Source organism: Alkalihalobacterium alkalinitrilicum, from assembly GCF_002019605.1.
GTDB classification, from domain to species: domain Bacteria; phylum Bacillota; class Bacilli; order Bacillales; family Bacillaceae_F; genus Alkalihalobacterium; species Alkalihalobacterium alkalinitrilicum.
On sequence record NZ_KV917368.1, the window covers coordinates 2,829,542 to 2,887,212 of the forward strand.

Here is a 57,671-nt window from a genome sequence, read left to right on the forward strand (position 1 = left end):
TCTTTCTTTTCATTCTTTTCCAGTAATTCTTTATCTTTTGTTACTGTTGATCTGTCTTTCTGTGATTTCTCTTGTTTTAGACGTTTAATTTCCTGTTGTAACTGATAAACTCTGACCATACCTACTGCGCCAACTATAATTCCGCCCATTAATACCGAACCAATAATGACTAAAATCAACGGCCATTCCGCCGTGCCGAATAAATAATTGACCCGCACAGCATCTACGTTGATAACCGCAAAGATAGCAATAACAAGAGCAGCTATAATGCCTAAAATTAATCCCCATTGCCCTCGCACCTACGGACACCTCCTCACTTTTTTTCATATGGGTTAATATGTACCAATACATCGTGAACATGGTCGATTTCAATGAGCTTCCTCTTTACAGCTTTGCCGATCGCATGCCCGTCTTTCACCGATATTTCAGGGTTAACGGCAATCTTTAAATCAATGATAACATAGTGACCGTGTTCTCTTGCTAGAAATTCATCAACATTTAATACGCCTTCGACCGATGCAACTGCCTCTTTCATCTCAACAGTATCTTCATCATGAAGGACATGATCTAGTGTATTATGAATCGATTGACTCCCTAACTTCCATGCCATCTTTACAATTAATATTGAAACAAATAACCCTGCCACCGGGTCGCCATATACGAGCCATGGAATACCAATTGCCCCTCCTAATATAGACCCACCAATCCCAAGCAAAGCTGCAATTGAAGAAAAAACGTCAGAACGGTGATGCCACGCATCTGTCATTAACGCTTCACTTCTATACTTTTTACCCAAATGATACTTATATCGAAACATGATTTCCTTCACAATGATCGAAAAAATAACAGCATATATAGCTATCACCTTTGGAACAACTACCGGCTCAAAAAAAGCCTTAAAGGCATCAATAGCAATTTCAACCCCTACAAGCAAAAGAAGTACTGCCACAATAATGGCCGCAATCGATTCTGCTTTTCCATGTCCGTATGGGTGGTCGCGGTCAGGGGGCATTTTAGCAGCCCTAACCCCAATCAATACTGCGACAGAACCTACGACATCAGAAGCAGAGTGAACAGCATCTGCAATTAAAGCACGGCTGTTTGCGATAAAACCGATAACACCTTTAAGAACGGCTAACACGATATTGCCGATAATTCCAACCCATGCGCCCATCTTAACCTTTTGATAGCGAATATCTTCATCCATACTTTCACCTTCTCCTATATCGTATTAGCATCCAATAATACTTAGAACTTCCTAGTGATTGCAAAAAATGCACATAAGTAAATTATACCAACAAAAAGGCCATGGTATGCACCATGACCTTATGTATTTAAACTTCATCTGCTTTCGGCTGACTTTTGAATTTTTTTCGTTCTAGTTGTTTAGTTTTCCATACAAGCCATAACTGGGCCGCTAAGAAAATTGAAGAGTAAGTTCCTGCGACTAATCCAACAACTAAAGCAAATGCAAAGGAACGAATGGCTTCACCACCAAATATAAAAATAGCAGCAGCTGCTAAAACAACCGTCATTACTGTATTGATTGATCTCGCTAACGTTTGCGTTAAACTGACATTCACGATATGCGCGAGATCATCGTATGATTTTATACGTTTCGCATTTTTCATGTTTTCACGAATTCGGTCAAAGGTAACGATCGTATCATTGATGGAATAACCGACTATTGTTAGGACTGCCGCAATAAATGGAACGTTAACTTCGAACTGTACGACACTAAATACCGCGATAATAAAGAATGCATCATGAAATAGCGCAACAACAGCCGCGACACCATATAACCATTCGAAACGGATCGCAACGTAAATAACAATTCCAATCGATGCAATAAATACTGAGATTAAAGCATTTCGTGCCAATTCTTCACCAACCATTGGCGAAACGGTACTTACATTTGGTTCTGCTCCATACTTTTCGTTGAAAAATATTTGAATTTCAGCAATTTCATTGGCGTCAAGTACCCCGATGAAACGTGCATGAACGAGATCATTTTGCTCTCCAGCCATCGTAATATCATCAGGTGTATATCCCTCTCCAATACTAGCAAAATCAGCAAGAATTTGTTCTGGTGTTACTGTTTCATTTGTGGACACTTCAACTCTTGAGCCACTTTCAAAATCAATTCCAAGGTTAAGACCAACTGTTGAAAGTAAGATTACCCCGATGAGAGCCGCGACCAAAGAAAAGATGAAAAACTTCTTACGGTGCTTTACAAAGTCAATCGTTCGGTCATGGAAATTAAAGCTCACTAATCTCACTCTCCTTTACACCAAAGAAACGAGGCTTTTTATTAAAAATGCGGCTATTAACCCATAGTCCTAATAATAATCTAGAACCATAGACTGCTGTAATGAAACTCGTTAAAATGCTGACAATTAACATGATCGCAAACCCTTGAACAGAGCTTGTACCATAATAGAAAAGAACACTCGCCGCTAAGATTGTTGTAATATTCGCATCTAAAATCGTTGATAGTGAACGTCGGCTTCCAGCTTTAAATGCAGACATTATGGACTTACCTGAACGTATTTCTTCTTTTATCCGTTCATAGGTGATAATATTGGCATCTACCGCCATTCCGACACCGAGAATAAGGGCAGCAATTCCTGGTAACGTTAACACCGCATTCATCCAGTTAAATATCACTAATACAAGGAAAATGTATACCGATAATGTAATAACTGCAATTGTCCCCATAAAACGGTAAAAAATTAACATATATAGGAAAATAAGCGCAACCCCAATAAATCCAGCAAAAATTGTATTTTTCATCGCCTGTTCACCGAGCGAAGCACCGACAGAATTAGAATAAATCTCTTCTAGCTGAACAGGAAGTGCTCCAGCATTTAATACTTCAGCTAAAAATGTCGCTTCTTCAATTGTAAAGCTTCCTTGGATAACGACATTTGTTGTATTTAATACTTGTCTTACTGTTGGTGCTGATAAAAATTTTGGTGCTTCTTTTTGCGCTTCCTCAAAAAAGCTATCTCCCTCTTCATAATCTAGCCAAATGACTAAAAGGTTTTCACCTTGAGGCATTCGATCTAGGATTTCACGCGTTACATCACCAAAGAGATTCGCATCTTTAAGTGTAACTGCAACTTCGGGTTGATTCGCTTCATTAAATGTTACTCTTGCGCCACCTTCTTGAAGATCGGCTCCATCGAGTTTAACGACATCATCGACATCACGGAACGTTAACTGAGCCTCAGTAGCAAGTAAATCTCTTGCGGTTTGCTGGTCTTCTACACCAGCTAGCTGAACCCGAACTCGGTCCTCTCCTTCAATCGTTATGTATGGTTCAGAGACGCCTAAAACGTTAACCCGTTGATTTAGGGCACTTACTGTTGCGTTTAGCGCTTCTTCATTAATAATATCTCCTTCATTAGCAGGTTTTACTTGATACAGGATTTCAAACCCACCTTGAAGATCCAAACCTAACTTAATTTCCTTTGCAATTCCCGTAATGGTCGTACTTATTAAACCACCAAGAATAATTACAATGAGAAAAAAAGCAAAAATACGACCTTTTTTCACCATAGTACGAATTTCCTCCTTAACTAATACAACGTCCATAAATAAGCAATAGTTCAATTATAGCGATGAAACTTTTTCCATGTCAATTTACTACTATGATAACGTTCAATCCGCAGCAAAAATACGACCGATTAACCGAGACTGTGAAATTTTTTTACCTTTTCCCAACGATATTCACAATTTGAGCTACGAAAGAGCTTTCCTTCAAAATACTCCTCTATTTAGAACGTTTAGTTATTCTCGCCAACGATTCCTTCTATTACTCCTTCATTAGCAAACCAGTCCGTAGCGTTATAATTTTCAACTGTTAACCAATTCATATACTCTGGGGCACGTAACGTTAAGATTACATTAACAAACTCATGCAAATGGATATAGTTCTTCTTTTTCCGTAACTTGTAAATCACACTATTCCATATATGTTCAAGCGTTGCTTGGTGATAATCTAACATATGAAATTCTTCGACTTTACTTTGTAGAGCTGGTAATACATCCTCTTTCCAAACATCAAATTGTTGTATCATTTTATCCAACACTCCTTCCCCTTTCTTTCCATTATAAACCTTTTCCAAGTTAAAAAACTATTAGTATTAGAAAAACAAGATTACTCTCGAAGGATGACGATAGTCCATATCATTCTTTATCTTTTTATTCCTCTTAGAAATAAAAACTCTAGAAAAAAAACCGCCCATTTTAGGACGGTTTTTCATTTTGACTAAGTTCCATTCTTCCAAAGAATGTAGCTACAAAGAAACCTACGATAAACGTTAGGATACTTAAAACAAGTAATACGATATTATTTTCAATTCCAGGAAAAATAACAACGACAGAGCCTATGACCATACCAATAATAAATGCATACGTTAAGACAGGAATTGTTTTAAGTAAAAAGCGAATGATTTTGCTACTTACGATTAATCCGACGCCTACTCCAGCGCCTACAAGTAATATAACCGCAAAGTTTAATTCCGCTACGGCATGAATGACAGAATGATAAACACCGATTAGTAACAGAACAAACGACCCACTAATCCCAGGTAGTAACATCGCCATACTTGCAATCCATCCTGAGAAAAAGAACACTGCTCCTGTAGATACTGTTACCGTTTCAATTAGAACTTGACTTTCTCTTTCTACAAAAAAGGCTGTTGAAGCAATCGCAATACCCGATATCAGTAAAACGATATAATGTATTGCACTAAATGAATTCTTGTAATCTATTTTATTAAACAAGTAAGGAATGATTCCACCAATTAAACCAAGAAAAAAGAAGTACGTCGGCTGCGGATAATATTCAAGTAACCATTTTATGAGATGACTCAAAAGAAAAATAGCTAGTACTGCGCCGATGGCTAACGGAACTATAAAGCCAAGCTGTTCTTTCCATTTTCGACTAAAAAAACCACTAATGGCTGTAATCAAACGATCATATATCCCTAAGATAACAGCTATTGTTCCGCCACTTACTCCTGGAACGAGATCAGATAATCCTATCATCATACCGCGAAATACATTTTTCCACTCAAACATACTGAAGCCCCTTTAACAAAAAAGATATTATTCAATGTTATGTAAAGCTTGTTCTCTTTATGATGCAATCTAAATCAAAAGTCATCTTCTCACTTTCTAACCTCGATGTCAATTTATTTTTACCCTTTATTTTCGTATAACAACTTGTCATGCTTGACCACCTTCCTTGCATATAAATTAGTGAAGACATAGATCAATATTAGGAAAGTAGGGGCTCTTGCCATGTCAAAACAAACCTTTATACAAGGTACCGTTATTTTAATATTAGCTGGACTTATTACTCGAATATTGGGATTTATAAATAAGATCGTTGTCGCTAGAATTATGGGAGCTGAAGGAGTCGGCCTATATAGTATGGCCGTACCGACACTTTTACTTGTTATTACGATTACCCAATTAGGGTTACCTGTGGCCATATCGAAGCTAGTTGCAGAAGCAGAAGCGAAAAAAGATCGTAAAAAAATAAAGAGAATTCTTGTCGTTTCTTTAGCTTCAACAGGTTTATTAAGTGGGGTTTTTACAGTAGCGATGATTGCTTTTGCTCCTATCATTGCTAAAACATTATTAACAGATGAACGGGCCTATCTCCCGTTAATTGCTATTGCACCGATTGTTCCAATTGTTGCGTTGTCTAGTGTTTTAAGAGGCTACTTTCAAGGTCGGCAAAATATGCGCCCGACCGCCTACTCTCAAGTAATTGAACAAGTTGTTCGGATTACACTCGTAGCCGTTATGACTAGTGCCTTTTTACCGTATGGAGTCGAATATGCAGCTGCAGGAGCCATGATCTCAGTTGTAATCGGAGAACTCGCATCCCTTATTTTCATGCTTTTCATGTTTAAAATGAAAAAAAGAATGCGTATTCGCAAAGGTTTTTTAAATTACTTACGTGAAGGAAAAATGACATTTAAAGAACTAATGAGCATTGCATTACCTACAACAGGGAGTAGACTTATCGGGTCCATTGCCTTTTTCTTTGAACCAATTGTTGTTGCTCAAAGCTTAGCAATTGCTGGGGTAGCGACCGTCGTTGCCACAAAGCAATACGGTGAACTTGCTGGGTTTGTTATCCCACTACTCTTACTTCCAACTTTTATTACTTATTCTTTATCTGTTTCACTTGTACCTGCGATCAGTGAAGCTGCAGCACAAAAACAATATCGGTTAATTAATCACCGCTTAGATCAAGCATTAAGGCTCGCCCTCATTTCAGGTGGGATATCGGTTGTTATTCTTTATATATTTGCAGAACCTATTATGTCATTAATGTACAATGCTCCAACCACTGCTGTATATCTTCAGATTATGGCGCCATTTAGTATATTTCTCTATTTTCAAGGGCCTTTGCAAGCTACTCTTCAAGCGTTAAATTTAGCAAAAGCAGCGATGATGAATAGTTTGTTTGGCGCCGTCATTAAAACAGCTGCCATTTTCGCACTTGCCACTCGTCCTGAACTGGGGATTATGGGAGCAGCATTAGCGATTGTCATCGGAATGGTACTAGTTACAATGTTACACTTTGCTTCTGTTGTAAAAACGATTAGCTTTACATTACATGTAAGAGAAGTTGGAAAAGCAATCATCTCCATGGTAGCTACTGCCTTCATTGGTTTTCTATTATATGAACATGCATTCTTATCAATGGGACTATTTGGGAAAACCATACTTTCCATTAGCATCGTTGGGATATTTTACGGTATCCTTTTAATTGTATTCGGTCTAATTAAAAAAGACGAAGTCATTCGTATTCCAGTAATCGGTAAGTGGGTAGCCCCATTTACTAAAGCATAACAACAAGTGCCAGGCACCTTAACTCATTGTTAAAGGTACCTGGCACTTATTTTACCACCAGAATATGGCGCTGCCTAAAATAAATCCACCAATCGCTGCTAGTGCGACCGGAACGATTCCATATCCGAAGCCATGCCCATATCTATATGGATAATAGCCACCACCGTAATAACCATAACTAAATCCACCTAATGAAGTCGAGCGTTGTCTTGTTTCAATATAAACATATTGATGATCGACATTAACAATGCGGCCATAGAATTGACGGCCACCTTTATCATAAATGGTTACAACTTTCCCGCGATGGTCACAACATAGTTGATAATAATTTGTCATTTTTAGCCTCCTCTCTGTCATTACTGCATCCTATTACAGAAAGAAGCCTAATGCTTGTACGAATGTACTAAAATGAAGGAATACTTTTATTTATTAAAACTCCCACCTAACTCGTAAGTGGGAGTACCATTATTTTTCATCTTTTAAATCTATAAAGAAAGTATCATCATCGTGTAAAGCACAATAGGAGATTTTTTTTACATCCCGATACCCGAGTTTTCGCAATTGTTGTCTTAACCATAATGGAGTTTTTTCAATTTGTTCGAGATGATCTTCATTCACTTTTCCATCTAATATTAGCGGAAGTGGTAATCTCGATTGCCGATTGTTGGGCTGATCTTTGTCTTTTTCAATAACAGATAATTTACCAGACGGTTCAAGAATTGCAAACTCAACATCAGAAAGTTTACTGACTTTATTCTGTCTCAGTTGAGTTAATAAATCATCGAAATTATAGCGTTGTTTTCGCATTTCTCCTTCATCTATTTTCCCTTGATTTATGAGAACCGATGGCTTTCCATCTACAAGTTTCCGAAGTTTTTCACTTTTTAATGAAATGAAGGCAAATATGATTTGAATTAATGAAAGGACGACGATTGGAACGATCGTGTTTAACATAGGTACACGAATATTTTCTATAGAAATAACCGCCAACTCAGCAATCATGATGGAAACAACAAAATCTAGGACTGATAACTGACCAATTTCTCGTTTTCCCATAAAACGGAGAACAAAGAGAATGATGAAATAGATAAAAATCGTCCTTAAAACAATTGTTGAATAGTCCATGTGATCGCGCCTCCTTCCAGCTCATTCCTTTATAAGTAAATCAGTCTCTATAATAGCGAACTTTTCGTAAGTAATCTTACTTGTAGTTTTCGCATGAGACCATGAGAAAATGAGATGAAGCTTTTGGCAACAAGTCCATGAAAATTATTAATAAAAATGAATTAAATATCGAAAATAAATATAGATGGTGGATATTATAAAAGAAACAAGCGCGACAGGGGCTCCTACTTTCAAAAATTCAAGATAGCTAAAAGATTGTTTCGCTTTTACAGCAAGACCTGCAACGATAACATTTGCCGTTGCTCCAATTAATGTAGCATTTCCACCTAAACATGCGCCTAACGCAAGCGCCCACCATAGCGGATCCAAATTAGTCATTCCATAGCTTTGAAATTCAAGAATAACTGGTATCATTGCAGCAACAAAGGGAATATTATCTACAAACCCAGACAAAATACCTGATCCCCACAAAATATAAAGTGCTGTTTTTGGTAAATCCCCTTCCGTATAATAAATAATGGATTTCGCAATTTCATCAATTAAACCAACTTCTTTAATTCCACCAACAAGCATAAATAGTCCAATAAAAAAGAACAATGTAACCCATTCAACTGACTTAAATACCTCTTCAACATCTTGCTGCTCATAAGTTAATAACATTAACAGAAGAGCTCCACCCATTGCGATACTTGTGATATCGACATTCAACAGCGGTTGAATAATAAACCCTAGTGTAGTGAGTGTAAGTACGGACAAAGATTTCATTAAAAGTACTTTGTCTTTTAAATACTCTTTAGGATTTACTTTCGTTAATTTCAACTGATCTTCTTTTGAAACCTGTAAGGCGCTTCGATAATAATAAACGAGACCAAACATAACTACAATAAAAATGATTAAGACAACGGGTCCTAAATGGATTAGAAAATCATTAAACGTTAAATGCTCAACAGCTTGACCAATCATTAAGTTTGGTGGGTCACCAATTAATGTAGCAGTACCCCCAATATTTGAAGCCAATATAATTGATAACAAATACGGAACAGCATTTAATTTAAGAAGCTTCGTTAACGTTAAAATAATGGGAACAACTAGTAAGACCATGGTTACATTATTAAGAAAAGCAGATCCTATCGCAGTTAGTAACGAAATTAAAATAAGGAGTGGAATTGGTCTTCCACTTACGTACTTTGCCACATGTAGCGCAATATATTCAAAAAAACCACTCTGACTCGTTATTGATACTAATATCATCATCGCTAAAAGTAACGAGATCGTATGCCAATCGATATGGTGTAGGAATGCCGCATCTAAATCAAGGATGCCAACGAACAGCATCCCAACTCCCCCGAGACATGCCACTAGTGCCCGATTTATTTTTTCACTGATGATAAATATGTAGCTAATAATAAATATGATAAAGGCTAAGGTCACTTCCATGCTGACATTCCTCTCCCTCTTATTTCTACCATCCTATGTTAGGGATGTCCCATTCATGTTAATTTTTCAAGGAACAAATCTCTCGAATTTTAAAAAAGTTTATTCTACGTTAGGCCAAGCCTGAATAAGCTGTAATAACCTATAAAATGAGAATCGAGAGGAGAGGTTTCGTTGGTATATCGTGGAATGTTTGGATCAATGCTTTATGGTTTAGTAAGTATTTTAGTCATTGCAGTAGCGTTTAGTTTTGTTATTTCTTTAATACTATCGTTAAGTTCATTAACAGAAGCATCCTTTACTTGGTTTATTATGATTATTTCTTTTGTAGCGCTATTCATTGGCGGTTTAATATCAGGAGTTAAAGCTAAAGAGAGGGGATGGATTGTAGGAGCTGGTACTGCACTTTTATTTACAGCAATCACGTTTTTTATACAGTACTTAGGGTACAATTCTGGATTTACAATGGAGCAATACTTATATCATGGTGGTTATTTAGTGGCTTCAGTTTTCGGAGGAATTATCGGCGTAAATTTAGGAAAATAAAAGTATAAGACATGCTGTCCCATTTAGTGCCTTCTTCCATTGGACAGCTTTTCTTATACATAATAGTCCTTAAATAGCACGAAAAAAGAGGCTGACTCTTTAGTAGGGACAACCCAATACACGGATTTGTGTATTAATGGTTGCAACACTAAAAAGAGTGAGCCTCTTTTATGTACATCAATCAGGGTTTACTACTTCACGAACTGCATTACGGTCAAATGTAAGTTTACGATTATCATTTACAAGAACAACGACGATATCTTCATCGATGGCATCAATGACACCGTGTAACCCACCAATCGTGACAATTTTATCACCTTTTTGTAGATTTGAATGCATCTCACGAATTGCTTTCTGACGTTTTTGCTGTGGACGAATTAGTAAGAACCAGAAGATTGCAAACATCAATAGCAATGGTAAAATAGTGCCTAACATTTCCATATTCATTTCCCCCCTTTATAAAATATACTTTTTTTACAAATTAAAAGTTTTTCGCATTTGGCTTATTGAAACCATATTGCTCAAAAAACTCCTCTTTGAAATCAAGAAGACGGTCATCCCGAATAGCTTGTCTCACTTGTTCCATTAATTTTAACAAGAAATAGAGATTATGATAAGAGGTAAGTCGAAATCCGAACGTTTCTTCACATTTTACCAGGTGACGAATATACGCACGACTGTAATTTTGACAAACATGACAATCACAGTTTTCATCTAATGGTCTAAAGTCTCGAGCGTACTTTGCATTACGAACAACAAGACGTCCTGTGCTTGTCATACATGTTCCATTTCTAGCTATACGTGTCGGTAACACACAGTCAAACATGTCGATCCCTCTTATTGCTCCATCAATTAAAGCGTCTGGTGACCCTACTCCCATTAAATATCTTGGCTTATTCGTTGGTAAAAGCGGTGTCGTAAACTCTAACACACGATTCATAACATCCTTTGGTTCACCTACAGATAAACCACCAATAGCATACCCTGGAAAATCTAATGAAACGAGATCGGCTGCACTTTGTTTACGCAGCTCTTCATACTCTCCACCTTGAACAATTCCAAATAAAGCTTGATCTCCAGGGCGTTGATGAGCTTTTAAACATCGCTCTGCCCAGCGGCTCGTCCGTTCTACAGAACTTTTCATATAATCATATTCAGCAGGATACGGGGGACATTCATCGAACGCCATCATAATATCTGGTCCTAATGCGTTTTGAATTTCCATCGCACCCTCAGGACTCAAGAATAGCTTTTCGCCACTTAAATGATTACGGAAATGAACTCCCTCTTCTACTATCTTACGCAAATCACTTAAGCTAAAGACCTGAAATCCACCAGAGTCTGTTAAAATAGGTCGATCCCAATTCATAAACTTATGTAAACCACCTGCTTCTTTTATTATATCATGACCTGGTCTTAACCACAGATGGTATGTATTACTTAAGATGATTTGAGCGTTGATTTCCTTTAATTCTCCAGGACTCATCGTTTTAACTGTTGCTAACGTACCTACGGGCATAAAGATGGGTGTTTCTATAACGCCATGTGGGGTGTGAACTTTACCTAGACGTGCCCCAGACTGTTTACAAGTTTTTATTAATTCATATGTTACGGCAGCCACTTAACGTTGCCCCCCTTCTCTAATAAACATTGCATCCCCGAAACTAAAGAAACGATAGTGATTTCGGACAGCATGTTCATATGCTGAAAGTATATTTTCTTTACCTGCTAACGCTGATACAAGCATAACTAAAGTTGATTTAGGTAAATGAAAGTTTGTAATTAATGAGTCAATTCCTCGGAAAGTATATCCTGGGTAAATAAAAATATCGGTCCAACCCGACGCTGGTTGAAACTTTCCATCATGTTGAGTTGCAATGGTCTCTAACGTTCGTGCTGAGGTCGTACCTACTGCAATAATCTTACCGTCTCGATCTTTAACCTTGTTAAGAAGCGTAGCAGTTCCTTCAGTCATTTGATAAAACTCTGCATGCATTGAATGCTCTTCAATTTTATCTACACTAACAGGACGAAACGTGCCTAAGCCAACATGTAGTGTAATAAAAGCGATATGTACACCTTTTTGACGCAGTTTATCTAATAAATCATCTGTAAAGTGAAGACCAGCAGTTGGAGCAGCGGCAGACCCGCGATGTTTAGCAAATACGGTTTGATAGCGATCTTGGTCAGTAAGTTGCTCTTTGATATATGGTGGAAGTGGCATTTCGCCTAGAGCATCTAATATCTCATGAAATATACCTTCATAAATAAATTCAATAATCCTACCACCATGTTCGAGGCTCTCTTTACAAATTCCCCGAAGTTTTCCATCTCCAAAAAGAAGAGTCGTACCTTCCTTCACTTTTTTTCCAGGTTTCACTAATGTCTCCCACGTATCTCCTTCTAGTTGTTTCAGCAGAAGTAATTCCACTTTAGCACCAGTATCTTCCTTAACCCCATATAAGCGAGCAGGTAAAACCCTCGTATCATTTAATACGAGACAATCGCCTTCATTGAAATAATCAACAATATCATAGAAGTGGTCATCTTTTATATTGCCTGTTTCTTTGTCTAATACAAGTAATTTAGAAGCTGTACGATCTAACAAAGGAGTTTGAGCGATTAGTTCTTCTGGTAAGTAAAAATCAAAGTCGTTTACATTCATTCCAACCGTTCCTTTTCAAAATATCAAATGTCAATCTTTATTAGCATACATAAACGAAAACTCAAACACAAGTACAACCTAACGAAAACGACCGATTATAAATAAAATCAGTGAAATAACTACACTTAACACTATCGAGGTTACAATTGGAAAGTAAAATGTTGTATTTTCTTTTTTAATTAAAATATCTCCTGGTAACTTTCCTAAAGGTATAATCCTTCCACCTACTTGCCACAAGACCCCAATTACAACTAAAATAATACCAATTGTGATTAATAGCTTAGGCATATTGCTCAAGCTTCTGGCACCTCCAAATGAAAATGGTCATAAACTAAGGGCGTTACTACCCGCCCACGCGGTGTCCTTTGTAAAAAACCAATTTGAAGTAAGTAGGGTTCATATACTTCCTCAATCGTATCAGGTTCTTCACCGATAGTTGCAGCAATCGTATCAATACCAACAGGACCACCACGAAATTTTTCAATAATCCCCATTAATAATTTATGATCAATATGATCTAATCCTAAACGGTCTACTTGAAGTCGTTCTAACGCATGATGAGCTATAGGTGCCGTAATTTGTCCATCTCCTTGTACTTGGGCAAAATCTCGCACTCGTCTTAATAAACGATTGGCAATCCTCGGTGTCCCCCGTGACCTTCTCGCAATCTCTAATGCCGCATCTTCACCAACCTCTACTTCTAAAATATCTGACGTTCTTAGGACAATTTGTGCCAGTTCTTTTTCATTGTAGTATTCGAGTCTTGACAACACTCCAAAACGATCTCGTAAAGGGGCCGTTAATAATCCCGCTCGTGTTGTAGCCCCCACTAGTGTAAACGGTGGTAAATCAAGACGAACAGACCTAGCTGTTGAACCTTTTCCAATGACGATATCGATACAAAAGTCTTCCATCGCTGGATACAATACTTCTTCAACAACACGGTTTAAACGGTGAATTTCATCAATAAAAAGTACATCTCCAGGTTCAAGTGCTGTTAGAACAGCAGCTAAATCGCCTGGTCGTTCAATTGCAGGTCCCGAAGTGGTTCTCATTTGAACGCCCATTTCATTTGCGATAATGGCGGAAAGTGTTGTTTTTCCAAGTCCTGGAGGTCCATATAATAGCACATGATCTAGACACTCTTGTCGCATTTTGGCTGCTTCTATAAAAACTTTTAAATTTTCTTTAACTTTCTCCTGTCCGATATACTGAGAAAATTGTTGCGGACGGAGAGTGCCCTCAATCATGTCTTCTTCAATCTGCGCTTTTGCAGAAATAATACGTTCTTCCACGATTTTTTCCTCCTGTCCGTTTTATCTATTAGAGCTTCAACATGAGTTGTAATGCCATTTTAATATATTGATCCGTTGTCGTCTGTTCTTTTGCTAACTGTGGAACAATTTTATTGATTTCTCGATCAACATAGCCAAGTGCCTTTAACGCTTCAACAGCTTCCTCGAGCTCTTTGGATAAGTTGTTTTTACTAGCTTTATTAAAAACTTCCGAAATATCTTGTTGGAATAAATTCGGGGCAAATTCATCTAATTTACCTTTTAAGTCCAATATAATTTGTCGAGCCGTTTTTTTACCGACACCCGGAAATTTCACTAGAAATTTTTCATCCTCTTCTTCAATTGCATTAACCAATTGTTCTGGCTGACCAGAAGCTAATATCGCCAATGCTCCTTTTGGCCCAATACCTGAAACATTTAATAACTTTTCAAATAAATGTCTCTCTTTTCTTGTTTTAAATCCATATAAACGGATCAAATCTTCTCGCACATGTTGATATGTATAAATTTTACATTCATCGTTTAACTCTTTTTGAAAAATGTAAGGATTGGGGCAATGGATTTGATAGCCTATTCCACTAACTTCAATAACTATATATTGAACATCAATAAATTCTACTTTTCCATGTATAAAATCAAACAAAAAACTCTCTCCTTCTAACTAAATTAATACTTATACTGTTTCTCCAAAAATAATGAAAACCGCTGTTTTACCTTTATTTTCACCCTTTAAAGAATTTATTTTTCTTATAGTATAAAAACGAACATGTATTTCTATTTTATCATATCTGTTTCCTTTCATATAGTACACGAATATTTAAACGAGCACCTATAAAGTAAAGTTATAAGTCACTTATTAGTACACAGGATATGTCGACAAAAATAACTAAAGTGAAACTTCCATCAGTGAGGGGTTTTCCTCTTCCCCCTACTGATGGTTAGTTGAGGCCCACACGATGTGGGTCACACAGACGTTGCCACAGGAACTGGCGCATATAGTCTGTGTTCATTTAGTACTGACAGTTTATCCCCAACTTATCCTTCTTTGATTCTTCGAAGACTTTAAGTGGGGGTATTACTGCCAGTTGTTGCGGGATAAATTTTACCGCGTACAACCGCAAAAAAGACGTGAAGATTTCACGCCTTTACTTACATTTCAGTTATAGCATACTTTTTAAATGTTTTTAAAACTTCTTGATAATTTTCACGAGACATAACAGGAATGCCATTTTTTAGTTCACTTTCATGGTGACTTTTTAATTTCTTCGTATTAATTTGAAAAAAAGATTGAATAATTCTTTTTTCATCTGGTTTTCCTTCATAAATATTTAACACACCTTCATCAGAAATCCCAAAATAACCATTAATCTTAAGTAAAGGTGATATATCATCAATCTCTTGAATAAAATGAACCTCTTGTTCATTTTGATCGATTAGTAACCAGTCATCGTAAAATGCCCAAAAATCTTCCATGGACCAAATTGTCTCTTCAACAATTTCTTCGCTTATCTCACCATCTAAATAAACTCGTTCTAATTTAACTTGAATTGTTTTAGGACCAACTTCATTATTTTGATTAGTCTTTATTACAGAAACAGTTGATTTAGAGGCATGAGCCAAATATGATTTTTCATTTTCACTCTGAAAGCCGAGAAGCAAAATACCACTTAATGAAAACAGGACAGCTACAACCATATGTTTTTTTGTAATTTTCTTGATGATTTGACCGCCCTTCATATAACCACCACCATATAAAAAAATAAAAGCATTATTCATTTTCTATCATGGCCATGAATAAATGCTTTTATCCGGTCTTGATAAATGAATCCTAATTTGCTTGACTTTTAGTATCAAATATTTAGCTATTTCTCCTTATTATACTAATAATTTGAATATAAATATTTGATTTTGTTTATGCTATAAAACGAAAAGCATATGTATTTGAACAGGAGATATTATCTCCTGTTCAAGTAATACTAGTTACGTGTACGTTCAAATGGTCGACCAGCTGCACGCCCTAAGTCTCTAACCATTTCTGTAAAAGTAGCTCCTATTTCATCAAAAGCTGCTCCTCCACGTAAACGGTCATCCATTGTACGTACTCGTGTTACTTGATCTCTGTCTGTTACAACATGAACGTTCTTACCACGAACCATGTTTTCAATGTTATTTTCAACCTTTTCTTCTAATTTAGCTTGGTTTGCACCTTGTTTAGTTGGTTCAACAGCAACTACAACTTCGTCATCATGCATAACTACTCGACAATTACGAATACCATCCATGTTTTCAACAGTACGCTCTATTTGTTGCACTGTTTGTCCATCATAGTTGCTGTGATAATTAGCAGTAGTTTGACCTTTCATTGTACGGTTTTGACCACGTAATACCCCACGTTGGTCTACCATACCTTCACGATTTCCACCAGTTATGCCAGTTTCACCACCACGTGTACCCGCTTGACCATCAATGCCAGTTCCACGTGTACCTGCTCTTCCTTGAATACCAACTCCACCTTGTTGACCATCATCTAATGTTCCATGTGGAACAGCAGTTCCTGCCCCAGTCATTCCTGTTCTACCAGCCATTCCTCGTTCAGAAAAACCTGCTCCACCGATACCAGTACCTCTTAAGCCAGCACCACGATCATTAACCCCCAATTGACCACCACGAATGCCACGGCCTTGACGTTGTTCAACACCATATCCAGTAATTCCTTGACGGCCAGTACGATGGTTTGGTGTAAACATATCTGTAATAGGCCCTTCGCCTGTCCATCTCGCACCTGTTACACCACGTCCGCCTGTACCAGCGGCACCTTGACCAGTTACCCCTGCTCCGCGGTTGCCAACACCAAACCAGCCACCACCAGCTCCGGCTCCACCGCCTGCTCCAGCTCCTTGACCAAATAAGCCACCACCAGCTCCAGCTTGACCTTGTGCACCTGCTCCACGGCCTTGTCCAAATACTCCACCTTCAGCACCAACAGCGCCATGAGCACCAGTGCCAGCTGCACCTACTCCTGTTCCAGCACCCTGTCTAGTGCCATCCATTGTATATCCAATCTCTCGGTTAGCCGCTCCTGCGCCACCCATGTCTCTTGCTTGATTATCGACACCACAACCAGCTAAACCACCTATAATCATTGTTGCTGCAGTAATTGTAATCGCGAATTTTCGCATTTGATAACCTCCTTTCACCATTTATAGTGGCATTTTAAGATCCTTTTTAGTCTGTTAATATGTAGGAAAAGAAGTAAAAACAAGGGGAGATTTTAAATCCATTTAAATCTAAAAAATCTAAAAAATCTAAATTAATTCAGCTTTTTAGTTTTTAAAGCCAATATAAAGAAGAGACAACAGTACGTTGTCTCCTCTCATTCATTTGTTCATCAATCGTCAAAGTCATCAAATTCTTGAAACTGATGCGGCATTTGTGGACTCATTGGTTGACTAGGTCCTTGCATCATGCCTGGTGACATCGGTTGCGAAGGTGCCATTCCTCCCCAATCCTGCATTCCTTCGATTGCTTGTTGTTGTGATCCAAACTGTTGATACGGCATTGCTTGTTGTGGTGCCATTTGATGCGGTTGTTGAAATGGCATCGCTTGATGTGGTGCCATTTGATGCGGTTGATACGGCATCGCCTGCTGTGGTGCCATTTGATGCGGTTGATACGGCATCGCCTGCTGTGGTGCCATTTGATGCGGTTGATACGGCATCGCCTGCTGTGGTGCCATTTGATGCGGTTGATACGGCATCGCCTGCTGTGGTGCCATTTGATGCGGTTGATACGGCATCGCCTGCTGTGGTGCCATTTGATGCTGTTGATATGGCATCGCCTGCTGTGGTGCCATTTGCTGCGGTTGTTGATACGGCATCGCTTGATGTGGTGCCATTTGCTGCGGTTGGTATGGCATTGTTTGTGCATAGTATGGTGTCATATTTTGTTGATATGGCATCGGAGAACCTCCACCACAAGGAGCACAACCTGGTTGTACTGGAGAAATTGGATAGTACGGTGGACATGGCACCATTTGTGGCATAGGGGCCATAGGGGCCATAGGTGCCATAGTAGGCTGCATTTGAGGTTTCATCATTGGTGGCGCCTCCTTTATTGGCATAACTGGTGGTTTCTTTGGCATCTCTGGCTTAATCATTTCCTTAGGTTTTTCCACCTTTGGAGCAACTGGTGGTTTCGGAACTTTGGGCATTGGTGCCTTATAAGGTTGTGGTTTATAAATATTAAAGTTCATGTTAAATTCTTGCATTTGCTTTGCTGTTAATGGCTGTGGTGGCGGTGCCGTTGGCATCATCATTGGCGGCATTTCTGGCATTGGTACTTCTTTTGGTTTTTCTGGTGGCTGTGGTGCCACTTTTGGTTTTTCTTTTACTGGTGGTGTGACTGGTGCTTCTTTCTTTACGATGGGAGCTTCTTTTTTGGCCATACCAACGAGAGAATCGTATGGTTGTTCTTTTTTTACAGGCACACTCCCTGTAGGTATTTTAATTTTCATTCCTGGCATAATCATGTCTGGATTCGAAAGGTGGTTATTTGCCGCTTTTAGTTGTTCAAAGTCAACATTGTACTTTTTTGCCAATTTCCATAAAGTATCTCCTTTTTGTACAATATGAATTTTCATAGTTCTCCCTCCTTAACTTAGTTTCCATTCCTTTTTGAATAATGGACGAAATGATTACTCTAAGGTCAATCTATGCTTACTTAACTCGTCCTATAACTACGAAAATTGGTAGAGTTTTTTTGAAGGGAGCATTATTCAATGAACATCTTAAGCATTTCAATTTGGAATTGTATTCAAAAAAAAGAAGGAGACCTACTTCATCTCCTTCATGCTTACTTATGCACGTTGTAACATCCGCTCTAATGCAAGTAAAGCGTCTGTGGCCACTTCTGGTCCAACTTTAATCTGGTTGATTGCATTCCCATCTACTATTGATTCTAATGACCATAATAAATGAGGCAGATCGATGCGGTTCATCGTTAAACATGGACACATATTTGGGTTTAATGAAATAACTGTTTTATCTGTGTGAACATTACCTAAGCGACGAACCAAGTTCATTTCTGTCCCAACAGCCCACTTACTATTAGCTGGAGCAGCTTTTAGCTTTTCAATAATGTAATGGGTTGATCCTGCATCATCTGCTAATTGAACCACCTCATGAGTACACTCTGGATGAACAATAATTTGAAACTCTGGGTCTGATTCACGCAGTTCCCGAATATTCTCCACTGTAAATTTCTCATGAACCGAACAATGACCCTTCCATAAAATTACTTTTATTTCTTCAAGTTCACCTTCATACTCTAACCTTTCGATAATAGGGTCCCAAACTGCCATTTGTTCAAGGGGAATTCCTAGATCAAAAGCCGTATTTCTTCCTAAATGTTGGTCTGGCAAAAATAAAATTCGTTCTTTTTGAGTAAATGCCCACTCAACCATCTTTTTCGCATTAGAGGAAGTGACAGTCGCTCCCCCATTACGACCACAAAACGCTTTAATCGCAGCTGTACTATTTACATACGTTAAAGGTAGGATTGTATCTCCAAAATCTTTCTCTAATGCTTTCCATGCTTTTTCTGTTTGGTTAATATCAGCCATATCTGCCATCGAGCAGCCCGCACGCATATCAGGCAAAACAACTATTTGACGCTCATCTGTTAAAATGTCGGCTGTTTCAGCCATAAAGTGTACACCACAAAATACTACAAAATCAGCTTCAGTATTTTTTGCGGAAATTTGAGCAAGCTGCAATGAATCTCCTGTTACGTCAGCAAATTGAATGACTTCATCTCTCTGATAATGGTGTCCTGGAATGAATAGACGTTTCCCTAATTCTGCCTTAATTTCACGAATTCTAGTTTCCATTTCTTCCGTCGTCATATCACGATATTTTTCTGGAAGCATTTGATTGGTATTTAATAATTCTTGTAAGCTCATCCTTTTTTTCCTCCTTCTAAATTAAAGCTTATATCTAATGCCGATACTGAATGTGTTAATGCACCTAATGAAATATAATCCACACCTACATTTCGGTAAAGAGCCAAGTTGTTGACTTGAATTCCACCCGATGCCTCCGTAACAATATGTTCTGGAACTAATTGAACCCATTTTTCCATCACATCTGGTGGGCAATTGTCAAACATAATAATATGAGCCCCTGCTTCAACCGCTTCTCGTACTTCTTCCTCCGTTTCAACTTCAACCTCAATTTTTACCATGTGGCCTAGGCTTGCTTTAGCTTTATTTACAGCTTGAGTAATACTTCCTGCTGCTGTAATATGGTTGTCCTTAATCATTACACCATCATATAAACCAAAACGATGATTAAATCCTCCTCCACTACGAACGGCATACTTTTCAAAAATTCGCAAACCAGGTGTTGTTTTTCTCGTATCACAAATTCTTGTATGGCTGTCATTTAAAGTTTCAACCGCTTTGCTTGTGAATGTTGCAATTCCACTCATACGCTGCATTAAGTTTAGAATTACACGTTCACCAGTGAGCAATGTTTTTACTGGTCCTGTTACTTGGGCAACGCAAGTTCCATAGTCAACTCTATTCCCATCATGATAGTGATATAGAACATCAACGTTCGGATTCAGCATTTTATAGCCGAGCTTAATGATATTTAATCCTGAAATTACACCCTCACCTTTTACAATAAAATGGCCTGTTCTAATATCCTCATCCGAAAAAATAGTGTTTGTTGAAATATCTCCTTCACCAATATCCTCAATAAAAAATTGCTGAAGCTTCTCTTTTACCTTAAGGTCATTCATGTTTATCCCCCTATATTACAAAGTTACTAACGAAACCTTTTTTGTTTAACACATACGGCTCACCCTTATGGATTGAACAAAAAACCGTCTGAAGTAAACAGTGGTCACTAGAAAGTGGATAGTCAATACGATAATGGCTTCCTCGACTTTCTTTTCTACATAGTGCAGAAGCTGCAATTAAATAACCAATCGTCAGCATGTTGCGGATTACGTGTTGTTCCGAAGAAATTTGGTAATATTGATTAGACTGAATTAATGATTTATATTTTTCAAACCATCTTATTGCTTTCAATAAGTTTTCTTTTGTTCTGACAATACCTACCCATTTGGACATAATCTCTTGTATTTCGTTTATTGTTGGAAGTTCTTGAACAGTGCTCATATCCTGACAAACGATTGGCATCACTTTCGTTTGTCGTACAGTTTCTTCAGTATGGAGAATCGTTCGAGCAAGTTCGTTTGCAAATACGACTCCTTCTAGTAAAGAATTACTTGCTAATCGATTTGCTCCATGGACACCTGTATTCGCAACCTCTCCAATAGCATATAATCCGTCTAATGATGTTTTCCCTTGAGCATTTGTTTCGACTCCACCCATCATAAAATGAGCGCCAGGCGCAATGGGAATTAGCCCATTTTCTAACTGAATCCCTGCTTTAACACAAAGAGAAGACACTGATGGAAACTTCTTTTGAAAATCATGAATAGAACGGATATCTAAGAAAACTTTTTCATTTTTCAAAATCCTTTGGAAAATCACTCTTGCTACAACATCTCGAGGAGCTAGGTCACCAAGTTCATGCTTTCCTTCCATTAGTAACTGTCCGTCTTCAGTAACAAGACGAGCCCCTTCTCCCCTTACCGCTTCTGAAACTAACCCTGCACCTCTTCCATTCTTGACGAGCATCGTAGGATGAAATTGAACAAACTCCATATCAGCAAGTCGTGCTCCTGCACGGTATGCAAGGGCCATACCATCTCCAGTTATTGTCGAGTGATTAGATGTAACTGAATAGAGTTGTCCTGCCCCGCCCGTTGCTAGCACGACATGCGGTGCAAAATACCGAACGGGTTGTTGATATTTATCCAAACACACGACACCATAACATTGACCATTTTCAACCATTAAATCTCTTGCATCCGTATGATCATGAATGGTTACATGCTGTTTTACTCTCGTAATAAGGCGAGTCGTTAATTCTTTTCCTGTCGCATCCCCACCAGCATGAAGAATTCGTCGTTTTAAATGAGCGCCTTCCTGACCTAATAAATACGTACCATCTTTTCCTTTATCAAATTGCACTCCAAGAGTTTCTAACTTTTCAATCATTGTGGCTCCTTGCTTTACAAGAAGCTCAGTAACATCTTCATTATTGTAATGACAACCAGCGCGTAGCGTATCTAAAAAATGATCTCTCCAATCATCTTCTTGATCAATAACTGCTGCAATACCACCTTGAGCCATCATTGAATTACTATGAGAAACATCTGACTTTGTGATGATTATCACATTCTTGTGGAAAGAAAGAAGTTCAGCTGCCATTAGCCCTGCAATTCCACTTCCAACGATAATGACATCTGAATTAAATACTTTCATAACTAAATGACCTCCTTAGCCATTTACATCTGTCTTGACACCTATCTTTACATAATTTTAAACTAGTGACAAGAGTTTTTTTACAATTACATCTGTGTAAGATATTAGAAATTAAAGAAATAGCCATGAAGGAAGGATTTGACCAATGATATATCTAGACTATTGTGCTACGACTCCAATGTCAGAAAAAGCTTTATCGACCTACTCAAAAGTAGCGAAAGAATATTTCGGTAACCCTAGTAGCTTACATGACTACGGCACATATGCTCATCAATTACTTGAACAATCAAGAAAAGATATTGCGAAAATGATCGGTGCAGAAAAAGAAGGTATTTACTTCACAAGTGGTGGGTCAGAAAGTAATTATTTATCCCTTCTATCAATAATTCGAGGAAATAGTAATCGCGGAAAACATATTATATCTACCAAAATTGAACATCCTTCTGTCCTGAATTCATTGAAAATTTTAGAAAAGGAAGGGTATTCTATAACGTTTGTGCCAGTCAATTCGTTTGGGGTGGTAGAGCTTGAACAATTAGAAAGCGAAATCAGAGAAGAAACTGTACTTGTGTCCATTGGCCATGCAAATAGTGAACTTGGTACGATTCAAAATTTGAAGGCTATCGGTGAATTATTGAAAAGTAAAAACGTATTATTTCACAGTGATTGCGTTCAAACCTTCGGAAAACTTTCTATCGATGTCAAAGATTTTCACCTTTCAGCTGTTACGATGTCCGCCCATAAAATTTATGGACCTAAAGGAGTAGGTGCTGTATACTTGTCCCCTGAGCTTTCATGGAGTGCAATTGTTCCAAATAGTTCACAGGAGAAAGGATTTCGCCAAGGTACAGGAAATGTTCCTGGGATTGCTGCATTTTCTGTTGCCGCAACAGATTTACATCGAGCAATGAACAGCGATAGTGAACGATTTCAACAGTTACAACAGTTATTTTTACAGTCCATTGACTCATCAAAAATAACCCTTGAAGGGCATCCGAAACATCGTTTAGCTCATCACCTTTGTCTTCGAGTTAAAGGAATTGAAGGGCAATTTATGATGCTTGAATGTAATCGCAAAGGTATAGCCATATCTACAGGAAGTGCTTGTAAGGTAGGACAAACTACACCATCTATTGCAATGACCGAAACTGGAAAAACAATTGACGAAGCTCGAGAGATGATCCGAATATCATTTGGAAGAGAAACAACAGAAGAGCATATACGTTTTACAGTTAAAGCGATGAACGATATTATCGAAAATTATTTTCGTAACTAGCCCAAAATATTTTACAAAACCGTACTAAAGTGAACTTGTTTTAGATTGAAAGAGAAAGAGGGGAAAGAAATGACAACGAAAAAAATATTAGGAGAAGAACGTCGTAAATTAATATTAAGTTGGTTAAAATCGACCAATACTCCTATTACAGGAAACGATTTAGCAGAAAAAACTGGGGTCAGTCGGCAAGTTATTGTTCAAGACATTTCGATTTTGAAGGCACGAAATCATCCCCTTATAGCGACTGCTCAAGGGTATATGTTTATCAAACCAAATCATGAAGAACAAACAGTCAGACAAGTGATTGCCTGTAAACATCATCCAAATGAAACAGAAGAAGAACTATTATTACTTGTGGATCACCGTGTGACCGTTCGGGATGTGATGATAGAGCACCCTATTTATGGCGATTTAACCGGTTCTTTAATGTTAAATAATCGGCATGACGTTTTACAATTTACGGAGAAAATGCGTGAAACAAAAGCTGTACTTCTTTCGGAATTAACTGAAGGAGTACATCTCCACACTATCGAAGCCGATCGAATGGAGCATATTGAAGCTGCTGTAAATGCGTTAAAGCAAAGGGGATTTTTATTAAACTAACTAAAAACGTTTAATTTTCTTAATACAATTTAAAAAAACTAGCTCACCTGGTGAGCTAGATTCATTTAGTATCAACCTTTTTCAGAGCGTTGTTTTTTCTACTTTTGCTGAAGAAATGGTAAAGAAAGGATAACTCCCTAATACACGAACTCCACAACCTAATGCTTCTAATTCTGCAATGACACCTGGAATTAAAATCTCATCCATCTTTTGCTCTACATCAATTACAAAGAAATAATTACCTAACCCCGTTTTCATTGGACGCGATTCAATTTTAGAAAGATTGAGCTTTCGCCATGAAAATGCGCTTAAAACTTGGTGTAGTGCCCCAGAGTAATCAGAAGGTAATGTAATCATCAACGTAGTTTTATGCCCTAAAGTATAAGGTGTAACAATTTCTTCACGTTTTTTTGACAAAATCACAAAGCGAGTACGGTTATTTTCGTAATCATGAATATTCTTTTCAATAATGGAAAGATTATAGGTTTTAGCAGCTAGTTCATTTCCAATTGCTGCTACTTTTAAGTTCGGATTTTCCATCACAAACTTCGCTGCAGCACTAGTAGAATTAGCATACTTTACTTCACCTTGAGGTAAAGCTATTCTTAAGAATTCATGACATTGAGCAATGGCATGTGGATGTGAGTAAATTGAATGAACCGATTTCCAATCATTTAAATGATTAGGGTGAATAAGTAAATGTTGCTCAACTGGTACACTAACTTCACCAACAATTGGCAGTTGATGTTTATGAATAAGATAGTCTAATGTCAAATTTACCGAACCTTCAATAGCATTTTCTAATGGGACAACAGCAGCATCTACTTCTCCACTAGATACCCCTTCCATACACGTTGGGATAGTAGAAAATTCTTTACGGATTTGTTTTGGGAAGATCGACATAGTTGCCATTTCTGTAAATGAACCAGCTGGTCCTAAAAATCCTATCGTTTTCATTTGTTACACCGTTCCTTTCTTTTAAGAGCCTGAACCGACAACTTCAACTTTAATAACGGTTTCTAAATCCCGTATTGATTGAATAAGTTTATTTACTTCCATTTTCATCGTAACTGTATCGATCGTTAACGTAATATTCGCTCTTCCTTTTAATGGGATCGTTTGGTTAATGGTTAGTACATTACATCCCGAAGCAGCAACAATTGAGAGCAACTGAGATAGCGTTCCTGAACGATCTTCTAAGTTAATTGATAAAGTAATAATCTTTTCTTTAATCATTTTATGAAAAGGATAAATGCCATCACGATATTTGTAAAATGCACTCCTGCTTAGTCCTACTTCTTTTACGGCTTCATTTATTTTTTTAACTTTGCCTGATTCTAGTAACTCTTTAGCTTCAAGTGTCTTTTGCATCGCTTCAGTTAACATATCTTCACGTACGAGGTAAAACTGTTCAATACCTTTGGACATCGTACCATCACCAATCCCTCTAAAGCTATTTTACCATTATAAATTTGTTAGAACCTTTTGACAATGGTAAATTCCTTTCCTCTTTTCCTACTTGAGGTTAACACAGATACAAAATCGTTAATGAAAATAATGAAAAAACACTTAAAAAGCCGCCTTTTTAGAGGCGACTCTCTTGTTGCTTATTCAACAAACTCAAATTCGTACTCTAATAAACGAACGATATCTCCATCTTTGGCACCGCGATTCCTCAATGCATCATCGACTCCCATACCCCGTAACTGTCTGGCAAACCGACGAACAGATTCATCACGAGAGAAATCCGTCATTTTAAATAACTTTTCGATATCAGCTCCTGAAATAACATACGAACCATCATCCCCTCGCGTAATGATGAATGGATCCTCTTTCTTTTCATGGCGATACAATACTCTCGTTTGATCAGGTACTTCTTCATATAATGGAAACTCAGGTGTATGATCGACTTTATCAGCTACTGCTAGCGATAGTTCTCTCACACCTTGCCTTGTAAAAGCTGAGATAGGAAAAACTGGGATATCCTCTTGTAAAGCTTCTTTAAATTGCTTTAAATTCTCTTCTGATTCAGGCATGTCCATTTTATTAGCTACAATAATTTGCGGTCTTTCTAAAAGACGCATGTTGTATTGTCTTAGTTCGTCATTAATCTTTACGTAATCTTCATAAGGGTCTCGCCCTTCTAAGGCAGACATATCAATAATATGTACAATTACTTTCGTACGTTCAATATGCCTTAAAAATTGATGACCTAATCCTACCCCAGAATGAGCGCCTTCGATCAAACCTGGTAAGTCAGCCATAACAAAGCTTCTTCCATCCTCTGTCTCTACAACACCTAAATTAGGTGTTAAAGTTGTGAAGTGATAGTCAGCAATCTTTGGCCTTGCTGCGGAAACGACTGACAGTAGTGTAGACTTCCCGACACTAGGGAATCCAACTAATCCAACATCCGCAAGAACTTTCAGCTCTAAAGATACATATCTTTCTATACCAGGCTCCCCATTTTCAGCAATTTCTGGTGCTGGGTTTGATGGTGTCGCAAACCTTGTATTTCCACGTCCACCACGACCACCTTTAGCAATCACCGCTTGCTGACCATGTTGCGTTAAATCAGCAATCACTTCATGCGTGTCATCATCAACAACAGTTGTTCCTGGTGGGACTTTAATGATAAAGTCTTCAGCATTTTTTCCGTGCTGATTCTTAGGACGCCCGTGCTCTCCTCTTGGAGCTTTAAAGTGTTTTTGGTAACGGAAGTCCATGAGTGTTCTTAAACCTTCTTCAACTTCAAATATAACATCCGCACCTTTACCACCATCTCCACCAGCTGGGCCACCATCTGGAACATATTTTTCTCGGCGATAGGCAACCATCCCATTTCCACCGTCGCCACCTTTAACATAAACCTTAACCTTATCTACAAACATAAATATTCTCACCTCTAAATTATTTCAACGCTACGACAAAAAACATTTCATTAACAGAAATTTGCTTTTCTGTAATCTTAAATAGCTCTGATGATGGTGACTGGAACCAAGATGTAATGGATGAGATTTCTTTAAACTGTCCTTGAAAATCAAATATTAATTTGATTTCGTCCTCTAACAACTGAAACGTAATTAATAAATGATTTTCTGTACCTTCATCACAGCACTGATCGATTAATTTCATTAAATTAGAACACCATTCATGCAGTACATTCTCATAATGACTTAAATCTTTCACATCACCAATGACTTCTATTTCTAGTTCATAATAATGGTTTTCCCAATTAAAAGTTAATAAATCCGCTACTACTGCTGGTATATTCAAATTAGATAATTTACTTTCATTTTGAGATTGCTGTATGACAGAATGAATAATTTCTTCAACTCGTTCAGGTCGATTCAAAGCAAGATTCCCTTTGATTAATTGCATTACATTTAACCAGTCATGCCGTGAATGACTCAAAATATTAATAATTTCTTTTGGTTTGGCCATACCTGTACTCCACCTTATCATTACTATGCTCTAAACAGTATAGCAAAAATTCACGTATGTTTCTTTTATTTTAAAAAAAAGAAAAGCGGAAGGGTCTTGTTCAGCCCCAACTAGCAAATGTACGAGTACTTACATCCACTAATTAAAAAGCAAAGGCCATAAAGTGAAAGGACCATCAGTGAGGGTTTTCCCTCCCCCCACTGATGGTCCTTTCTAGGTAAAAAGACTCAATCCACAAAGGTGCGAAATATTCTTTTCTAAACGCATCCATACTAACAAAAAGTTTGTGATTAGACAGGAGTGAATTCCGTGGTACAACCTCAAAACGATACTGTCCACCAGTCTATTCTGGCTATACAAAAAGCACTACAGGCTTTACAAGTAAAAGCTGATAATCCTCAATTAATGATTTAAGCTGAAGACAAGCTTCACCAACTAAAGCTACAATTAAAGGAAGAGGAAAAATCAGCAGCTCCTCAAGTTCTGCAAGAAATTCAACAAACCGAACAACAAATTAATTCTATTTTATATGAGTTACATCACCAGTTACACCAACAACAAAGGTTATAGTCTAAGGACTAGGCAATCGATTTTTAAGATGTATATGACAATCAGGGATCAAGCAAATCACGCTTAGTCCCTTTAGAAATTTAAGATACATATAAGTATTGACAGACTAAAAGTTCCATCATATACTAACAACATAATTAAAGCCGACTAAAAAGATATGATTTGTCACAAATTAGAAAATACGGTACTTAAAGGAGGTCTGTGCAATGGCTGATGTTCAAATTAAAGATGTAGGTAAGACATTCCATAACAAAGATGATAAAACAGCTTACACAGTCTTTGAAAATATAAATCTAGATTTAAAATCAGGAGAGTTCGTATCTTTGCTTGGTCCATCTGGATGCGGAAAGTCAACATTGTTAAACATTGTTGCAGGTCTAGACCAAGCAACCACTGGTACAGTGAAAGTTAGTAACCGTGTCATTTCAAGCCCTGGCTCTGACCGAGGCGTTGTTTTCCAAGAAGCAGCTCTTATGCCTTGGTTGACGGTACTTGAAAACGTTATGTTCGCATTAAAAAAGAAAATGAAAAAAGATGAAGCCAAACAAAAAGCAATCGAGTATTTAAAACTCGTACATTTAAGTAAATTTATCAATTCTTATCCACACGAACTTTCAGGCGGGATGAAACAACGTGTGTCCATTGCTCGTGCTTTAGCGATGGATCCGAAAATTCTCTTAATGGATGAGCCATTTGGAGCTTTAGATGAGCAAACCCGTTCGATGTTACACAAAGAAGTTCAGTATATTTGGGAGGAAACGAAAAAAACAATCCTCTTTGTTACCCATAATATTCGTGAATCCATCCTTTTATCAGATCGTATTGTCTTAATGGGAGTTAGACCTGGCGGCATTATTAAAACATTTGATGTAAATATACCAAGACCTAGAAAACAAGCCAGTCCAGAATTTATCAAGCTAGAAGAAGAAATTATGGAGCATCTAGCTGGTGAAATAGAAAAAGTCATGAGGGAGGAAATGGGAGATGACTACAATAGTAAGAAGGCTGCTCTTCTTTATGGCACTAATCGTAATCTGGGAGATCACATATAGACTAAACCTTAGTTATCAATTTTTCTCTGTCATGATGTTCCCTTCACCAGGTGGAACGTTAACACAGCTATATCGTGGTTTCTTTGAAACGGGAATATTATTTCACGCATTAACAACAAGTATCCAAAGAATTATTATTGGTTTTGTTCTCGCTATTATTATCGGTGCTTCACTAGGTATTTTATTGGCACGATCGAGGTTTGCTGATGATACATTAGGATCACTCGTTATTGCTCTTCAATCGGTTCCGAGTATTGTATGGTTACCGATTGCGCTTATGTTTTTTGCAGGTAGTGATTTTGCCATTATCTTTATTATAGTATTGGGTGGAACCTGGGCGATGACGATGAATGTAAGAATGGGTATCAAAAATGTTCAACCACTTCTAATTCGAGCCGCTCGGACCATGGGATATAACCGTACAGAACTTGTTTGGAAAGTAATGATCCCTGCCTCTATCCCTTCTGCTTTAACTGGTGCAAGACTTGCCTGGGCGTTCGGTTGGCGTGCGTTAATGGCTGGGGAGCTTCTTGGAACAGGTGGTTTAGGACGTACATTACTAAATGCAAAAGATATGTTCAATATGGACCTTGTTATTGCAATTATGGTTATTATTTCATTAATCGGTTTAACGGTTGAGTATTTAATATTTAACAGAGTAGAAAAACGAGTCCTTACTCGCTTCGGACTATCAAAATAATAAATAGGGGGAAACAACATGAAAAAATTATTAAAAGCTGTTGCAGGTGTTGCCTTAGTTGGGATGCTAGCTGCTTGTGGCTCTGGGAACACTTCAGGTGAAGGCTCAGCCGATAGTGTCTCAATCGGATACTTTCCAAATCTAGATCACGCAGCAGGTATTGTTGGAATGGAAAAAGGATTTTTCCAAGATGAACTTGGAGATGTTGAAGCTAGCTTTAGAGATTTCCCAAATGGAAATGACTTTATCGAAGCGCTAGACGCTGGGACATTAGACATCGGTTACGTTGGACCTGGTCCTGCCATTAACTACTTCTTAAGAGGTGGAGATGTTGTCGTATTAAGTGCCGCAGCTAATGGAGCTACTTTAATCGTCGCTCGTGAAGATGCTGGTATTGAAGAACTTGCTGACTTTGACGGGAAGTCGTTCTGTACACCAGGTAATGGTTGTACTCACAATGTTCAGTTAGAAATCATGCTTCAAGATATTGGTCTTGAATCAAACCGTCTTGGTGGTACTGTTGAACACCAATCACGTATCGCCCCAGCCAACATGGTCGCAATGTTTGAACAAGGGCAAATTGATGCAGCTGCAGCTCCAGAACCTTGGGGCACCTACCTTGTTGAAGAATTAGGAGCCAAAGTTGTGACTGAATGGAATGATGTATTTTTAGGGGAAACATTACCAAGTGTTGTATTAGTAACTTCTAAACGTTTCATGGAAGAACAGCCTGAAATTGTTAATGCTGTATTAAAAGGGCATATTGAGTCTGTTCAGTACACTCAAGACCATACTGAAGATACGTTAAAGGCTATTAATGACACTCTTTATAATTTAACACAGCAACGCTTACCAGAAAGTGTTCTTGAAAATGCTTGGCAGCGTATGGTTGTTACAACAGATACGTTCCCAGAAGCACTTCAAGCATGGGCGGATGCGTCTTACCAATTAAGCTTTATTGAAGAAGATCCTGATTTAGATGGATTCGTAGATACTTCAAAACTTGAAGACCTATTAAAATAAGGATAAACAAGGAGGCTTCCATTATTATTTAGTGGGAGCCTCTTTTTGCTTCTTATTATTGGAAGTGTACTCGCGTTCCTTTATATAGTTAAGTAACGTTTTTACTTGTCCATAATGGGACTCAAGCTCCATTATTCTCGCAAAAATGAAAAACACACGGTTAACTAAGATGCCGTGTGTTTCTTGAATATTCAGCTATTTTATTAATACAGCTAACTATCAAAGCTAACATGCGAATGTTAAATCATCTCTATCACTTTTTGTACAACAACCTCGCCTTGATCGATACAATCTGGCAATCCAAGGCCTTCATAGGCTGCGCCTGCGACATAAACACCAGGCATTTCCTCTACTAAATTAGCTTTTAACTGCTCAATTCTTTGCTTATGTCCTACCATATATTGAGGCATAGCTTTATTCCAACGTGTAATTTTATAAAATTCAGGTTCCTCATTTATATTCATGATCTTCTTTAAGTCTTTCTGCACTGCTGCAAGGATACTTTCATCTGATTCACCTACAATTTCATCATTTCCAAAACGCCCCACGTAACAACGAAGGAGCGCATAACCATCTGGAGCAGAGTGTTTCCACTTTTTATGCGTCCATGTACAGGCCGTGATTGAGTATTCACTCTTTTTGGCAACAACAAACCCTGTACCTTTAAGTTCCCCTTTAATGCTCGAAAGCGGGAAACCCATTGCAATAGTAGCTACAGAAGTGGATGGAATTCCCTTTAGCGGATTAATAATAAGATCGTAATCTCTTAATAACTTTTGAGTCACTTCGTGGGGTGTCGTTAAAATGACTCGGTCAAACGTCTCTACATTTCCATTGGAAAACGTTAATTTATACCTCTCCCCGTCTTTTTGGACTCGCTCAATATCTACTGCCTTTATGACCGCATCTTCATCTAAATAGTTTTCAAGACTGTCTACTAATGATTGCAAGCCACCTTTAAATGACATAAACATTCCTCTAGACTTACTTGACTGAGTCGGTTTAACAGGCTTCGGTGTCGCCTTACTCATCCCTAGTATAAGACTACGATATTTTTGCTCCACTTGATGAAATTGAGGAAAAGTGGCCATTAAACTTAGTCGATCAATATCTCCTGCATAAATTCCAGATAACAATGGTTCAATTAAATTTTCAACTACCTCATCACCTAACCGTTTTCTAAAAAATTGGCCCAATGATTGGTCTGCACCAGGCAGACTTGTTTTTGGTAGAAACAAATCCCCTGCTGCACGTAGTTTTCCAAATGGTGAAAACAGTTTTGTTGTTGCAAAAGGTGCTAGCTTTGTAGGTATTCCCATAATAGCACCACCTGGAATCGGATACAGTTGGTCATCTTTTAATACGAACGATTGTCCTGTATTGTTATACACGAGCTCCTTCTCTAGTCCAACTTCTTTTGCTAGTCTCGCAGCGCTTTGCTTTCTAGCCAAAAAAGAGTCTGGGCCTTGTTCGATGACAAAGCCGTTTGTATAGTCGGTTTTTATTTTACCACCTAACTTTTCACTCGACTCAAACAGCTTGTACTCCAAGCCTAAGCCTTTACTCATTATTTCTTTTTGTAGATAATAAGCAATGGTTAAACCTGTAATTCCCCCTCCAACGATAGCCACTCTTTTTTTCTGTCTGTTACTCACTAGATGTCACGTACTTTCTCTTTTAACTTTTCAGTAACGACTTTGGCTAAACAGTTTATAAATTCTTGTTGTGCGTTAGGCATTTCAGGTCGATAGTAATCTACATTAAGTTCATCTGTAATTACTTTACACTCCGTATCATTATCGTAAAGAACTTCAAGATGATCCGCGACAAAGCCCACTGGACAATAGATAAAGGATTGGTAGTTCGACTTCTCATAAAGATCACGAGTCAAATCTTGTACGTCAGGTCCAATCCAGGGCTCTGGCGTATTACCTGCACTTTGCCAACCAATTGTATAGTTTTTTAGACCTGCAGCATTTGCAATTAAATCTGCTGTCTCTTGAAGTTGCTTTGGATAAGGATCACCCATTTGAATGATCTTTTCAGGTAAACTATGAGCTGAGAAAATAACAACTGCCGAATTTTCATCTTCTATATTAGCCATAGTTTGTTTGATTTGGTTTGCCCAATACTCAACAAAAAGAGGTTCAGCATACCAACTATCAATACTATAGATTGCAGGACCTGAAATTTTCTCTGCTTCTTCTTTCGCTCGACAGTTATACGATTTCACACTAAAAGTAGAATAATGAGGGGCTAAGACGATACTGATCGCTTCTTCAATACCATCTTCTTTCATTTGCAAAACGGCATCCTCAATAAATGGATCAATATGCTTTAAGCCAAGATATGCCTTGAATTCAAGGTGATCAAAGCGTTTATTCATTTCATCTTCTAATCCTTTAGCTTGGGCTTCTGTTATTTTTGCTAACGGACTAATGCCACCGATGGCTTCGTAGCGTGAAATTAAATCTTCTAGAGCTTCTTCAGAAGGTTTTCTACCTCTACGGATATGTGTATAGTAAGACTCTACCTCATCTAAACTCCGAGGAGTTCCATACGCCATTACGAGAAGTCCAATTTTTCGTTTAGACATTCTACTAACAACCCCTATCTGCTATATTATTTAGTGCTACTATATTCATGTACGAATGCAGTAAGTCTTCGTAATGTATCAGGATTCACTTCTGGAAAAACGCCGTGCCCAAGATTAAAGATATGTCCTGGGGCATGTCCCATACCTTGGTCTAAGATTGCTTTTGCCTTCTCTTCAATTACTTCCCATGGTGACAGGAGAATTGCAGGATCAAGATTTCCTTGTACAGGCTTATTCACACCTTTAGTCCCCGCTTCTGTAATTGAAAGTCTCCAGTCTAAGCCAACAACATCTAATGGGAGGTCATTCCATTCTTTCACCAAATGGCTCGCTCCAACTCCAAACATAATTAACGGTACACCTTCACCTCTTAATTCTGCAAAAATACGGTTCATAACTGGTTTTACAAACAATCGGTAGTCTGCAACATTTAATGCTCCTACCCAAGAATCGAAGATTTGTATTGCTTGTGCGCCAGCTTTTATTTGTGATTTTATATATGTAATGGTCATGTCACCAAGCTTGTCCATTAATAGATGCCATGCGTCTGGCTCTGCATACATAAATGCCTTTGTTTTGTTGTAATTTTTAGAAGGACCGCCTTCAATCATATAACTCGCTAATGTGAAAGGAGCGCCACCAAAGCTAATAAGTGGAACATTGAGTTGTTCTCTTAAGATTTTTATTGTTTCTAAAACATAAGGCACATCTTCTTCTGGTTGGATTGTTCCTAATTTCGCAACATCTTCTTTAGATCGAATAGGATTATCAATGACTGGACCAATTCCTGATTTAATTTCCACATCAACCCCAATAGCTGGTAGAGGTGTCATGATATCTTTATATAGGATCGCTGCATCATTATTATATTGGTCCACTGGAAGTTTCGTCACATAAGCACAAAGTTCAGGCTGATGCGTGATTTCAAATAGTGAGTACTTTTCTTTTATTTCACGATATTCAGGCTGTGAACGGCCCGCTTGCCTCATATACCACACTGGTGTATGATCTGTTTTTTCCCCTCTACAAGCTCTTAAAAAGTTATCATTAAATTGGGTAGTCATTCCTACACACCTTTCTAATTCCGAATATATCGATACGATGTTTATTGTAAATCATTCAGGAAAAAATCATTTTCTATCCCTCAATGATTTGATCAACCTCTTTTACTATAAATCCCACAAATTACAATGTATATACTCCAACTTAAACTGTCAAAAAATTGATGAATATCTAGGACTTATTTACATTCTTAATTTTTATCAATATCAAGTGGTCGATGAACATCGAAGTGAAATGGAACTAATTAGTGAAAGAGCTGTACAAATTTCTGATGTAGCCTCATTATTCAGTTATAAATATATAGCAATTACAGATGTTGATTACCACGGGGTAATCAATCAAGATCAATACGTACAAAATGATACTAAACTTAAAGAAATTTTAACCACGATTGAAGATGTCATACATACCGAAAATGATAAGCAATTGTATCAATCACTCGTGCTCTATAATTCACAATTTGATAGCAGGGTAGATGTCATTATTGAAGGATTAACAGGAACGAACCCCCAAACTATGCAACAACTTGCATTAATTCGATACGAAACGATACATACGGTAAATGAATTAGATGCGATTTTAACAGACCGCTTTATTGTAGCTAGTGAAAATATGAATAATGCCCTTAGTTTAGCTGTAATGATTAGTGTTATTTCCTTTCTTATAGCAACAATGATTGGTGGCGTTTTATTCTACGCTCTTTCTCGCTCAATTAAACAATCCGTTAACCGCACTTTATCAGTCGCAACAGAAGTAAGTAAAGGGAACCTACTTACCGATGAAATTAAAGTTCGGTCAAAAGATGAGTTTGCATTCTTAGCAACAGCTGTAAACGAAATGATTCGAAATTTACGAGGGCTTGTAGCTAATATTACTTCCACTTCACAAAATGTTTCAGCTGCTAGTCATGAACTCGTTTCTTCTTCTGAAGAAGTAAATGCTGGTTCACAACAAGTTGCAGGATCTTTACAAGAAATGGCGAGTGGTCAAACCGAATTAAATCAGTCCATTAATCAATCGGCAACCACATTTCAAGAAATGGAAGGTCATTTAAAATTAGTTTAGCAATCTACGGAAGCTATCGTTTCAAACAAATTTACTCTCATTAAATGCCAATATCGAAGCAGCTCGAGCAGGTGAGGCTGGAAAAGGATTTGCAGTTGTAGCTGATGAAATTCGTAAACTTTCTACTCAAAGCGAAAATGCAGCGAATACAATTTCTGCAATTATTAACCGGATTTCAACCCAAGTAAATCATTCAATTGAAAAGTCATTTCTGCCACAATGGAACAGCAAGTTGCAACAATGGAAAGCGTTACACTAGCATCAGAAGAATTATCAATTATAGCCAACGAGTTGGAACAAAAAATTTCAAATTTTAAAATTTAAATTAAAAAAGTGTCAGGTATCTCATAATAGAGCCTGACACTTCTTTTATTTTCTACCTCTTATAATCCAAATGGACGAGAAACAGGGGAAACGTTAGAGGCTGGCCCCTCCCTGTCAGTTAAATAATCGTAGGGAACTACGAAATATTCATGTAAATGGAATAAATTAATACTACTTATTAAGTACTCACCGCTCCCATCAATGAAACCAATTTTTTGAGCACCACGCTCATTTGTTACCTCGTATATATGATAACGAACTCGTTCATCCTCAGAATGAGTCCAATTCAATTTAACACTTAATAACCGTTTACCACCAAAAGCTAAAGAAGCCTTTAGATCTGAAACCTTTTCAAGTACAATCGGCGGGTCAAGATCATGAACCGCCATTGGTCTTGAAAAGCTAGTACTTTTAAGATCTTCTGGCAAATCATTTAATATTTCTTTAAATAATGCTGTAGGATAACTACTCCCACCTTTTAGATATGATGTTTCTGTTGTGCGATCATGTCCCATCCATATCGCTCCGACAACATTAGGTGTATATCCAGCAAACCAAGCATCTCTTGCCCCTCCACTTATGGCAGTAAACGATGTTGTTCCTGTCTTACCAGCTAACGGTTCATTTGTAAATCCAGACATAGCAGTCCCTTTACTAACGACCAACTCAAGCATTCTCGTTAAATACCATGCTGTTTGTTCTGAGAACACTTGCTTTTCATTACCTTCATTATTGACTTTTAGCAGTTGACCATCTTGATCATACAATTCTTTAATAAAATAGTGATCCACATATTTTCCCTCATAAGCAAGTGTACGGTAAGCTTTTGTTACCTCAAGTGGCGAAAACCCCTCTGTCATTCCCCCTAATGCAAGTGCTAATCCATCATCTTCCGTAGATAAATCAAGTTGATCTAAAAAAGATTTTCCTCTATCGACTCCTAATTCATTAAATAGCCAAACAGCAGGTGCATTCAATGAATAAGTCAAGGCATCGACTAGTGGTACTTCACCTTTATATTCCTGGTTATAATTTCTCGGTTCATACCCATCATAGTTGATTAAATTATCATTTAACATGGAATACGGATGATACTGGCCTGTTTCAATGGCAGGTCCAAAAACAGCTAATGGTTTAATCACAGATCCTGGTTGTCGTCTCACATTTACTCGGTTTATTCCTTTACTCACATACTCTCTTCCACCTTGAGCAGCAAGTACCCCTCCTGTTTGTACATCCATTAGGACAATTGCACTTTCTACATTCGGGTCTTCACCTGGAAAATGTTCATTTTCTTGAAACTTTTCATAGACACTTTCTTGGAGTTCTACCTTCATCGGTACAATGATCGTATACCCACCCGTTAAAAGCTCTTCACTCGATATCTGATACTTCTGTTCCGCTTCATCTAGAACCATATCAATATATGTTAGATACTCCTCTCTTTTACTAACCTGATTTTGTTGAATAGCCACTGTTTTACCTTGTAACCTAACGGCTTCTTCAGGTGATAAATATCCATTTCTTTCCATTACACTTAAAACAACATCCCTTCTTTGTTTACTTCGTTCTGGATAGTTAATAGGAGAATATGCATTAGGTGCTTTCGGAAGGGCTGCTAATAATGCTCCTTCTTCTATCGTTAACTCTTCTACGTCTTTATTAAAATATAGTTTAGATGCCGCCTGAATTCCATAGGCACCATGTCCAAAATAAATTCGATTTAAATAAAATTCAAGAATTTCTAACTTGCTATATTTCCGTTCTAAATTCATCGAAATTAGAACTTCTTTCGTCTTTCGTAAAAACGTTTTCTCATGACTTAGAAAAGTATTTTTTACGAGTTGCTGAGTAATCGTACTGCCACCCTCTACTTTAGAACCTGCTAATATATCACGATACAAAGCTCTACCAATCGATCGAAAATCAACGCCTTGATGATCAAAAAACCTAGTATCCTCTATTGCTACAAATGCTTCTACTACATAGTCTGGCACTTTTTGAATAGCGACATTTTCTCTATTTTCAATAAATAACTTCGTTAACAAGTTTCCTTCTTCATCTACTAAAGAAGAGGCATTGTGCATTACTAGTTTTTTGTTATCAATCACATAATTCCCAGCTAATATAATGGATAAATAAATAATAAATCCCATACCTATTGCTAAAAGTACTATCATTACACTACTTACGAATAGTCGTCTTTTCGTCATCAGCATCACCTTTTGTCGAATCCTATTACGACTCATTATAATATAGATTGAAATCTAATAAAAACTATGCATTCCTAGATAACAATGAGTTTGAACATCAGCATGAATTAGAAAACTACGCATGATTAGCAAAATGCCAAACACAATGTCTTTTAATAACTTGTTAATCCTCTAGAGGAACTTAAAATGTAAATACAAAAAAATGTCTAAGCTGGAATTGAACACTTAGACATTTGATTAGTTCACTAGACCGTGACGATGTGCATATATAGCAATTTGTGTCCGGTCGTCTACATTTAATTTGGCTAATATGTTACTCACATGTGTTTTGACTGTTTTAATTCCTATATACAACTCGTCAGCTATTTCCTGATTAGTTTTCCCTATTCCAACTAGTTTCAAAACATCTAACTCTCTTAGTGTAAGCTCATCATGCGGAACTCTTTTTTGTTGATTTCGCATCCGTTGCATCATTTTGTTCGTTACCTGGGACTCTACAATTGCTTCACCTTGGTGTGCCGCTCTAATCGCTTTAGCAATTTCAGGGGCTCTTGTTGTTTTTAATAAATAACTAAATGCACCTGCTTCGATTACTGGATACACTTTTTCATCATCAACAAAGCTAGTAAGAACAATCACTTTTACTTTCGGGAGTTGACTCGTAATTTGTTTTGTTGCTTCAATCCCGTCCATAACTTCCATCACTAAATCCATTAAAATAATATCTGGTTGCATTTGTAACGCGAGGGCTACTCCTTCTTTTCCATTAGTTGCTTCACCTACAACTTCAATATCATCTTCCGTTGATAAATAGGCACTTAACCCCATTCTTACCATTTCATGATCATCAACAAGTAAAACTTTTATCAAATCTACTCACCTCCAATTACACCGTTTACCGAGAAAAAACGTCTTATATAAGGATTCTTCCTTTACATTCGTACGTTTTCTTAAAGTGATACAATCGGAACCATTGTTTCTACTTGTGTTCCTTTATTCGGAATTGAAATGATCTCTATTGTTCCCCCGATTTCGTTAATTCGCTCTTTCATTGTTTGTAGCCCATATGAACCCATTTTTTGATCGTTAAATTCAAATCCAATTCCGTTATCAATAATCTTCAAACGAAGTTGATCCTGAATTTGTCTCAAATGAAACTCAACTCGTGAAGCTTTCGCGTGCCGTAAAATATTAGATAGTGCTTCTTGAACCATTCGGAACAATTGATCTTCAATACCTTTTGGAATCGTACTCGTCTTTTCTATTTTTGCGTCTATGTGTATACCATGCTTCGAATTTATTTCTATCAACAACTCTTGAATTCCTTCTTGCAAGTTTTTCCCTTCGAGATGAGCAGGTCGTAAATGCAAAAGGAGAGCTCTCATTTCAGACTGTGCCGTCGATGCCATCTTTTCAACCATTTCAATTTGTTTTGCCGCTTTTTCGATATCTTTTTCCAATGTATGTGGTAAAGCTGCTGTCATCATCGATATAGCAAACAATTGTTGGCTTACAGCATCATGTAAATCCCTAGCAAGCCGCTGTCTTTCTTCATTGATCGCAGACTGTTTAATCGTTTCCTGCCACTCAGCTCTTTCTGTTGATAATTTTTGCAATGATGCAACTTGACTCTCTACTCTTTTCACCATTTCATTAAGATGTTTGCCTACTAAGCCAACTTCATCTGCACCTAAGTCAGGAAAGCGATAGGAAAAATTACCTCGCTCTAATGACAATGTTCCTTGTTGTAAAATTTCTAGTCTCTTCTTCACCTTATCTCCTGTTATATAGCCAAAAGCTCCACCAATGATAATGGCAACAACAGGGATTACAAAAATGAGCGGAATACCGATTAGCTTTTTTCTTAATAAGACTGCAAGCCCTTCTGCTTCACCATAAGTCAAAATAAAAACAACAAATAAAGCCACCAACAAACTAATCCATAATGAATTTCGGACCATCTGCCATTGAATATTAGCCAAAAGAACTCTTTTCATTACACATACCTCACGTCAATATCGCCAATAAAAAGAGATAAAACTAGTTTAACCCGGCGAGGTGCTTGCTTATATTCTTTCGTCGCAATCGCTATATTCCGATTAATTCCACTTTGTCTACTATCTAAAATGTCTAAATCTCCAATCGTAACCATCGCTTGTACGGAAAGATCTAAGTCGTACGGAGCATAAACATCGATATCTCCAATCCACCCATGAATAATAATGACCGTTTCACCTTCTGGAATAATCGCCTTAGAAAGGTCAATTTTGATATCACCGATGCCATTACGAATGTTCATATCCTGCAATTCATAACGGTCAGATAATAAGCGAAAATCACCAATAAGAGCACTTCTAAAAGAAGGCGTCGAATGCACTTTTTTTACAGGTTCTTCTTGTTTTGGCTTTTCTTTAATAATCGTAGCTTCCTCTGTTTTCCCAAGGGCATCAATTTCTTTATCAATATCAAATGATCCATGTTCTTTTGTCTTTTGGCTACCAGTCAGCAATCGATACCCAAAATATATAAAAACCATGGCTACTATAATTCCCGCAATATTAATCCCTACTACGTTATCAAAAAAAGTGACTAACCCTATCAATAGGAAAATAATACTTAACCATCTGTGACCTCTTCGATAAAAAAATAAACCGATAACAAAGAAAATAAGGGGACCGATTAACAAGCCAAGATGAAAATTAAATCCAATTGTATTGAACAATGCACTAAGCCCAATGAGTATAATAATTATGCCGATGAGTACATTTCTTGACGCGTGCATATTGTCCTCCTTCCTTAAACCACTGCTTGTTCCAAGCATTGCTTAGTCTAGCCGAATATCACCTAATGTTGTTGACACTTTCACTTTCTTATCCCCATCATTTACAATACCTCGATAAGTCTTTCCACTCTGTTCTAAATTAATTGGTAAATTTATAGAGACATCTCCTAATGTAGTACTTGCATCTAGTTCAAAAGAAGGTTCTGGTATTCTTACTCGTATATCCCCTGCAGTTGTTTGCAAACTAATGTCTCCATTCTCCTTCGCATATTCGACCGTAATGTGACCTGCCGTATTACTCCCATTTAAGTTTCCTGTAAACTTCTCTAAACGAAAATCTCCTGCAGTTCCTTTGAGATTAGTTTCTGTTGTTATAAGGTCTTCCGCATGAAAGTCACCAGCTGTCCCACTAAAGGTTAAATCACCCATTGTCCCAGATAAACCTCTTACATCACCTGCTGTCATTTTCACATTTAATTCGCTTAAGTTAAGGGACGATTGAAACATTAAATTGCCAACAGTATTCTCAATATGCACCGCTTTGTTATAGTTTTCTGGAATAAGAATAAGAACCGTTACAGAAGATTTACTCGTATTAAAAAAGAACCATCTTTTATTACTCTTTATCTCAATTTCTAAATTTGAATTTCCTCTTTCTGAAGTTACAATATTATACTTAGATGAATCCCCTATCACCTCAAGCTTTAATTCATTACCTGAGTACTGCTCAACCTTCAAATCAGCAACAGTGGTTTGAATAGACAATTTGTCAATTGTATCGATGTTGATCCCTTTTTCACTAACTGTACTCGTTCGATTTGAATTTAATAGTGGTTGGATTATTGTACCAAATGCAATAACAATCCCGATGAAAATAAGCAAAACACCTAAGGAACGTTTCAATGGTTTCATCCTCTCTTTTCAAGTCTTCTTCATTTTACTATAGCTATAAGAAAGGAAGATAGGAGTATTTTTCCTTTCCCCTACCTTACCTACTTTATACGTTTATTTGAGGATGAATTTTTTCTTTTAGTTTTACAAATTCTTGTTCAATCGGTTCATAATTCTCTAATTCTTTTGTATTACTATTCGTTAGTAACTCATGTTTACTTTTATTAACATTAACTTTTGTTTCCATTTCAAAAATTTTCTCTTCCATTCTTTGAAAACCTGCTTGTGCCTTTTCATGGTCAAATCGTTCCATCGCATCGTCCATCGTTTGTTTAGTTTTTGCTGCATTTGCTCTTGCAATTAAAACCACTTTTTTATCTTTCATTTCTTGGTATTTATTTCTCATTTCATAAAGCTGATCTTTTAATTCCTTAATTTTTCCTTCATTTTGTAAAATGACGTCTTCATACTGAGAAACTTTTTCTTCATATTGCTTTTTTGACAATAAGGCTTTTTTCGCAAGTTCTTCTTCTCCAGCTCTTAGGGCTAGCTCTGCTTGCTCACCTCGTTTTTTCATGAACTCAGCTGCTTCAATTTTTTGCTTCACAAAACTTCCTTTGATGGTCATTTGTTTCGTAATGGCTTTTTCTGCTGATTGAATTTCTTTTTCCATATCACGTAAGTATTGGTTCAACATTACGACTGGATTTTCTATTTGATCTAACCCATCATGAATGGTTGCTACTGTTAAATCACGAATTCGTTTAAAGATCATTTTATTATTCCTCCTATGATTTCAAATGATTTTTTTCTAAAAATTTATTCCACTCATCATCGAATGCATCTGTACGGCTTTTCATTTCATCTGATGATGTTACTGCTACTTCTTCTCGATCTTTCTCAAAAGGGTTTTTATTTTTTTCCCCCGTAAAAAGTCGGTATCCAAAATAAATGATTAACGCTGCAATGAAAATACCTGCAAATATATGAACATGGCCAATCGCAAGAAGTAAACCAAAGATCAAAATGGCCATTCCAAAAATGTTAGATCCAGTATCAGATTTCATTTTTCGATAACCATAAATGATAAGTAGTACCGATATGGTTAAACCAAGCAAACCTCCGATTTGAATTCCTAATGTTTTTAAGAAAAGATTTGCTCCAATAAAGAGAAGAATCATCCCAAATACAGCTTTACCAGTCCAATTCATTTCCTCGCCTCCTTTGTTTTAACTACCTTTATTGTAAACATCTAAGAAACGAACGATAACGAACATGAGAATGGTTTTAGTCTCGGTCTCGAGACGGATCATTTTTCAGACTAACTTCACAAATCCTACATATTTTCCAATTATCATTAATTTGTAACGGTATTCGTTTTTTTTATTTAAATAAAATCAGTTATAATGACGGTATTACTTGAATACTTGTCTTCTTTTTTCATAGAGTAATTAAAAGTAAGAGTACAACACTCAAAGTGGAATATTAAACGAGGTGAAATTATGGTAGAAATTACAATTTGGTTAGCTTTCTTTGCAGGAGTTATTTCGTTCTTATCTCCTTGTATTTTTCCATTAGTCCCAGCTTATTTAGCTCAGCTAACAGGAACGTCAGTTAGTAACAATCAAATCCAAGCCGATCGTTCCCTGATCCTCTCAAGAAGTATAGGATTTATTATCGGCTTCACAATTATATTTGTGATGCTCGGGGCATCTTCAACATTTGTCGGACGTATTTTCCTTGAAAACCAACTATTGATTCAACAAATTGGTGGAATCATCATTGTTGTTTTCGGCTTACAAATGGCAGGTATTATTTCCATCTCCATGTTACTTAGTGAGAAACGGTTAAAAAAGGAAACACCGAAAAAATCGACAAGCTTTGCCAACTCGGTCTTCTTCGGATTATTTTTTGGCGCTGGTTGGTCGCCGTGTATCGGACTTGTCCTTTCATCAATTCTTCTTCTAGCGATGGATTCAGAAACGATGTTTAAAGCGATGTTCATGCTTTTCATTTATTCAATGGGTCTCGGTGTACCTTTTATTCTGGTTGCTTTATTATGGTCTCGTTCATTACACAAATTGAGAAAATTCAACCGTATTATTCCTAAAATTCAAAAAGCAAGCGGGTATATCATGATTATCCTCGGAATTTTATTATTCACTGGGAAATTCGCAGCAATCGCAGCCTACTTAACACGTTTTCAACTGTTTAACCTTTGATAAAGAAAAATGGAAGGCTCTTGATTAGCCCTGACAAGCAAATGTTTTGACAGGCGAAAGTCCGCTCTTTGACTTTTGTCCTGTCAAGTTATTTAACCTCGAAGGGCTAGAGCCTGCAACTAGACAATGAAAAGCGGAAGGCTCTTGGTTAGCCCGACTAGCAAATGTTGTGGCATATGAAAAAAGGGAGAGGCTGGGACAAAAGTACTTTAGTCAAAGAAAAATCGGAACTAATCAAATTCTTCGTTTAGAATTTCAATTAGTTCCGATTTTTGTATTTATAGGCTTCTTTATCCTGCTATTATTCGCCTTTAGAGTTGAGCTTTTTGGTTATGTCACAGCCTCTCTTTTTTGGTAATTCGTGGAGAACATGCAATTCTAATAAAAGAGAAAATATTTGGAAATAAAGGAATATTTCACTCGTTCCACGAACTATTATAGTAAGAACGCCATTTTAGTTTTGAGGTGATAGTCATGAAAGAACAACTTAATAAAGGGTTAGACTCCATATATTCAGAAATGGTTGATATTCGCAGGTACTTACATCAATATCCTGAACTTTCATTTCAAGAAGAAAAAACACCAGCATACATCGCTGAGTTTCATAAAAAGCTTGGACATGAAGTTAAAACAGGTGTAGGTGAAAGAGGTGTCGTAGCTTACCTCCATGGAAAGAAACCTGGAAAAACGATTGCACTTCGCGCCGATTTTGATGGTTTACCCATTCAAGACGAAAAAGAAGTTCCTTATAAATCAAAAATAGATGGGGCTATGCATGCTTGCGGGCATGATGGGCATACAGCAAGTCTCCTTAGTTTGGCTAAAGTGTTGAACAATATGAAAGATCAATTAGCAGGCACTATCGTATTTATACATCAACACGCAGAAGAATATGCTCCAGGTGGGGCTATTGCCATGATTCAAGATGGTTGCTTAGAAGGTGTAGATTATATTTTTGGGACTCACTTATGGGCAACTGAACCATTAGGAAAAATTCAATATCGAAAAGGACCAATAATGGCTGCAGCTGACCGTATCGAAATTGAAATTCACGGGCAAGGTGGTCACGGAGCTATGCCTCATTTAACAAAAGATGCAGTTGTTATTGGTGCACAGCTTGTGACAAACTTGCAACAACTGGTCAGTAGAAGAGTAGATCCGTTAAAAGCAGCTGTACTTTCCATTGGTTCATTCGAAGCTAAAAATGCATTTAACGTTATCGCTGATTCTGCAAAGTTAATTGGAACCGTTCGGACATTCGATGAAGATATGCGCACTAAAATGGAACAAGAAATTAAAAGAATTGTAGATGGTACAACTTTAGCTGCAGATGTATCAGCTACGTATCATTATTTTAGAGGATATCCAGCCGTCGTGAATCATGAAGATGAAACGGAAGTGGTAGCTACTATATCAAACAAAGTTCCTGGAGTTTATGAAGTTGAGAATATGGCACCTCAAATGGGTGGTGAAGACTTCGCCTATTATCTCCAACATGTAAAAGGTTCTTTCTTCTTTACTGGAGCGAGAAACCCAGAATGGACAATTGCTTATCCGCATCACCATCCTAAATTTGACTTTGATGAACGGGCTATGCTAATCGCTGCAAAAACTTTAGGCCACCTAGTGCTACATTATATATCCGACAACTGATGACGCTAACGCTCAATCGGTAAGACAATGAACGTTTTCACTTTTGGTGGAAACGTTCATTTTTTTATGGAACTTAAGACATACTAAATATTAGCGTAAATGAAAAAAAGGAGAGAAGCTAGTGCCACGGAAATCAGCCACAACAAGTGAAGAAAAGGAAACAGAAGGTTCAACTGAATACGTAAAAAAACAAGATGCTGAAATCGATCATCTCAACCGCTTGTTAGCGGCAGTATTGACCTATTTATCGGACGATGAAATTGAAGAAATTGATATTGACTATCTTTTGAATAATACAGATGGGTTACGAGAATGGTGGGATCAGTACAGGGAACAAAACCGTAAGCAGATTGAACAAGAAATCAAGAAATCTCTCAGTGTACTCTCTTTAGAAGAACTTGAAAGTATACGTGAAAAAATTAAAGAAAAAAGGATGTGAGGGGACCAATCCACACATCCTTTACACCTCTATGTCCTAATCGCTATTTAGGACAACTTTTCTATTAGTATTTATACGATTGGCCACCATCAATTGGAATAACGGCCGCGTTAATAAAATCAGCTTGATTTGATAATAGAAATGCAACTAAATATCCGACTTCTTCAGGTTTACCGAAACGCTTCATCGGATTTACGCTGACAAATTCTTTACCTACTTCTTGCCAATTTTGTCCACCGATTTGTTTCAAAGATCCTTCAACCATAGGTGTCATAATTGCACCAGGGGCAATCGCTTTAATACTTACGCCAAATTGTCCATATTCCACACCTGAATTACGTGTTAAGCCAACAACTCCATGTTTACTAGCGGCATAACCTGATTGGTTTCCAACACCACGTATACCACCTACAGAAGCAGTATTGACAATTGAACCGAAACCTTGTTTTTTCATGACTTTCAATACGGACTTCATGCCATAAAAGACACCATTTAAATTCACGCTAACAACACGATTAAATTCATCAATACCAAAATCCTCTGTCAAATCTTGTTTTCCTTCTATACCTGCGTTGTTGAAAAAACCGTCAATCTTCCCAAATGTATCGACTGTAAATTGAACGTATTTCTCTACATCTTTTTCGTCTGCAACGTTCGTTTCTACTAATTCTACTGCAGCTTCAGGTGCAACTGTGAGAATTTGTGCTTTACTTTCTTCTAATGCACTAGTGTTCAAGTCTACGAGAACAAGCTTCGCACCTTCTTTTGCAACTTCTAAAGCCGCTGCTCTTCCTAAACCTGATCCTCCACCAGTAATGATAACTACTTTGTCTTCAAATCGTTTCATATCCAATCTCTCCTTGCTACAATATTTTATATATGATGTGTTAAGATATTTTTAACTATAATTTAAGTGTAAGCCTGTACGAAGCATACCTCAATCACTAATATATGTTGATCTGTTGACCTAATCGACACTTTTACAAATTATGTAGAGTTTTTAGATTTAGGAGGAAGAGTAGCATGACCGTGCAACCGAGAAAATTGTCAAAACAAAATGAACGAACAAAATCTCATTTTAAAAAAGCATTTATTTCATTAATAAATGAACGAGGCTTTAGCCATGTCTCCATTACCGATATTGTGAATAAGGCGCAATATAATCGGACTACTTTTTATTTGCATTACATGGATAAGCAACACTTGACCGAAGAATTACAGATTGAAATGTTCGATGCCATTAAACGTACGAGCATGGATCGATACGTCAAAGGAGAAATTGTCAATATTGAAAAAATGGGGCCACGTTCTTTTGAGTTAATGCACTTTATTTATGAAAATCAAGATTTCTTTAACCTCTATTTACAAAAAGATACCATCCCTGGCATACACCAGGATTTACCAAGAGCAATTTATGAAATATTGGATGAAAATTTTGTTTTATATGCAAAAAAACATAGTACCATTAACTCCTCAGCACATAAGCTTTATATGGCACATGGTACTGCTGGCTTAATCTTAGAATGGATAAGAAAAGGCTACACAACTTCAGCAGATGCTATGTCTTTGCAATTAATTGAAATCCTCCAATCCTTCGCAAAGGGCTTCACGATTGTTAACATAACAAAATAGTAAGTAAATTCTAATATAAGCAACCTCTTGTTTTGATTTATACATTTTACCAGAATAACTAAGAAACGCTAGGGAACCCTAGCGTTTGAGTGTTTCATTCTATATTCTTGTAAAAATATATAATGCGTATTGACTTATTTTATAAGTTTAAAATTCTCATACGATAACCATTCTTTGCAGTTTCACCAAGCACATCTAAAAAGTGATAATTGGCTGCTGCACCAACAATGGCTCCAAAACCAGGTATGAGCTGAAGCATTTTTACTAAATCAATGTGATCACGATATTCAAGTTGAAACTCTTTCCAATTAATATTCTCTAGATACTCTTGTTCTGTAGGAATCGTATGAACATATTTTTCCCAGTTAGAGACAATTTCATAAACTTCTTTTTTCTTCTCCTCACTTGAAAAAGCCAGTTGAAATAAATATAGAATGAACAAGCGTTCTCTAAAGTCATTCACATCATATCCATAGCAGCTTGCAGTTTCAAAAAGAAACTTCATCTTTATACCTAACAATAAAGGGAAATCAGCCATACCTAAAAGAATTCCACCTGCTCCAGTACCTGCACCTTCTACTGCGGCCGCCCTTTTATATTTATTGATAGCTTCGTCCACTATACGTTCCCGCTGTTCAAAGTTTTTATCTTTGACCAATTTTACCGATGTCGTATATTCTGAACCAATTAATGTGGCATGAACCATTTTTTTTATACTTGCAGTAACAATGTGATGAACTTTCTCGGGGATCATCTGATTGACTTTATTTTGGAACCTCTTTGCAAGACGCCCTGTCATAGACTGGCGCTTCTCCATCTTTCGTTGCCAACTGCGAAGCTCGTCTTTTACTCTATCATCCGTTATCATAGCAACCCCCTTTCTATAAAGTGAAACTTCCATCAGTAAGGGGTTTTCCTCTTCCCCCACTGATGGTTAGTTGAGGCCCACACGATGTCGGTTACACAGAAGTTGCCACAGAACGTGGCGCATTTAGTCTGTGATCATTTAGTTGTTACTGGCAGTTCCCCCCCACTTATCCTTCTTTAATTCCTCGAAGTCTTGAAGTGGGGATACTACTGCCAGTTGTTGCGGGATAAAGTGCAACTTCACCTTACACTCAATTTTCTATGCATCCAATGAAAACTATATGCATAAGCAAAAGCAATACCTATAGGTAAAAGGATAATCGTTGCAAGAATTTCTTCTGAAAATACAGCTAAAATTATAAAAAGGATAGTTGCTTTCACTGATAGAAGAATAAATATAAGATTTTGAAAAGATTGTTGGCGATCTTTTGAGTTTATTGGGTATAAGTCAACCCATATTGCTTTATAAAAATGTTTCCAAAGTGTTGATAACTGAAGGCCTGACATATAAATAAATACGAAAAATAAAAGATAACGTACTATCCCTTCAGGTAAAACTAAAAGGACAATCGCTCCAACAACAATTAAACGAATATATATGCCAAAATAATCATTCGCTCGAAAAAATGCTCTCGCATATAAGTAGTCAAATGTGTGTTTCTGCTGAAACGAAATACGAGAGAGAAGTAAGTTAGCCCACCTTCTCTTTTTCACAGAACTTTTTAACTTTGGTACATCTGTAAACATGTTGGCGATACGATAAAAATGAGTTAACATTTTATTTTCTAACGATAATAAATGCTCCCATTTTATACTATGTTTTGATTGCAGCTTTCGATAATAAATCAAATACACACCTATCATAATTACGACAATAGCTAGCCAAAAAACTACACCTTCATTGATGAATAAAAAGAAAGCAAAAGTTCCGTTAATAATAGCACGCATAAGAATGTGAAACGCTCTTTCTCGTGGTGAAGCTAAACGCTGTTCCTCAAAATTACATAACAAATTCCAGGCTTTTGCTCCAAACAATAATAGTAATACTAAGAGAAAAAATGAAAAAGAACTGTTGACTCGCTCTGCAAATAAGGGCGCTAACAAAAATATGATAAGTACCATCGTAAATCCTTGAATAATAACAGAATAGACGATGGAGGAGCGGAAATACGATCGCATCTGCCCTTCTATCGGTAATAGAAAGACTAAATCTCCTTCTTTAACAAAAGTTCGTACCGCCCCTCTTGTTAATAAAACCATACTCACAATGATAAAAAATAATACTGCTGGGAATGTTTTAGGCAACCAGTCTAAAAAATGCTGATAATAATAACTGCCTACTACAATTAATAAGTAGATAGTAAACAGAAATCCACTATTCCCAATAAGACGCAAATAACGTAACGCCAATTCCCAATAACTTTTTAAACGACTGCTCCATAATTGTTGTACATCTTTCATTGTCTTTTATCCTTGGTAACCTCGATATATATATCGTCAAGGCTTCCATTCGGCATGTTTAACTTATTTCTTAACTCCTGCAATGTACCATATAATATGACTCGCCCTCGGTGCAATACGATAAAGCGGTCACAGTATTTCTCCGCGGTAGCTAATATATGTGTCGACATGAGTACACTGGCTCCATTTTCTCTCATTTCAACGAGTAAATCTAAAAATGAATTTATTCCAACAGGGTCCAACCCTACAATCGGCTCGTCTACAATATAAACACTCGGATTGACTAGAAAGGCACACATGATCATCACTTTTTGTTTCATTCCCTTAGAAAAATGTGAAGGGTACCAACGTTTCATTTTATCCATCTTAAATTCTTTAAGTAGTATTTCTCCTCTTGTTTGCAAGGTCTTTTCGTCAACACTATAAGCCATTGCTGCCAGTTCTAGATGCTCCCAAAGAGTAAGTTCTTCATAAAGAATAGGGACTTCTGGTATGTATGCTAGTGAAGCTCGATATTCATTTGGTTTTTCAATAAAGGATTGTCCTTCGATGGTTACCTTTCCGCTGATCGGTTCCATCAAACCTAAAATATGTTTAATCGTCGTACTTTTCCCTGCCCCATTTAAACCAATTAACCCAGCAATTTCTCCAGGGGAAACAGTGAAATTAACGTCATGTAGAACAGGCTTACTTGCGTGATAACCACCAGTTAAGTTACTAACTTCCAATATTTTTCCCACGTCGTTTAATCCCTTCCTTATTTATCCTATTCCCATATTGTAACAGAAAATGAGCCTGAAACGATAATATACTAAGAGGCTGTCTCTATAGTAAAGTGTCGATCCCTATACCGATATATAGTTGCTTTAAAAAATAAATGCACTATAAAATCGATTATACGGAAGGTTAATAACACTTTAAAGAGACAGCCTCTTTACATGAATTAGTTTAAGATACAGGCATCGGTGTATTCGTTGGCTCTGGGAAGCCATCTTTATACATTTCATCAATTATATTTCTAATCTCTAATGGGGAAGCACCTTCATCATAGAACTTCATTGAATAATACGCAATTTCCAAACATACCCCACATTTTGCCCCGTGGTCATCCCATTGAACATTTCCATTCTCAAAATGTTCATGAACAAAACAATCGTAAGTATGTCGATGAGCAACATAATCAGAACATCCACAGTAACAAGGTATATGTTCTAGCAAGTCTTGATAATGTGGTACTCGTTCATAAATATCCATTATATTTGTATGGTAGTGTTCTAAGAAAGTAGGAAGTTCATCAATGGACTCCGTCGTTTCTCGTATATCACCTTTAAATTCTTCAATGTGTCCTGAAGAATGGGCTGAATGCCCAGTAGCTTGTTCTTGTGAACACCCAACTAACAAAACTGCTACTAGTAGAAAAACTATAGTAAATATATTTCTTTTCACCTCTACCACTCCAATCTCCTGCTGATAAGTCAAATATACCATATAGAGCCTTGAAGCGATTTGACGAAAATGAAAACAAGTTCTAGCAAAATAAAACAAGAAAGATAGGAAAGCAGAGTAAGGTAATTTTACCCAGAAATTATTGATATGATTCACTACTTTTCATGTGACCATTTGAATTCTTCTCGAGTGTAAATTATTTCGTGTAAATGGATATTGCACTAATTAACCCAAAGGATTTACACGGAGAGGCGGGGAGGATAAAACCTTCATAGTTCCCGTTCCCTTGCTTCCACCGTTGTTTCGGGCACTATGAACCCTCTATAGTTCCCAATCTCTTGCTTCCATCGTTGTTTCGGGCACTATGAACCCTCTATAGTTCCCAGTCTCTTGCTTCCATCGTTGTTTCGGGCACTATGAACCCTCTATAGTTCCCGTTCCCTTGCCTCCAACCGTTGTTTCGGGCACTATGAACCCTTTATAGTTCCCATTCCCTTGCCTCCAACCGTTGTTTCGGGCACTATGAACCCTCTATAATTACCAGCTCTTTCACTCAACCGTTGTTTCGGGCACTATGAATGCACTACGGTACTATTTTCATTATTCAGCAGATGCTTTGGGCACTTTTAAATCCTCCTAAGGATTTTACCCTAATTAATACCTTAAACTTTTGAAACGATGTAAAAAAAAGCTGACACATGAAAATGTGTCAGCCCATAATTGCCTTTAGTTTACTAGGCGGGTACGTTCGCCCCAGAACTCTTTACGAATTTGAACTTTTTGAATTTTACCCGATGCAGTCTTTGGTAAGGCTTCTGTAAACGTAATTCCTTTTGGCGCTTTAAAGTTTGCAAGTTTCGTACGTGAAAAAGCGATTAATTCTTCTTCTGTAAGCGATTGTCCTTCACGAAGAACAACGACACCATGTGGAACCTCTCCCCATTTTTCATGAGGAACAGCAATTACAGCAGCTTCAAGTACCGCTGGATGATCATATAGAACACCTTCGACTTCAATAGAAGAAATATTTTCTCCCCCACTAATAATGACATCTTTTTTGCGGTCACAAATTTCAATATAGCCATTTTCATCAACCGTAGCCATATCACCTGTGTGAAGCCAGCCATTACGGATCGTTTCCGCTGTCGCTTCAGGATTTTTCAAATACCCTTCCATAACCCCATTAGTTCTTGTGACAATTTCGCCGATCGCAACACCATCATGCGGGATTTCTTCGCCATTCTCATCTACTACTTTAACTTGAGTACCAATCATTGAATAACCAGTTTTTGCTTTTAATCGGTATTGTTGATCTTTTGATAAATCACTTAGATGTGAGCGAATGCGTGAAACCGTAATGAGCGGTGAAGTTTCAGTCATCCCGTAAACCTGTAAAAATTCCCACCCAAGATCTTCCTCTACACGTCTAACGAAAGCTGGTGGTGGAGCTGAACCTGCAATCACAACACGAACATCTTGTTCAATTGTTGGTTTCGATTGATAGTATTCTTCTAAGATCATATTCAATACTGTTGGTGCCATGTGCATAACAGAGATGTTGTATTTCTGAACTTTTTCTAGGATTACTTTTGCATCTACTTTACGAAGCATTACTTGAGTTGCTCCATTTGCTGTATAATAGAAAGGAGAACCCCATCCATTTACATGGAACATTGGTAAAATATGAAGTAATTTATCTTCGTCAGTTACTTTTAAATGATGCTGTACGCTAAGAGCATGTAAATAATTTGCGCGATGTGTTTGTAATACTCCTTTAGGATTTCCAGTCGTTCCACTCGTATATAACAAACTAGCAATATCTGTTTCTTCTAATTCTACTCGATCAAAAGCTGTTGTCGGGTATTGGTTTAACCACTCGTCATAACCTTCACCATTTTCAAATGCCTGACTCGCCCCATGAATAATAACTTTTTTTACCGTTTCCAACTCATTAAGAAATGGTTCTACAAGTGGAAAAAGCTCTTCGTCAACAAATAAAACTTGACTCTCACTATGGTTTAATATAAACACATAGTCTTCCGGCTTAAGTCGAGTGTTTAATGGAGTCATTACCCCTCCAACTTGGTAAACTCCATAAAAACCTTCTAGCATTTCAATAGTGTTAGGTGCTAAGTATGCTACTTTATCACCTTTATTGATATTAAGCGCTTTCAGACCATGTGAAAGTTGGTTAACTCTATCATTTAATTGATTGTACGTTAATTCCCTTGTGTCATCAATAATTGCAAGTTTCTCTCCATAAAGACTAACAGCTCTGTCTAAAAATTGTGTTAAAACTAAAGGTACATGCATATTAATTCCTCCCCCTTGTTATCTTCTCCACACTAATTTTTTTGTATTTTTATAATCTTTAAAACAATTATAACAAACCGCTCAGTCTGTGTCTATATTCTGTATTGTTAATTCTCTTATTTTTCATACTGTTTTACAACAGAGAACTTCACTTTGTTTACTTACTTTTGATTTCCTCCCTTTTTTCAACGTAGTTGCATCCTAAACTATAAAAAGTTATCCTTAATCTATAGTAAAATATACCAATAGAAAGTGGGGATAATCGATGACCAATTTTGATCCAAACTGTATTTTCTGTAAAATTGTACAGGGAGACATTCCCGCCGCAAAAGTTTATGAAGACGAACATGTTTTAGCTTTTATGGACATTAGTCAAGTTACAAAAGGCCACACACTAGTTATTCCTAAAGTTCATCAGGAGAATATTTTTGAATTAGATGAAGAAGTTGCTTCACATCTATTTTCAGTCGTTCCAAAGATCGCAAACGCTATTAAACAACAGTTTAAACCCCTAGGACTTAATATCGTCAATAATAATGGAGAAGCTGCTGGACAAACTGTCTTCCATTACCATATTCACCTCATCCCAAGATACGGTGAAGGGGATGGTTTTGGAGCAGTATGGAAAAACAATAGCAGTCAATATACTTTTGAGGAACTACAAAAAATGGCCACTACTATTTCATCTGAAATTAAATAAGAAACAGAGGCTGAATTGCAAACTTCAGCCTCTTTTCTTATTACGAAAGAATGTTTATAAGTATTATTATTGATCAAAATGTTCTATAAACTAGCCATATTTTCAATAGATGCAAATTTATAAATAATTGAAAAATAATAATAGAATCCCACTCCTTCTCATGATAGTATAGGAGTATTATAAACATTAATGTTTTAAAGAGATAAAGGAGTGAAAGACTTGGAGAGAGCATACAATTTTAATGCAGGACCTTCTGCATTACCATTAGAAGTTTTAAAGAGAGCACAAGAAGAACTTGTAAATTTTAAAGAAACAGGTATGTCTGTTATGGAATTGAGTCATCGAAGTAAAGAATATGAAGAAGTTCATGAACGAGCTCAATCCATGTTAAAAGAGCTATTACAAATTCCAAACGATTATGAAATCCTCTTCCTTCAAGGTGGTGCTAGTCTTCAATTTGCACAAATTCCAATGAATTTTTTAAAGGAAGGTAAAATCGGTAATTACGTACTAACGGGCTCATGGTCAGAAAAAGCATTAAAAGAAGCAAAATTAATTGGAGAAACGTTTATTGGAGCTTCGACAAAAGAACAAGGGTATTGTTCAATACCAAATGTTGAAGACATTGCCATTAATAAGGATGATGCTTACCTCCATATCACATCGAATAATACGATATATGGTACACAGTGGCATAAGTACCCTGTTTTTGAAAATACTTCGTTAATTGCTGATATGTCGAGTGACATTTTATGTCGACCTATTCAAGTAAATGATTTTTCATTGATTTATGCTGGAGCACAAAAAAACTTAGGGCCTTCTGGTGTAACAATTGTTATTGTAAAAAAAGAATTACTTGAAAATTCAAAACAAGATATACCAACTATCTTACGGTACTCTACTCATTCAGATGCTAATTCACTCTATAATACTCCTCCTACTTTTGCTATTTACATGTTATCAAAAGTTTTAGAGTGGGTAATAGAACAAGGTGGAATTACTGCTGTAGAAACGAGAAATGTTGAGAAAGCTAAGTTAATCTATGATGCCATCGATGAAAGCAACGGGTTTTACCGCGGCCATGCGGAAAAAGACAGTCGCTCCCTTATGAATATTACTTTTAACCTTCAAAGCGACGAATTAAATAAGAAGTTTTTAGCGGAGGCAAAAGCAGCTGGTTTTGTAGGTCTTAACGGACACCGTTCTGTAGGTGGTTGTAGAGCTTCAACTTATAATTCTGTTCCCGTTGAAGCTTGTGAGGCACTACGCCAATTCATGATAACTTTCAAAAAAAATCAATAACAATCAATAAAAGCACCTTCCAAAAGTGGAGGTGCTTTGTTAAAAATTTAATAATAAATAATCATTAACCATATGGCAACCCCAAAAAGGAAGACCGATGAGACACCCATCTTTAATCCATATCGTCTCCACTTTTTCCTTTCATCGTTATCTTGGGCTCGCTCAACGGTTCTTAACAAAGTGTAGCCCGTACTAAAAAGTAACAGTACCGCACATGCAAAGAAAGCAAAAATTAATCCACTCATTGTAAGCCTCCTTTAAAGTTATCAATTAGGCTTTTAATGTAAGTAAAAAAATTTTGTATTTTAACTATTATATGTCGGCAAATTGCATAGTTTACTAATTTTTTTATCGAATGATGGGGGAATAAAAAATGAAGATCAAGTCGTTTTTATGTGGAATTATTACTGGTGGTGCCATTGCAGGTATCACAACACTTTTAGTAACACCTAGATCTGGCCAAGAGGTTCAAGCTTAACTTATCGACTCAGTTAATAAAATTAAACAAAATGTCAATGAAACGAAAGAACAAAGTATTTCACTTAAAAATCAGTTTTCTGAAACAGCAAGAATAAGTAAGGAAGCCATCGAAATTGTTTCTAAAGAAGTGAAGGATTCAGTCGAAGATTGGAGACATGAAGTCGAACCTGCTTTAAAACAACTTCAAAAAGAAATTGATAACTTACAAGAAACCATTGAAAAAGGACAACGACCGTAACTATTTCGCAAAAAGTTAATCGTCTGATTGAATAATCATTCATAAAAATATCGAATTTTTTGAAAAAATATAAAATTTCTCTTTATTAATATACAATTTATTGTCATAATATAAAGAAAATATAGTAAAAAAATTTTTTAGTAATGGGGGAGAACAATGGACCATAACGTACCTTACTCTATTAAGCAGTCGATAATGTTCAGCCACAAGGTTGCTCAGCTAAGTAAGGCTTTGTGGAAGTCTGTTGAAAAAGATTGGCAGTCATGGATTAAACCGTTCGATTTAAACATTAACGAACATCATATCTTATGGATTGCCTATCACTTAGAGGGGGCTTCAATCTCTGATATAGCGAAATTTGGAGTGATGCATGTTTCAACAGCCTTCAACTTTTCCAAAAAGCTTGAGGAACGGGGTTTATTAACATTCTCGAAAAAAGAAAATGATAAAAGAAATACGTATGTGTATTTAACACCAGCAGGGGAAGAACTTTTACTGAAGACGTTAGAATGCTATAACCCAGGAACTTACAGTATTTATGGTGGCGCACTACCTATCAAAGATTTGTATGGTAAATTTCCTGAGTTTTCTGAGATCATGAGTATCGTTCGCCATATATATGGTCCTGATTTTATGGATATTTTCGAAAAAACTCTTGATAAGTTTGAACATGAGTTTACAGATGAAGATGGAGTATTGAAGCCTCAGCAACCTGCGGAAACTAGATAAAGTGAAGCTTCCATCAGTGAGGGTTTTCTTCTACCCCCACTTCAAGACTTTGAGCAATTAAAGAAATCTTGAAGTGAGGGTATTACTGCCAGTTGTTGTGGGGGGGAATGAAGTCCTAAGTACTTTTTGACTCCTTTTCAATCCTGTTTATGGCTCTTAGCAAAACTTCTACTAATTCTGTATACAAGTCTTGTGCTTTTAAAGATTTTAATGTTTCATCTAGTGGTAATTTTTCTGGAAGCATTC

At 37.0% G+C, this 57,671-nt stretch carries 59 protein-coding genes (2 of these 59 running past the window's edge); 16 read left to right on the forward strand and 43 right to left on the reverse strand.

What is annotated here, in order from left to right:
• From BK574_RS13580 to BK574_RS13600, 6 genes are all read right to left on the reverse strand, one after another.
• Positions 1 to 299, reverse strand: partial view of a LapA family protein gene (locus tag BK574_RS13580; RefSeq protein WP_078428977.1) — the 5' portion only. Its footprint begins 34 nt before the window's first position; only the first 299 of its 333 coding nucleotides appear in the window; its start codon is at positions 297 to 299; the stop codon falls past the left edge of the window.
• A 14-nt stretch (positions 300 to 313) separates the two neighbouring features.
• Complete coding sequence (locus BK574_RS13585) at positions 314 to 1,207, reverse strand: cation diffusion facilitator family transporter (RefSeq protein ID WP_075389136.1); 894 nt, start codon at positions 1,205 to 1,207, stop codon at positions 314 to 316.
• A 127-nt stretch (positions 1,208 to 1,334) separates the two neighbouring features.
• Positions 1,335 to 2,270 carry a protein translocase subunit SecF gene (gene secF / locus BK574_RS27895; protein WP_139313948.1) on the reverse strand — a complete coding sequence of 312 codons (936 nt, stop codon included), beginning with the start codon at positions 2,268 to 2,270 and terminating at the stop codon, positions 1,335 to 1,337.
• Positions 2,260 to 3,561 carry a protein translocase subunit SecD gene (secD, locus tag BK574_RS27900; RefSeq protein ID WP_142247966.1) on the reverse strand — a complete coding sequence of 434 codons (1,302 nt, stop codon included), beginning with the start codon at positions 3,559 to 3,561 and terminating at the stop codon, positions 2,260 to 2,262. Before secD ends, secF begins: the two co-directional genes overlap by 11 nt.
• A 227-nt stretch (positions 3,562 to 3,788) precedes the next feature.
• Positions 3,789 to 4,082 (reverse strand): post-transcriptional regulator, encoded by a 294-nt coding sequence (locus BK574_RS13595; RefSeq protein WP_078430863.1) that lies wholly within the window; start codon positions 4,080 to 4,082, stop codon positions 3,789 to 3,791.
• Between the two features lie 169 nt (positions 4,083 to 4,251).
• Positions 4,252 to 5,088 (reverse strand): DUF368 domain-containing protein, encoded by an 837-nt coding sequence (locus BK574_RS13600; RefSeq protein WP_078428978.1) that lies wholly within the window; start codon positions 5,086 to 5,088, stop codon positions 4,252 to 4,254.
• 222 nt (positions 5,089 to 5,310) lie between these two features.
• On the opposite strand from BK574_RS13600, the gene spoVB reads away from it, so the two are divergent.
• Positions 5,311 to 6,879 (forward strand): stage V sporulation protein B, encoded by a 1,569-nt coding sequence (gene spoVB, locus BK574_RS13605; protein ID WP_078428979.1) that lies wholly within the window; start codon positions 5,311 to 5,313, stop codon positions 6,877 to 6,879.
• 51 nt (positions 6,880 to 6,930) lie between these two features.
• Here the strand turns inward: spoVB and BK574_RS13610 are convergent, their stop codons facing one another.
• The 3 genes from BK574_RS13610 to BK574_RS13620 all read right to left on the reverse strand — a co-directional run bounded on the left by BK574_RS13610 (position 6,931) and on the right by BK574_RS13620 (position 9,441).
• Complete coding sequence (locus BK574_RS13610; protein WP_078428980.1) at positions 6,931 to 7,215, reverse strand: hypothetical protein; 285 nt, start codon at positions 7,213 to 7,215, stop codon at positions 6,931 to 6,933.
• A 129-nt stretch (positions 7,216 to 7,344) separates the two neighbouring features.
• Positions 7,345 to 8,004: a DUF421 domain-containing protein gene (locus BK574_RS13615; protein ID WP_075387607.1), complete on the reverse strand. Its 660-nt coding sequence runs from the start codon at positions 8,002 to 8,004 to the stop codon at positions 7,345 to 7,347.
• A 147-nt stretch (positions 8,005 to 8,151) separates the two neighbouring features.
• Positions 8,152 to 9,441: an ArsB/NhaD family transporter gene (locus tag BK574_RS13620; RefSeq protein WP_078428981.1), complete on the reverse strand. Its 1,290-nt coding sequence runs from the start codon at positions 9,439 to 9,441 to the stop codon at positions 8,152 to 8,154.
• Between the two features lie 171 nt (positions 9,442 to 9,612).
• On the opposite strand from BK574_RS13620, the gene BK574_RS13625 reads away from it, so the two are divergent.
• Positions 9,613 to 9,984 (forward strand): TIGR04086 family membrane protein, encoded by a 372-nt coding sequence (locus BK574_RS13625; protein WP_338020596.1) that lies wholly within the window; start codon positions 9,613 to 9,615, stop codon positions 9,982 to 9,984.
• A gap of 177 nt (positions 9,985 to 10,161) precedes the next feature.
• Here the strand turns inward: BK574_RS13625 and yajC are convergent, their stop codons facing one another.
• The 12 genes from yajC to nadB all read right to left on the reverse strand — a co-directional run bounded on the left by yajC (position 10,162) and on the right by nadB (position 22,342).
• Positions 10,162 to 10,425: a preprotein translocase subunit YajC gene (gene yajC / locus BK574_RS13630; protein ID WP_075387605.1), complete on the reverse strand. Its 264-nt coding sequence runs from the start codon at positions 10,423 to 10,425 to the stop codon at positions 10,162 to 10,164.
• 40 nt (positions 10,426 to 10,465) lie between these two features.
• Complete coding sequence (gene tgt / locus BK574_RS13635) at positions 10,466 to 11,605, reverse strand: tRNA guanosine(34) transglycosylase Tgt (RefSeq protein WP_075387604.1); 1,140 nt, start codon at positions 11,603 to 11,605, stop codon at positions 10,466 to 10,468.
• Positions 11,606 to 12,649, reverse strand: a complete 1,044-nt coding sequence (gene queA, locus BK574_RS13640; protein WP_075387603.1) for a tRNA preQ1(34) S-adenosylmethionine ribosyltransferase-isomerase QueA — start codon at positions 12,647 to 12,649, stop codon at positions 11,606 to 11,608. It lies immediately after the preceding gene.
• A 78-nt stretch (positions 12,650 to 12,727) separates the two neighbouring features.
• Positions 12,728 to 12,937 carry a DUF2905 domain-containing protein gene (locus BK574_RS13645; protein WP_075387620.1) on the reverse strand — a complete coding sequence of 70 codons (210 nt, stop codon included), beginning with the start codon at positions 12,935 to 12,937 and terminating at the stop codon, positions 12,728 to 12,730.
• Positions 12,938 to 12,942: 5 nt separating this feature from the next.
• Positions 12,943 to 13,944, reverse strand: coding sequence for a Holliday junction branch migration DNA helicase RuvB (gene ruvB, locus BK574_RS13650; protein WP_078428982.1), 1,002 nt, complete (start codon positions 13,942 to 13,944; stop codon positions 12,943 to 12,945).
• A gap of 28 nt (positions 13,945 to 13,972) precedes the next feature.
• Positions 13,973 to 14,587, reverse strand: a complete 615-nt coding sequence (gene ruvA, locus BK574_RS13655) for a Holliday junction branch migration protein RuvA (RefSeq protein WP_075387601.1) — start codon at positions 14,585 to 14,587, stop codon at positions 13,973 to 13,975.
• Positions 14,588 to 15,093: 506 nt separating this feature from the next.
• Entirely contained in the window at positions 15,094 to 15,720 is a 627-nt protein-coding gene (locus BK574_RS13660) for a BofC C-terminal domain-containing protein (protein WP_238457573.1), read from the reverse strand.
• A gap of 200 nt (positions 15,721 to 15,920) precedes the next feature.
• Entirely contained in the window at positions 15,921 to 17,123 is a 1,203-nt protein-coding gene (locus BK574_RS13665) for a YhcN/YlaJ family sporulation lipoprotein (protein ID WP_158211655.1), read from the reverse strand.
• A 209-nt stretch (positions 17,124 to 17,332) separates the two neighbouring features.
• Positions 17,333 to 18,583 carry a LysM peptidoglycan-binding domain-containing protein gene (locus BK574_RS13670; RefSeq protein ID WP_078428984.1) on the reverse strand — a complete coding sequence of 417 codons (1,251 nt, stop codon included), beginning with the start codon at positions 18,581 to 18,583 and terminating at the stop codon, positions 17,333 to 17,335.
• Between the two features lie 216 nt (positions 18,584 to 18,799).
• On the reverse strand, positions 18,800 to 19,903 hold the full coding sequence (nadA, locus tag BK574_RS13675; protein ID WP_078428985.1) for a quinolinate synthase NadA: 1,104 nt from the start codon (positions 19,901 to 19,903) through the stop codon (positions 18,800 to 18,802).
• Positions 19,900 to 20,745: a carboxylating nicotinate-nucleotide diphosphorylase gene (gene nadC, locus BK574_RS13680; RefSeq protein ID WP_078428986.1), complete on the reverse strand. Its 846-nt coding sequence runs from the start codon at positions 20,743 to 20,745 to the stop codon at positions 19,900 to 19,902. Before nadC ends, nadA begins: the two co-directional genes overlap by 4 nt.
• Before the next feature lie 10 nt (positions 20,746 to 20,755).
• Positions 20,756 to 22,342, reverse strand: coding sequence for an L-aspartate oxidase (gene nadB, locus BK574_RS13685; protein ID WP_078428987.1), 1,587 nt, complete (start codon positions 22,340 to 22,342; stop codon positions 20,756 to 20,758).
• Positions 22,343 to 22,487: 145 nt separating this feature from the next.
• On the opposite strand from nadB, the gene BK574_RS13690 reads away from it, so the two are divergent.
• Entirely contained in the window at positions 22,488 to 23,618 is a 1,131-nt protein-coding gene (locus BK574_RS13690) for an IscS subfamily cysteine desulfurase (protein WP_078428988.1), read from the forward strand.
• Between the two features lie 69 nt (positions 23,619 to 23,687).
• Positions 23,688 to 24,221, forward strand: a complete 534-nt coding sequence (locus BK574_RS13695) for a transcription repressor NadR (RefSeq protein ID WP_075387593.1) — start codon at positions 23,688 to 23,690, stop codon at positions 24,219 to 24,221.
• Between the two features lie 81 nt (positions 24,222 to 24,302).
• On the opposite strand, the gene pheA is transcribed toward BK574_RS13695, so the two are convergent.
• From pheA to BK574_RS13715, 4 genes are all read right to left on the reverse strand, one after another.
• Positions 24,303 to 25,178 (reverse strand): prephenate dehydratase, encoded by an 876-nt coding sequence (gene pheA / locus BK574_RS13700; RefSeq protein WP_075387592.1) that lies wholly within the window; start codon positions 25,176 to 25,178, stop codon positions 24,303 to 24,305.
• Between the two features lie 21 nt (positions 25,179 to 25,199).
• Positions 25,200 to 25,649, reverse strand: a complete 450-nt coding sequence (locus tag BK574_RS13705; RefSeq protein ID WP_078428989.1) for an ACT domain-containing protein — start codon at positions 25,647 to 25,649, stop codon at positions 25,200 to 25,202.
• A gap of 179 nt (positions 25,650 to 25,828) precedes the next feature.
• A complete protein-coding gene (gene obgE / locus BK574_RS13710) occupies positions 25,829 to 27,112 on the reverse strand; it encodes a GTPase ObgE (RefSeq protein WP_078428990.1) in 1,284 nt (427 codons plus the stop codon).
• Positions 27,113 to 27,131: 19 nt separating this feature from the next.
• Complete coding sequence (locus BK574_RS13715; RefSeq protein WP_158211656.1) at positions 27,132 to 27,665, reverse strand: Spo0B C-terminal domain-containing protein; 534 nt, start codon at positions 27,663 to 27,665, stop codon at positions 27,132 to 27,134.
• A gap of 776 nt (positions 27,666 to 28,441) precedes the next feature.
• Here BK574_RS13715 and BK574_RS13720 point away from each other — a divergent pair.
• Genes BK574_RS13720 through BK574_RS13730 form a run of 3 tightly spaced genes read left to right on the forward strand, consistent with a single transcriptional unit; the run spans position 28,442 to position 31,010 of the window.
• Positions 28,442 to 29,287 (forward strand): ABC transporter ATP-binding protein, encoded by an 846-nt coding sequence (locus tag BK574_RS13720; RefSeq protein ID WP_078428992.1) that lies wholly within the window; start codon positions 28,442 to 28,444, stop codon positions 29,285 to 29,287.
• Complete coding sequence (locus BK574_RS13725) at positions 29,220 to 29,987, forward strand: ABC transporter permease (RefSeq protein WP_075387586.1); 768 nt, start codon at positions 29,220 to 29,222, stop codon at positions 29,985 to 29,987. The genes BK574_RS13720 and BK574_RS13725 overlap by 68 nt, the downstream gene beginning before the upstream one ends.
• 18 nt (positions 29,988 to 30,005) lie before the next feature.
• The gene (locus BK574_RS13730) at positions 30,006 to 31,010 is read left to right on the forward strand and encodes an aliphatic sulfonate ABC transporter substrate-binding protein (RefSeq protein WP_078428993.1); all 1,005 of its coding nucleotides are present in this window, start codon (positions 30,006 to 30,008) and stop codon (positions 31,008 to 31,010) included.
• Between the two features lie 239 nt (positions 31,011 to 31,249).
• On the opposite strand, the gene hemY is transcribed toward BK574_RS13730, so the two are convergent.
• Genes hemY through hemE form a run of 3 tightly spaced genes read right to left on the reverse strand, consistent with a single transcriptional unit; the run spans position 31,250 to position 34,670 of the window.
• Positions 31,250 to 32,665: a protoporphyrinogen oxidase gene (hemY, locus tag BK574_RS13735; RefSeq protein WP_078428994.1), complete on the reverse strand. Its 1,416-nt coding sequence runs from the start codon at positions 32,663 to 32,665 to the stop codon at positions 31,250 to 31,252.
• A complete protein-coding gene (gene hemH / locus BK574_RS13740; protein ID WP_078428995.1) occupies positions 32,665 to 33,606 on the reverse strand; it encodes a ferrochelatase in 942 nt (313 codons plus the stop codon). The genes hemY and hemH overlap by 1 nt, the downstream gene beginning before the upstream one ends.
• A gap of 26 nt (positions 33,607 to 33,632) precedes the next feature.
• Positions 33,633 to 34,670: a uroporphyrinogen decarboxylase gene (gene hemE, locus BK574_RS13745; protein ID WP_075387582.1), complete on the reverse strand. Its 1,038-nt coding sequence runs from the start codon at positions 34,668 to 34,670 to the stop codon at positions 33,633 to 33,635.
• 232 nt (positions 34,671 to 34,902) lie between these two features.
• Here hemE and BK574_RS13750 point away from each other — a divergent pair, with 232 nt between their 5' ends.
• The gene (locus tag BK574_RS13750; RefSeq protein ID WP_218970578.1) at positions 34,903 to 35,733 is read left to right on the forward strand and encodes a HAMP domain-containing protein; all 831 of its coding nucleotides are present in this window, start codon (positions 34,903 to 34,905) and stop codon (positions 35,731 to 35,733) included.
• Positions 35,734 to 35,785: 52 nt separating this feature from the next.
• The gene (locus BK574_RS28835) at positions 35,786 to 35,992 is read left to right on the forward strand and encodes a methyl-accepting chemotaxis protein (RefSeq protein WP_078430864.1); all 207 of its coding nucleotides are present in this window, start codon (positions 35,786 to 35,788) and stop codon (positions 35,990 to 35,992) included.
• A 124-nt stretch (positions 35,993 to 36,116) separates the two neighbouring features.
• Here BK574_RS28835 and BK574_RS13760 read toward each other — a convergent pair whose 3' ends face one another.
• From BK574_RS13760 to BK574_RS13790, 7 genes are all read right to left on the reverse strand, one after another.
• Entirely contained in the window at positions 36,117 to 38,270 is a 2,154-nt protein-coding gene (locus tag BK574_RS13760) for a transglycosylase domain-containing protein (protein WP_078428997.1), read from the reverse strand.
• A 237-nt stretch (positions 38,271 to 38,507) separates the two neighbouring features.
• A complete protein-coding gene (locus BK574_RS13765) occupies positions 38,508 to 39,140 on the reverse strand; it encodes a response regulator transcription factor (protein ID WP_078428998.1) in 633 nt (210 codons plus the stop codon).
• Between the two features lie 80 nt (positions 39,141 to 39,220).
• A complete protein-coding gene (locus BK574_RS13770) occupies positions 39,221 to 40,267 on the reverse strand; it encodes a sensor histidine kinase (protein WP_078428999.1) in 1,047 nt (348 codons plus the stop codon).
• Complete coding sequence (liaF, locus tag BK574_RS13775) at positions 40,267 to 41,052, reverse strand: cell wall-active antibiotics response protein LiaF (protein ID WP_158211658.1); 786 nt, start codon at positions 41,050 to 41,052, stop codon at positions 40,267 to 40,269. Before liaF ends, BK574_RS13770 begins: the two co-directional genes overlap by 1 nt.
• A gap of 42 nt (positions 41,053 to 41,094) precedes the next feature.
• A complete protein-coding gene (locus BK574_RS13780) occupies positions 41,095 to 41,955 on the reverse strand; it encodes a DUF4097 family beta strand repeat-containing protein (protein WP_158211659.1) in 861 nt (286 codons plus the stop codon).
• 94 nt (positions 41,956 to 42,049) lie between these two features.
• A complete protein-coding gene (locus BK574_RS13785) occupies positions 42,050 to 42,718 on the reverse strand; it encodes a PspA/IM30 family protein (protein WP_078429002.1) in 669 nt (222 codons plus the stop codon).
• Between the two features lie 13 nt (positions 42,719 to 42,731).
• Positions 42,732 to 43,154, reverse strand: a complete 423-nt coding sequence (locus BK574_RS13790) for a LiaF transmembrane domain-containing protein (RefSeq protein WP_078429003.1) — start codon at positions 43,152 to 43,154, stop codon at positions 42,732 to 42,734.
• A gap of 291 nt (positions 43,155 to 43,445) precedes the next feature.
• On the opposite strand from BK574_RS13790, the gene BK574_RS13795 reads away from it, so the two are divergent.
• The 3 genes from BK574_RS13795 to BK574_RS13805 all read left to right on the forward strand — a co-directional run bounded on the left by BK574_RS13795 (position 43,446) and on the right by BK574_RS13805 (position 46,257).
• On the forward strand, positions 43,446 to 44,165 hold the full coding sequence (locus BK574_RS13795) for a cytochrome c biogenesis CcdA family protein (RefSeq protein WP_075387574.1): 720 nt from the start codon (positions 43,446 to 43,448) through the stop codon (positions 44,163 to 44,165).
• 474 nt (positions 44,166 to 44,639) lie between these two features.
• Entirely contained in the window at positions 44,640 to 45,818 is a 1,179-nt protein-coding gene (locus BK574_RS13800) for a M20 family metallopeptidase (RefSeq protein WP_078429004.1), read from the forward strand.
• Between the two features lie 121 nt (positions 45,819 to 45,939).
• A complete protein-coding gene (locus BK574_RS13805) occupies positions 45,940 to 46,257 on the forward strand; it encodes a hypothetical protein (RefSeq protein ID WP_078429005.1) in 318 nt (105 codons plus the stop codon).
• A 64-nt stretch (positions 46,258 to 46,321) separates the two neighbouring features.
• Here the strand turns inward: BK574_RS13805 and BK574_RS13810 are convergent, their stop codons facing one another.
• The gene (locus tag BK574_RS13810; RefSeq protein WP_078429006.1) at positions 46,322 to 47,104 is read right to left on the reverse strand and encodes an SDR family oxidoreductase; all 783 of its coding nucleotides are present in this window, start codon (positions 47,102 to 47,104) and stop codon (positions 46,322 to 46,324) included.
• A gap of 176 nt (positions 47,105 to 47,280) precedes the next feature.
• Here BK574_RS13810 and BK574_RS13815 point away from each other — a divergent pair, with 176 nt between their 5' ends.
• Entirely contained in the window at positions 47,281 to 47,889 is a 609-nt protein-coding gene (locus BK574_RS13815; RefSeq protein WP_078429007.1) for a TetR/AcrR family transcriptional regulator, read from the forward strand.
• A gap of 139 nt (positions 47,890 to 48,028) precedes the next feature.
• Here the strand turns inward: BK574_RS13815 and BK574_RS13820 are convergent, their stop codons facing one another.
• The 5 genes from BK574_RS13820 to BK574_RS13840 form a co-directional block, all read right to left on the reverse strand.
• Entirely contained in the window at positions 48,029 to 48,757 is a 729-nt protein-coding gene (locus tag BK574_RS13820) for an EcsC family protein (RefSeq protein WP_142247967.1), read from the reverse strand.
• A 239-nt stretch (positions 48,758 to 48,996) separates the two neighbouring features.
• Complete coding sequence (locus tag BK574_RS13825) at positions 48,997 to 50,217, reverse strand: ABC transporter permease (protein WP_078429008.1); 1,221 nt, start codon at positions 50,215 to 50,217, stop codon at positions 48,997 to 48,999.
• Complete coding sequence (locus tag BK574_RS13830) at positions 50,214 to 50,957, reverse strand: ABC transporter ATP-binding protein (protein ID WP_078429009.1); 744 nt, start codon at positions 50,955 to 50,957, stop codon at positions 50,214 to 50,216. The genes BK574_RS13825 and BK574_RS13830 overlap by 4 nt, the downstream gene beginning before the upstream one ends.
• A 208-nt stretch (positions 50,958 to 51,165) precedes the next feature.
• Positions 51,166 to 51,663 (reverse strand): PCYCGC domain-containing protein, encoded by a 498-nt coding sequence (locus BK574_RS13835; protein ID WP_238458021.1) that lies wholly within the window; start codon positions 51,661 to 51,663, stop codon positions 51,166 to 51,168.
• 726 nt (positions 51,664 to 52,389) lie between these two features.
• Entirely contained in the window at positions 52,390 to 53,976 is a 1,587-nt protein-coding gene (locus tag BK574_RS13840) for a long-chain-fatty-acid--CoA ligase (RefSeq protein ID WP_078429011.1), read from the reverse strand.
• Positions 53,977 to 54,241: 265 nt separating this feature from the next.
• On the opposite strand from BK574_RS13840, the gene BK574_RS13845 reads away from it, so the two are divergent.
• Together BK574_RS13845 and serC are read left to right on the forward strand one after the other, a co-directional pair.
• Positions 54,242 to 54,676, forward strand: a complete 435-nt coding sequence (locus BK574_RS13845) for an HIT family protein (protein WP_078429012.1) — start codon at positions 54,242 to 54,244, stop codon at positions 54,674 to 54,676.
• A 219-nt stretch (positions 54,677 to 54,895) separates the two neighbouring features.
• A complete protein-coding gene (gene serC / locus BK574_RS13850; RefSeq protein ID WP_078429013.1) occupies positions 54,896 to 55,978 on the forward strand; it encodes a 3-phosphoserine/phosphohydroxythreonine transaminase in 1,083 nt (360 codons plus the stop codon).
• A gap of 47 nt (positions 55,979 to 56,025) precedes the next feature.
• Here serC and BK574_RS13855 read toward each other — a convergent pair whose 3' ends face one another.
• The gene (locus BK574_RS13855) at positions 56,026 to 56,223 is read right to left on the reverse strand and encodes a hypothetical protein (protein WP_078429014.1); all 198 of its coding nucleotides are present in this window, start codon (positions 56,221 to 56,223) and stop codon (positions 56,026 to 56,028) included.
• A 629-nt stretch (positions 56,224 to 56,852) separates the two neighbouring features.
• Here BK574_RS13855 and BK574_RS13860 point away from each other — a divergent pair.
• Positions 56,853 to 57,425, forward strand: coding sequence for an HTH-type transcriptional regulator Hpr (locus tag BK574_RS13860; protein WP_075387561.1), 573 nt, complete (start codon positions 56,853 to 56,855; stop codon positions 57,423 to 57,425).
• 115 nt (positions 57,426 to 57,540) lie between these two features.
• Here the strand turns inward: BK574_RS13860 and BK574_RS13865 are convergent, their stop codons facing one another.
• On the reverse strand, positions 57,541 to 57,671 hold the 3' portion of the coding sequence (locus tag BK574_RS13865) for a DUF1878 family protein (RefSeq protein ID WP_142247968.1). The gene runs 235 nt beyond the window's last position; only the last 131 of its 366 coding nucleotides appear in the window; its start codon lies beyond the right edge, outside the window — the gene reads right to left on this strand; it ends in the stop codon at positions 57,541 to 57,543.

Bases quoted from the DNA above. Each gene is read 5' to 3' on its own strand.
- BK574_RS13585 (WP_075389136.1), bottom strand. From the start codon at position 1,207: ATGGATGAAGATATTCGCTATCAAAAGGTTAAGATGGGCGCATGGGTT.
- secD (WP_142247966.1), bottom strand. From the start codon at position 3,561: ATGGTGAAAAAAGGTCGTATTTTTGCTTTTTTTCTCATTGTAATTATT.
- BK574_RS13595 (WP_078430863.1), bottom strand. From the start codon at position 4,082: ATGATACAACAATTTGATGTTTGGAAAGAGGATGTATTACCAGCTCTA.
- BK574_RS13600 (WP_078428978.1), bottom strand. From the start codon at position 5,088: ATGTTTGAGTGGAAAAATGTATTTCGCGGTATGATGATAGGATTATCT.
- spoVB (WP_078428979.1), top strand. From the start codon at position 5,311: ATGTCAAAACAAACCTTTATACAAGGTACCGTTATTTTAATATTAGCT.
- BK574_RS13610 (WP_078428980.1), bottom strand. From the start codon at position 7,215: ATGACAAATTATTATCAACTATGTTGTGACCATCGCGGGAAAGTTGTA.
- BK574_RS13615 (WP_075387607.1), bottom strand. From the start codon at position 8,004: ATGGACTATTCAACAATTGTTTTAAGGACGATTTTTATCTATTTCATC.
- BK574_RS13620 (WP_078428981.1), bottom strand. From the start codon at position 9,441: ATGGAAGTGACCTTAGCCTTTATCATATTTATTATTAGCTACATATTT.
- yajC (WP_075387605.1), bottom strand. From the start codon at position 10,425: ATGGAAATGTTAGGCACTATTTTACCATTGCTATTGATGTTTGCAATC.
- queA (WP_075387603.1), bottom strand. From the start codon at position 12,649: ATGAATGTAAACGACTTTGATTTTTACTTACCAGAAGAACTAATCGCT.
- BK574_RS13645 (WP_075387620.1), bottom strand. From the start codon at position 12,937: ATGCCTAAGCTATTAATCACAATTGGTATTATTTTAGTTGTAATTGGG.
- BK574_RS13660 (WP_238457573.1), bottom strand. From the start codon at position 15,720: ATGAATAATGCTTTTATTTTTTTATATGGTGGTGGTTATATGAAGGGC.
- BK574_RS13665 (WP_158211655.1), bottom strand. From the start codon at position 17,123: ATGCGAAAATTCGCGATTACAATTACTGCAGCAACAATGATTATAGGT.
- BK574_RS13670 (WP_078428984.1), bottom strand. From the start codon at position 18,583: ATGAAAATTCATATTGTACAAAAAGGAGATACTTTATGGAAATTGGCA.
- nadA (WP_078428985.1), bottom strand. From the start codon at position 19,903: ATGAGCTTACAAGAATTATTAAATACCAATCAAATGCTTCCAGAAAAA.
- nadC (WP_078428986.1), bottom strand. From the start codon at position 20,745: ATGAATGACCTTAAGGTAAAAGAGAAGCTTCAGCAATTTTTTATTGAG.
- nadB (WP_078428987.1), bottom strand. From the start codon at position 22,342: ATGAAAGTATTTAATTCAGATGTCATTATCGTTGGAAGTGGAATTGCA.
- BK574_RS13690 (WP_078428988.1), top strand. From the start codon at position 22,488: ATGATATATCTAGACTATTGTGCTACGACTCCAATGTCAGAAAAAGCT.
- BK574_RS13695 (WP_075387593.1), top strand. From the start codon at position 23,688: ATGACAACGAAAAAAATATTAGGAGAAGAACGTCGTAAATTAATATTA.
- pheA (WP_075387592.1), bottom strand. From the start codon at position 25,178: ATGAAAACGATAGGATTTTTAGGACCAGCTGGTTCATTTACAGAAATG.
- BK574_RS13705 (WP_078428989.1), bottom strand. From the start codon at position 25,649: ATGTCCAAAGGTATTGAACAGTTTTACCTCGTACGTGAAGATATGTTA.
- obgE (WP_078428990.1), bottom strand. From the start codon at position 27,112: ATGTTTGTAGATAAGGTTAAGGTTTATGTTAAAGGTGGCGACGGTGGA.
- BK574_RS13715 (WP_158211656.1), bottom strand. From the start codon at position 27,665: ATGGCCAAACCAAAAGAAATTATTAATATTTTGAGTCATTCACGGCAT.
- BK574_RS13720 (WP_078428992.1), top strand. From the start codon at position 28,442: ATGGCTGATGTTCAAATTAAAGATGTAGGTAAGACATTCCATAACAAA.
- BK574_RS13725 (WP_075387586.1), top strand. From the start codon at position 29,220: ATGACTACAATAGTAAGAAGGCTGCTCTTCTTTATGGCACTAATCGTA.
- BK574_RS13730 (WP_078428993.1), top strand. From the start codon at position 30,006: ATGAAAAAATTATTAAAAGCTGTTGCAGGTGTTGCCTTAGTTGGGATG.
- hemH (WP_078428995.1), bottom strand. From the start codon at position 33,606: ATGTCTAAACGAAAAATTGGACTTCTCGTAATGGCGTATGGAACTCCT.
- hemE (WP_075387582.1), bottom strand. From the start codon at position 34,670: ATGACTACCCAATTTAATGATAACTTTTTAAGAGCTTGTAGAGGGGAA.
- BK574_RS13750 (WP_218970578.1), top strand. From the start codon at position 34,903: ATGGAACTAATTAGTGAAAGAGCTGTACAAATTTCTGATGTAGCCTCA.
- BK574_RS13760 (WP_078428997.1), bottom strand. From the start codon at position 38,270: ATGACGAAAAGACGACTATTCGTAAGTAGTGTAATGATAGTACTTTTA.
- BK574_RS13770 (WP_078428999.1), bottom strand. From the start codon at position 40,267: ATGAAAAGAGTTCTTTTGGCTAATATTCAATGGCAGATGGTCCGAAAT.
- liaF (WP_158211658.1), bottom strand. From the start codon at position 41,052: ATGCACGCGTCAAGAAATGTACTCATCGGCATAATTATTATACTCATT.
- BK574_RS13785 (WP_078429002.1), bottom strand. From the start codon at position 42,718: ATGATCTTTAAACGAATTCGTGATTTAACAGTAGCAACCATTCATGAT.
- BK574_RS13790 (WP_078429003.1), bottom strand. From the start codon at position 43,154: ATGAATTGGACTGGTAAAGCTGTATTTGGGATGATTCTTCTCTTTATT.
- BK574_RS13795 (WP_075387574.1), top strand. From the start codon at position 43,446: ATGGTAGAAATTACAATTTGGTTAGCTTTCTTTGCAGGAGTTATTTCG.
- BK574_RS13800 (WP_078429004.1), top strand. From the start codon at position 44,640: ATGAAAGAACAACTTAATAAAGGGTTAGACTCCATATATTCAGAAATG.
- BK574_RS13810 (WP_078429006.1), bottom strand. From the start codon at position 47,104: ATGAAACGATTTGAAGACAAAGTAGTTATCATTACTGGTGGAGGATCA.
- BK574_RS13815 (WP_078429007.1), top strand. From the start codon at position 47,281: ATGACCGTGCAACCGAGAAAATTGTCAAAACAAAATGAACGAACAAAA.
- BK574_RS13820 (WP_142247967.1), bottom strand. From the start codon at position 48,757: ATGATAACGGATGATAGAGTAAAAGACGAGCTTCGCAGTTGGCAACGA.
- BK574_RS13825 (WP_078429008.1), bottom strand. From the start codon at position 50,217: ATGAAAGATGTACAACAATTATGGAGCAGTCGTTTAAAAAGTTATTGG.
- BK574_RS13840 (WP_078429011.1), bottom strand. From the start codon at position 53,976: ATGCATGTACCTTTAGTTTTAACACAATTTTTAGACAGAGCTGTTAGT.
- BK574_RS13845 (WP_078429012.1), top strand. From the start codon at position 54,242: ATGACCAATTTTGATCCAAACTGTATTTTCTGTAAAATTGTACAGGGA.
- BK574_RS13855 (WP_078429014.1), bottom strand. From the start codon at position 56,223: ATGAGTGGATTAATTTTTGCTTTCTTTGCATGTGCGGTACTGTTACTT.
- BK574_RS13860 (WP_075387561.1), top strand. From the start codon at position 56,853: ATGGACCATAACGTACCTTACTCTATTAAGCAGTCGATAATGTTCAGC.